The sequence below is a fragment of the Serratia odorifera genome (assembly GCF_041448735.1).
GTDB lineage: Bacteria > Pseudomonadota > Gammaproteobacteria > Enterobacterales > Enterobacteriaceae > Serratia_F > Serratia_F odorifera.
This window is the reverse complement of the sequence record NZ_JBGMUT010000001.1, coordinates 940501-997188: the sequence shown is the minus strand read 5'-3', so window position 1 is coordinate 997188 and position 56688 is coordinate 940501. Positions and strand designations below refer to the sequence as shown.

The following is a 56688-nucleotide window of genomic DNA, read 5'->3' as shown; positions in this document are numbered from 1 at the left end:
TCGAGCACCTTTGACGGCAGCGTGGTGTTTATCTTCCAGCCGGCAGAAGAAGGGCTGGCGGGCGCGCAGGCGATGATTGACGACGGGTTGTTCAGCCGTTTCCCCTGTGACGCGGTCTATGCGCTGCACAACTGGCCGGAACTGCCGCTGGGCACCGCGCAGACCCGTCCGGGACCGATCATGGCCGCCGCCGATCGCTTCGACATCACCGTTAAAGGCGGTGGAGGCCACGCAGCCCAGCCACATCTCACCGCGGATACGCTGCTGGCAACCAGCGAACTGGTGGTGCAGCTGAATACCATCGTCGCTCGCGCCGTCGATCCCTGCGAACCGGCATTGCTGACGGTAACCCGCGTGCAGGGCGGTTTTTCGCACAATATGATCCCGGCCAGCGCCAGCATTACCGGTACGGTGCGCACCTTCGATCCGCAGGTGCAAGACACCATCGAGCAATGTCTGCGCGCCATGGCGCAGCACGTCACCGCCGCGCACCGCCTGACGGCGGAAGTCAACTACCAGCGCTATTATCCGGCCACCGTCAATGCGCCGCAGCAGGCGGAGATTGCACTACGGGCGGCGCACAACGCCGGCCTTGCCGCATCGCTGGCGGCGAAGCCGGCGCTGACCTCGGAGGACTTCGCCTTTATGTTGCAGGCACGGCCAGGCGCCTATCTGTGGCTGGGATCCGCCGACAGCCGACCGCTGCATCATTCCGCCTACGATTTTAACGACGACGTCATTCCTTACGGCATTCGCTGGTTCTGCGAAGTGGTGCGTGAAACGCTGCCGATGAAAATTTAGTTCATGTATTGGTCCGCATTTCGACAGTTAATGCTGCTGCCATTCCGATTTCGGCAGCGAGAGGAAAAGGCTTATTGCGATACTTGATCTCAATATTGTCATGCGATGAGGAAGAGAGATGGATAATTTACTGGCTGAGCAGCAGACATTTTCTGACAACGGATTATTCCTGGACACGCGGGAAGAACACGTGGCACGCGGCGTGGTCACCGCACACCCGCTGGTGATTGCCAAGGGAAAGGGCGCCGAAGTCTGGGACGTCGAGGGCAACCGCTATCTGGACTTTGTCGCCGGCATCGGTGTCTTGAACGTCGGGCATAGCCATCCGGCGGTAGTGGCCGCGGTCACCGAACAGCTGCAACAGCTCTCGCACGCCTGCTTCCAGGTGGCAGCCTATCCGGGGTATATCGAGCTGGCCAGGCGGTTGAATAACGCGGTCGGCGCCGGTGAAAAATTCAAGAGCGTCTTTTTTACCAGCGGCGCAGAAGCGGTGGAAAATGCGGTTAAAATCGCCCGCGCATACACTAACCGATCGGGGATCGTTGCCTTTGACGGCGCGTTTCACGGCCGCACGCTGTTAGGCTGCACGCTAACCGGCATGAGTCAGCCTTACAAACAGAACTTTGGGCCATTCCCCGGTGAAATCTACCGCGTGCCGTTCCCCAATGCGTTTAACGGTATTTCTGACGGCGACTGCCTGCAGGCGCTGGATACGCTGTTTGCCGTGCAGATAGCGGCGGAACGCGTGGCGGCGATCATTATCGAACCGGTGCAGGGCGATGGCGGCTTCCTGCCCGCATCGCCGGCGTTTATGCAGGCATTGCGCGAACTGACCCAGCGTCACGGCATTGTACTGATCTGCGACGAAGTACAAACCGGCTTTGGCCGCACCGGTAAAATGTTCGGTTTCCAGCACGCCGGCATCGTGCCGGATTTGGTGACCGTGGCAAAAAGCCTCGGCGGCGGTTTGCCGATCTCTGGCGTGGTGGGCAAGGCGGAAATCATGGAAGCCCCCACCCCGGGCGGCCTGGGCGGCACCTACGGCGGTAATGCGCTGGCCTGTGCGGCGGCGTTGGCAGTGCTGGACCTGCTGGCCGACGGCTCGCTGTTGGCGCGCGCCAATCAGTTGGGTGGCGAACTTAATGCACGTCTGCATCAATTGGCCGACAAGTATGTCTGCATCGGCGAGGTGCGCGGCATCGGCTTTATGCAGGCGGTGGAAATTATCGACGTCGAAAGCGGGTTACCCGATGCGGCACTGACCCAGCGTATTCTCGACTGCGCCAGCCAGGAAGGTCTGCTGCTGATCAAGTGCGGCATCAAGCGTAATACCGTTCGTTTCCTCGCGCCGTTGGTCACCAGCGACTCGCAGTTGGAAGAGGCGCTGCACATCTTTGATATTGCGCTGGCCCGCGCCACCGGCAGGCTGGGCTGAGACGGTTTCCTCATTGATATTCTTATGTTTGTTTGCGGTACACGACGACGGTATAGCGCGGTAAAACGCTGGCGCCGCCGGCAGAAAGCGTGCTATACCATCGTCATCAGATAACAATTTGGTAACAATGAGGGGTGTTATGAACGGCTTAATGAAACTGGACCGCATTGACATCAATATTCTGGTACAGCTGCAAAAAGACGGCCGCATCAGCAATGTCAACCTTGCCGATGCGGTGGGTCTTTCTCCCAGCCCCTGTCTGCAACGCGTCAAACGCCTGGAGACCGCCGGCTTTATCACCGGCTACGAAGCGCATATCAACCTGACCAAAATCACCGATTCGGTAACGGTGTTCACCGAAGTCACATTGTCCGGCCACCGACGTGAAGACTTTATGCGTTTCGAAAACGCCATCCGCGAAGTGGACGAACTGATGGAATGCCACCTGATCACCGGCGGCTACGATTACCTGTTGCGCTTTATTACCCGCAGCATCGAGCACTACCAGGAAGTGATTGAACAGCTGCTGGATGCCAAGGTCGGCATCGACAAGTACTTCAGCTACATCGTGATCAAATCGCCAATCATCAAAAGCAGCGTCCCGCTGCGTTCGCTGATTTCCCGCCATACCCCGGTGGAATACTGATCGCTCACCGCGCGCCAGGGGTGAAGGACCCTACCTCTGGGTTCGCCGTTGCCCCGGCACAAAATTTCATTTCCCTGCCAATTTCGCCATAAATACGCTGTTATCGCCGCCATTTTGCGAAAACTGCGGCTGAATTACGCCATAAACTCATGTTATGTCACGTTAATTCAGCCAGGAGCCCGCATGCTTTCGCCATTTGTTCCGCCCGCTGCCCATTGGCAGCGTAACGATTATCTGCTGAGTACCGATCCCGCGTTGCTTGACGTGGCGTGGGTACATCGACAACTCACGCAGCACAGCTACTGGGCCAAAGGACAGTCGCGGGAGACCACCCTGCGGGCGCTGGCCTGCTCGCTGCCGTTCGGCCTTTATCAGCAGCAACGCCAGGTCGGCTTTGGCCGGCTGATCACCGACTATTGCCGCTTTGCCTATCTGAGCGACGTGATCGTCGATAGCGCTCACCGTGGGCGAGGGCTGGGCGGCTGGCTGGCCACCTGCGTGACGCAGCATCCCGCGCTACACCAGGTCAAACGCTGGCTGCTGGCCACCGACGATGCCCATCAGATCTATCAACGCGCGGGCTGGCATGCGGTCACCCGACCGGAAAGGCTGATGGAATATAGCCGTCCAGCCGGGGAGGAGCGCTCATGAGCTATCGCGTTGGCGTGGATATTGGCGGCTCGTTCACCGATTTTGCCGTATTGGACGAACGCGACAACAGCATTCGCACCCTGAAAGTGCTGTCGCGCCCCGACAGTCCGGGCAGCGAAATTACCACCGGACTGGCGGCATTACAGCAGCGGGACGGCATCGATCCTCGGCAGATCGCTTACTTTACCCACGGCACCACGGTGGGGGTAAATGCGGTGATCCAGCGCAAGGGGGTCAAACTGGCGCTGTTCACCACCCACGGCTTTAGTGACGTGCTGGAATTGGCGCGACTGAAGATCCCGCGTATTCATGATTTATTCTCCCGCAGACCGACACCGCTGATTTCTCGCGATCGGGTGTTCGGCATCAATGAACGCACCGACAGTGATGGCCGCATTCTGGCGGCGCCCGACCGTCACAGCATAGAGCAGGCGGTGGCGGCGGCCAGCGCGGCAGGCTGTGCCGGCATCGTGATTTCGCTGCTGCACAGCTACCGCAATCCCGCCAATGAACAGGCGGTGCGCCGGATCATCGCCGAGATTGCGCCCGATATGCTGGTCTGTTGTTCGGCGGACATCTGGCCCATCATCCGCGAGTACGAACGTACCATTACCGCAGTGATTAATGCCTACGTGCAGCCGCAGGTGATTGACTATCTGCAGGCCTTTGAACTGGCGCTGAGCGGGATGGGCGTGACGGTACCGCCACGCATTGCCAAGTCCAACGGCGGCGTGATGAGCATGGCGCAGGCCAAGGCGGAGTGCGTACAGATGGTACTGTCCGGCACCGCCTCCGGGGTGATCGGTGCCAGCTACATTGCGCAGCGCTGCGGTTTTGATCGGTTGCTGAGCCTGGATATTGGCGGCACCAGCGCCGACGTGGCGGTGATCGTCAACGGCAGGCCAGAGTATGGCAGCGGTGAAATCATCGGCGAGTTTCCGATCTATATTCCTTCGGTTTCCGTGACCTCGGTCGGCCAGGGTGGCGGTTCCATCGCCTGGCTCGACCCGTTGGGGGTATTGCAGGTTGGCCCGGACAGCGCCGGATCACTGCCCGGACCGGTATGCTTTCAGCGCGGCGGAACGGCGGCCACCGCCACCGATGCCTTTGCCGCCTGCGGCCTGATCGGTCATGGCGATCTGGGTTACCACGCGGTACAGGTCGACGTGGCTGCCGCCCGGACGGCGATACAGGCATTGGCCGATCCGCTGGGGATCACCCTGGAACAAACGGCGGAAAATATCATCGCACTGGCCATTTCCGGCATGTACAGCGACACCAGCGGATTGCTGTCCCGCTTTGGCATCGATCCGCGCGAGTTCTGGTTCCTGGCTTTTGGCGGTGCCGGGCCAATGATGGGCTGTTTCCTGGCGCGTGAATTGAACATGAAAGGCGTGGTAGTGCCGCCAACGCCGGGGGTATTGTCTGCGCTCGGCGGACTGGTGGCCGATGTGAAGAATGATTTCATCCGCACGCTGTACTGCGATGTTACCGACGACATTGCCGCCGAACTGGCGCGACAGGCCGATCGGTTGTGCAGCGAGGCGCAAGGCTGGCTGGCGCGGGAATACGGTGACGGACTGGCGCAGACGCTGAGCTTTTCGGCAGACATGCGCTATCGCGGCCAGTCGTTTGAAATCGAGGTGGCGCTTGACCAGCATGCCTTGGCGCAGGGCGATATTACCGCGCTGCGGGCGGCGTTCAACGCCCATCATCAGCGGCTGTTTGGCCACCACGATCCGCAGGCGATGGTGCAGATTATTGCTCTGCGACTGGTGATCGTTTCACCCACCCCCAAACCGGCGCTGATGACGCTGGCTGCGTGCGATGGCCCGGTTGAGGTGCTGCGCCAGGTGGACGCCTGGATCGACGGGCGCTGGTGGCAGGTTGACGCGGTGTCCCGCGCCACCTTGCGCGCCGGGCATCAGTTCGCCGGGCCGGCCATTGTGATGCAAGACGACTGCACCACCTGCGTACCGCCGGGTATGCAGGTCAACGTTGACACATTCGGCAACCTGCTTATCACTCCACTGACCGAGGCTCATCATGGCAATTGACGGACGTAACCTGCAAATTCTGGCCAACTACTGTGCGGCAGCGGCGGATGCCATGGCCTTTACCCTGATGCGCACCGCGCATTCGACCTTTGTCAAGGAAACCGAGGATTTTTCCTGCCAGATTGTCAGCCGCAGCGGCCTGGCCTTCGCGTCGCCGCGCAGTTTTGGCGCCCCCTGGTACAGCGGCATTGACTATGGCCCGGTGCTGGCGCTGATTGACGACTACCAGCCCGGGGATATCTGCATCACCAACGACGCCTACGCTGGCAACGTGGCTACCCATTCACCGGATATTCACATCTGGAAGCCGGTATTCCATCAGGGCGAAATCGCCTGCTTTGTGGTCGGGCATATTCATAATACCGACGTTGGCGGCGCGGTGCCGGCGTCGCTGTCGCGTTCACTGACGGAGATTGTGCAGGAAGGGCTGCGGCTGCCGCCGTTGAAGATCGTCAGCGGCGGCAAGCTGAATCAGGAGGTCGCCCGCATCATGCGGCTCAACGTACGTGCCCCCGAACAGAACTGGGGTGATTTCAAGGCGCAGCTTGCCTCGGTGAATATCGGCGAAAGCAAAATCCACCAGATCATCGCACGTTTCGGCATTGACGACTTTCTGCTCGGGGTGGAGGAGCTGCTTGACTATGCCGAACGACAGGCGCGGGCGGTCATTGCCACCATCCCGGACGGTGACTATTTTTATGCCGATTACGCCGATGAAGACGGCGAGGGCGGTTACCCCTGTCGCATCGCCGTGACGTTGAAGGTCAAGGGCGATGCGCTTGAGCTGGATTACAGCGGCAGCGATCCCCAGTTGGCCTCGTCGCTCAACATGCCCACCGGCGGGCGCGAACGTCATCCGCTGGCGCTGGTGGGGGTCACCTATGTACTTGCCACGCTGGATAATCAGCTGCTGCTCAACGCCGGTACGCTGCGAGCAACGCGAGCCATTCTGCCGCCGGGCACCATTATGAACTGCGAAGCGCCGGCCGCCGTCGGCATGCGATCGCTGACCTGCGCGATGGCACAGATCGCCACGCTAGGGGCGTTTTCACTGGCCATGCCGCAGCGGTTACCGGCCAATTCGCCGGGCGGTAATTCGATCGTCAATATCCGTACCGTGGATAGTCAAAACCGCACCGTGGTTGCCTCGCTGGGCCCGGTTGGCGGTGGATCCGGCGGCACCCCGCGCCACGACGGCCCGGAAGGCTCCGGCGGGCTGTCGGCATTTCTGAAGAACACGCCGATAGAAATCAGCGAAGCCGAGGTGCCAGTGCGCTTTCTGCGTTATCGACTGGCACCGGACAGCGCCGGTGCCGGGGAATTTCGCGGCGGGCTGGCAACCGAAATGGCATTTGAGGTGTTCGCTCCCAATACCGTGATCACCGCACGCAACCGCAACCGCTCGGTGTTCGCATCGGCCGGCGCCGCCGGAGGCCAGGCAGGCTCCACCTCCTGGTTTCGTACCACCACGCCAGCGGGGCAGATCACCGAGCATGGCAATACCGATGTCATCCACTGCGGGCCGGGCGACGTGGTGAGCCTGAAAGGCCCCGGTGCCGGCGGTTACGGCCCGGCAAAACAGCGCCAGCCGGCCGCCGTACTGCGTGACGTCATTTGCGGCTTTGTTTCCGAACGCGCGGCGCGCCAGCAGTATGGTGTGGTCATCGAGCAAGGCGAAATCGATCTGCCTGCCACCGCCCGCCTGCGCGCGACGATGGCAGATGCCGGCAGGCAACATTTTGATGTCGGCCCGGCAAGAAGGGCGTTCGAAGCGCTCTGGACGCCGGCACGTTACCAACTGTTGACGACATTCCTGGCCGATATGCCGGTCGTCTGGCGGCATTTTTTGAAACATCAGGTATTTGCCGCCGTGCAGGCCGGGGAGTGTGCCGATTTGCCGTTGCCCGTGCAAATGGAGACGATTTTCGGCCGGGTGTTGCAGCGTTTTCCATCGTTGGCGCAACGGTCTGCCGCCAGTTGAAAATCCCGTTGCCGAGTCTGGCCTGATGGGCCGCCTCGGCAAGAAATATGCCCCTCAGCATTGCTCATCGACGAAAATATCCCACAGCGCTTCGACCGCCCGCGACATTTTGCCGGCCGGACGGAACAGCCTGATGTCGATCGGCACCCAAACGCCGCTGTCGCTCGCTGCCGCCGCCGCAAGGTTGCCCGCTTGTACGTCGGCTTGCGCCAGCGTTTCCGGCAACCAGGCAATGCCATCGCCGGCCTTGACCATTGCCAGCAACGTCGCAGCCAGATCGGCGGTAAACACCTGCTCCATCCCCCGTTTGGCACGATTTACCGACGACGTATTGGCAATAATCCGCCCGAGTCCTGATTCTGCCGAGAAAGACAGATAAGGGAACTTCCTGCCGCCGGAAATACGCCATATCGGCTGACCGCTAGCGGCATCGCGCCGGCTATAGGGGATTAAGGTTTCCCGCCCGAGACGAACGCTGAGGAACTTTTCCTGCTCAAGGTTGATATGCATGTGCGGATGGTAATAACACAGCAGGAACTGCGCATCGCCTTTGCCGATCATTCTTTCGCAGGCGCTCAGGGTGTCAGAGAGCAGTCGAAAGGAGCCGAAGCGGGCAATCTTGTCGTTGTTACGCATCAGCGTGGGGAAAAAGGAGAACGAGAGCGAGTGAGTGGCAGAGAAAATGACGTCCGGCTTTGCGTCCCCTGAGGCATCAATCACCTCGTTTCTTAGCGTATACAGCGCGCGGATCAGATCCGGTACCTGTTTGATAAACACTTCACCCGCTCGCGTCAGGCTGACGCCGCGCCGGTTTCGTTCAAAAAGCGGCGTTCCCAGCCACTCTTCCAACGACTGTATACGCCGACTGAATGCAGGCTGGGTCACATATCGGGAAGCCGCGGCACGGGAAAAATTCAGCGACGCTGCCAGCGCAACGCAGTCTTCAAGCCAGGTCAACTCCAGGTGATGCCGATTTTGCATTACAGCCAACCTCATTTGCATTAGAACAGGCCATTTTATGGACATAAGATGAAAAAAGACCGGACACTACCGTCCGTCAGTCGCGACCTTGATTCGCCTTAACGCTAACATATTGGCATAACGTTACACAGCGTTCGGGCACCGCAGATAACAAAAATCGCCGGAGAGAACATGCGTATTGTTGACGTTGTAGAAATGACCAAACCGATTGCTTCACCTATTCGAAACGCCTATATCGATTTTAGCAAGATGACCGCCAGCCTGGTTGCGGTGGTCACTGACGTTGAGGTCGACGGGCGCCGCGTGGTTGGATACGGCTTTAATTCCAACGGACGCTACGGCCAGGGGGGGCTGATCCGTGAGCGCTTTCGTGACCGTATCCTGAACGCGGAATCCGCCAGCCTGCTGAACGCGCAAGGCAACAATCTCGACCCGCATAAGGTGTGGGAAGTGATGATGAGCAACGAGAAGCCAGGCGGCCACGGTGAGCGCTCGGTTGCCGTCGGCACGCTGGATATGGCCATCTGGGATGCCACCGCCAAGATTGCCAACAAGCCGCTGTTCCGTCTGCTGGCAGAGATGAAAGGGGTTGAGGCCAATCCACGGGTATTCGTCTATGCGGCCGGCGGTTATTACTATCCAGGCAAAGATCTCGGCGCACTACGCCAAGAGATGCGCGGTTATCTCAACCGTGGCTACAACGTGGTAAAAATGAAAATCGGCGGTGCCTCCCTCGACGAAGACCGCCGCCGTATTGAAGCGGTACTGGAAGAGATCGGCAGCGAAGGGCGGTTGGCGGTCGATGCCAATGGACGTTTCGATCTGGAAACCGGCATCGCCTATGCCAAGATGTTGCGTCAATATCCGCTGTTCTGGTACGAAGAAGTCGGTGACCCGCTGGATTATGCGCTTCAGGCGGCACTGGCGGAATTCTATCCCGGCCCGATGGCCACCGGAGAGAACCTGTTCTCTCATCAGGATGCACGCAACCTGCTGCGTTATGGCGGCATGCGCCCCGATCGCGACTATCTGCAGTTTGACTGTGCGCTTTCCTACGGCCTGGTTGAATACCTGCGCACGCTGGAGGTGCTGACACAGTTTGGCTGGTCCCCCTCACGCTGTATTCCACACGGCGGCCACCAGATGTCATTGAACATAGCTGCCGGCCTGGGTCTCGGCGGTAACGAAAGTTATCCGGATCTGTTCCAGCCCTACGGTGGATTCCCGGACTCGGTCAAGGTAGAAGACGGTCATATCATCATGCCGGAACTGCCCGGTATCGGTTTTGAGGGCAAATCCGATCTGATCAGGCAAATGCGCGCGCTGGCCGAATAAGTCCTCGCCGCAGTTTTGCCCTCCGGTAGATAAAGCCAGGCAGCGTAGAAAACGGGTGGTGAGTCATCAGGGAATTATACATTTATATATTCATAGGTATATTTCACCCCCGTTTTAAACGCCTATCAGGCGGCAAGCCGAAGAGATTGACAGGAAAATAGCCAAGCCAACAAGCGATAATATATTTAACCGCGTTCTGATTCAGTACGTCATTTATGCGAACAGGGCGTAGTAGCAAGATAACGCTATTATGCAGCTTTCAGCCCGCGACGCAGGCCCGGCGGTCAAGGCTGACGACGCCACTGTCTGTGTCGCCCGGCGATTAGCGACGACGATAATTATCGGCTGATGCACATCTACGCTTGGCCAGCTGAATATTACCCACCCAATAACATCATAAAAAATCCCCCAGGGAACGGATGGCAGAGAGATATTGACTGAAAGCACTTACCCTACAAAAGTCTGAATACGAGGCAGTTACCATGAGCGTAAATTCTTTACCGCAGCGCCTTATTGGCAATAAACGCTGGACAATAATATTACCTGCCGTTTTTATCATGTATACCATTTCATTTTTCGATCGTGTCAATATTGGCATGGCGCTCCCCCATATCGTGGCCGAATTGGCGCTGACGCCGGTAGAAGCGGGCTGGCTCGGTGGGGCGTTTGCCTGGGGCTATGTGGCGACGCAGTTTACTGCCGGCTGGCTGGCATTGCGTTTCGGCTCACGCCGGGTGATCGGCCTGAGTCTGTTTCTGTTTGGCGCCTGTGCCATGCTCACCGGCCTGACGCGAAACTTTGGCGAACTGATCGCAGTACGTTTCTTGCTTGGGCTGGCTGAGGGTCCGATTCAGGCAGCGACGGCGATGTTTCTCGCCCAGTGGTTTATCAAGCGCGAGCGCGGCAGGGCATTTGGTATATGGAACCTGAGCCTGGGTGCCGGCGCATTTCTGGCAGGTCCGATTTCCGGCTGGATCCTGGCGCATCACGACTGGCGCATCATGATGGTGATCGAAGGCGCGCCCGCCTGGATTTTCTGCATTATCTGGTTTTATCTGGTGCCGAAAAACCTGCGTGCTGCCCGCTGGCTGAGTGACCAAGACCGCCAGATCATTGAGGCGGATCTGGCGGCGGAACAGTCCGGCTATGTTAAGGAAACATCGGATCGCTGGTGGACTATCCTGCGCATTCCGGCGCTGTGGCTAATGCTGATTGGTTATTCGCTGCACAGCATGTTGGCATATGGATTCACCTTATGGCTGCCGACGGCACTCAAAGGGTACGGCACCCTCAGCGAATTTATGGTGGGTTTCATCAGTGGCCTGCCTTTTTTGATGACCATGGTGGGTATCTGGTACATCACCCGGCGTTCGGACAAATTTAATCAGGAAAGACGCCTGCATGCCGCCATTCCAACCGTACTGTGTGGTATAGCGCTGTCGGTGGCGGCTTTTGTCCCGGCATCGCTGTACTGGTTACAGATAGCCTTGTTCCTGTTCGTCGGCTTGACCATGAAGATGCTGGTGCCGCTGGTGTACGTGCGTCTGACAGAAATCCTGCCGACCAGAAAAGCGGTGCCGGCGGTAGCGTTCGTCGGTGCCTGCAGCAATTTCATCGGTCAGTTTGGCGGTCCGCTGGTGGCTGGCTATCTCAAGCAGCTTGGTGGCGGCAGCGATATGACGCTTGCATGGAGCGTACTGGGGTTGTTTTCCATCATCGGTGGCATTCTTTTTGCCATGGCGGTGGGAAAAAACGAGAGTATCTGCGACATCAAGCCCGCTTTTCGCCTGCACGGCCGGCAAAGGCTACCGGCAAAGGAAGGATAAGATTGTCATCAAGTTGCATAACGCGCTATATACTCTAGTGGTGATAAATGAAGCTGGGAGACAAACAATGCGCGTGGCTGACTATCCGTTGGCAGACGCAGAAAAGTGGGCTGGCGTAGATGCCTATTTTTCTGCGTTGCTGGCACCTGATGACGATGTTTTGCAGGCAGCATTGGCTGCCAACGCAGCGGCGGGATTACCGGCACACGACGTGTCGGCCACTCAGGGTAAAATGCTGGCATTATTTACCCGCATGCTGCGAGCGGCACGTATTCTGGAAATTGGCACGCTTGGCGGATACAGCACCATCTGGATGGCACGAGCACTGCAACCGGATGGCCGGATAACTACCCTCGAGGCCAACCCACAGCATGCACAGGTAGCATCGAGCAATATTGCCAATGCGGGGCTGTCGGGCTGCGTCGATATTCATATTGGCGCAGCGCTGGATATATTACCCACCTTGACGGGGCCGTTTGACCTGATCTTTATTGATGCAGACAAGAAAAATAATCCACAGTATCTGCAAGCGGCGATATCACTTTCCCGTCCAGGCACGGTGATTATCGCAGATAATATCGTCAGAGGCGGGGCGGTTATTGATGCACAAAGCGAAGATGCCAACGTTCAGGGCGTTCGAGAGTGTTTGCAGATGCTGGCAGACCATCCTCAACTGGACGCGACGGCACTACAGACCGTCGGTGAAAAAGGCTGGGATGGCTTTGCCATGGCGGTGGTTAATGCTGCCTAGCGTTGCTGCCAGTATATTGCAAAGGGAGAATGAAAATATATCTGGCACTAAAAAACATTAAGGATATTAAATATCCTCCGCTAAAGAAACGTCTGAATCGTTGGCGTCACACCTGTATTTCACAAGGAAATCTGGCAACCTTTAGCGTTATTTTATCAGCGATAACTTATGGGAAAAATTGCTCTCCGTTAACAATTCGACATGAGGAGTTGATATTTAACCCACCCTTTATCGTTGCCATCGTTTATATTACCAGCTCACCGATGGCGCAAAACATCACCATCATAACAATGCTGAAAAAAACCTGACATTTTTACAGCTAACGGTTAGATAATAATGTCGGTAACTACGGATAGCGCTGCCGATCGTGACGCTATCCGCCCGAACCCCCATGTGCATTGATCAGAAACCAGCCGTTCAGCTAGCTGTCCAGACAGGCTGAGTTGTCATTTCTTTGCTGAATTTCAATCACTTGACCTGCGTACTTTTCGGTCCATTGCAGCATGGCAACCACCGGCGTTTCCAGCGTTTTACCCAATTCGGTGATTTGGTACTGAACCGCAACGGGCGAAGAGCAAATGACCTGACGAGTAATCAACCCAGAGCGTTCCAACCGCCGCAGAGTGTCGGTCAGCGATTTGTGGGTAATATTGCCAAGATGACGCTTAATGGTATTGAAACGCACCGGGCCGTTATATAACAACGTCAGCACCATGATTGACCATTTGTTGGCAATTTGATCCAACACCACGCGAATATTATCCAGTATTTCCAGCGAACAAATGGGTAACTCGGTATCCTCTGACATATCTAGTACCTTAAAGGTGCGTAATTGAAACCAGGTATATAAAGTATATCATCTTGTTTCACCCTCGAGACAGCGTCGAGATTGCGGCTGTATACAACCCGGATGAAACATCGTGCAAAAACTGAATGGAAAAGTTGCTCTTATTACTGGCGCCTCAAGCGGTATTGGTGCCGCCACGGCGAAGAAGTTAGCCGAAGCCGGCGCAAAAGTGGCTATTGCCGCGCGCAGAACCGAACGACTGAACGCATTGCGAGCTGACATCGAGCGGCAGGGTGGCCAGGCCCTGGTATTGACACTGGATGTCACCGATAAAAACTCGGTTGCGGCGGCGGTAAATAAACTGCTGCAACGTTATGGCCAGCTAGATATCGTGTGTAATAACGCCGGAATCATGCCGATGTCAAATCTCGATGAATTCAAAACCGATGAATGGGACAGCATGATCGACGTGAATATCAAAGGGGTGTTGAACGTCACGGCAGCGGTACTGCCGGTGATGATCGAACAGCATGCTGGGCATATCATCAATACGTCGTCGATCGCCGGCCGCAAAGTTTTCGGTCAGGGCTTTGCGGTTTACTGCGCAACCAAATATGCGGTCAGTGCGTTGAGCGAAGGTTTGCGGATGGAGGTCGGCAAAAAACACAATATCCGCGTCACCAGCATACAACCCGGCGTAACCGCCACCGAATTATCGCTCACCACGACCAGCGAAGAATATAAAGGATTGCTTGAGGCTTTCGTTGCACAACTTACGCCGCTCGATCCTGACAATATTGCCGAGACGATCCTGTTTGCCGCCACTGCGCCAGCGCACGTTAACATCGCCGAGCTGTTTGTGCTGCCAACCAGCCAGATCTGACGGCGGGGCATAAGACAGTCAACCAAGCCGGCACGGCATATTAGCCTGCCGGTTTATTACCGCGCGTCCAGGTTGAGCACCCCCTCAGGATGAGATAAGCGCAGGGCGTTGATTAATTGATGAAAATAACGTTAACGGCTATCATCAAGCCTTATCGACAGAGGATTAGGGTAAATGCCGAGAACAGATGATGTGATAGCGCGCGCCTACAAACAGGTGGATGTATTTGCCACCTCGCCATTGCAAGGGAATCCCGTAGCGGTAGTGCTGGAGGCCGAGGGCCTGACTGAAAAACAGATGCTGGCATTAGCGCGTTGGACCAATCTGTCGGAAACAACGTTTGTTTTCAAACCGACTCATCCGCAGGCAGATTATCAGCTGCGTATTTTTACTCCCGAAAAAGAGCTGCCGTTTGCTGGACATCCGACGTTGGGCACCGCCCATGCATTATTGGAAACTGGCTTAGTCACCCAACAACCGGGGGTTATTATGCAGCAATGCGGTGTTGGCCTGGTTGCAGTCAATATCTTACCGGAAGGAACCCTGGCGTTTGCCGCACCTGCGGTAACGTTTCGAACGCTGAACGTTGAGCAGCGCGAAATGCTAATGGCCGCTTTCCCATATGCGATTATTGAACCAGAGACTCTGTCGGTGATGGCAGATATGGGCATTCGTTGGCTGATGGTGCGCATGCCCAATGCGCAATCCTGCCTGGCGGTAACGCCGGATCAGAGCATGATCAAAAGGCTGCAAGCGGCTTGTGATGTCGATGGCGTGGCGATTTATGGCGTGTATTCAGCAGGTTATCCAGCCGATTACGAAGTGCGCGCGTTTCTGGTTGAATGGGATAAGTTGGTTGAGGATCCGGTAACCGGCAGTGCCAATGCCTGTCTGGCCCGGTTGTTGAAAGCCAATAATTTCCCCGACGCAGGTTTGACGGCACAGGGCTATCAGGTTCGCCAAGGTAGCCAGCTTAATCGAGAAGGTCGCGTTAGCGTGCGCTTTATCAATAATGAGCCATGGATTGGCGGACAAAGTTGTACGCTGATTGATGGCCAGTTACGTATTTGACTACGGCAATCATTCACTACATACCTTAGGATTGCACAAAACTAATACCATTTTCTGATGGCGTATTTTGAGAGAATCTGCAGGGGGATTTACTGCCAATTCTGTGCAGATTTCACCTAGCGCGATCAAAAAAGCAGGGCGTTTTGACCGGTTTAAGCGAGTTACTCATCATTATCCTTTAGTCGCAGAGAAAAAGATAAATCGTGGACTGGTTGTCAAACTCTGATATGTCGCAGGAAAAAGCTCACGAGTAGGTGGATCAGGTTGCGGGTCGCTCCGTAGCAAAAACGTTGCACAAACAACAACAACAAGCCTGAGTCAATTACTGGCAGACCGCGAAGGCGAGGAGATATGGAAGCCAGACAGACAGTCTGGTACGTATCCCTCAATGCAATTTAACATAATATACATTATGCGCACCAAGGTGGCGTTAGCTGAATTCTGGGATTCTGGGCTTTACATCCGCTGGCCAGGTCTTGGTTGATAGCCATCAGCCAAAACGACTTTCTACCATATTGCTTTTTTTAGATTGCAGCCAGCATCTCAGCCAGCCCCGTCGGATAAACAATCTCGCGAGTTGTCGCCAGTTCATCTTCACTCCACCAATGATGCAAATCGATAACCTGCTTTTCTTCCGTGCTCCAATGAGTAGCGTCGATCTGATGGCTAACCGCTCGCACCAGATAAAACCGCTCTTCGGCGTTCACCAACTCACCGCTGGATAAACTCATGATGAAATTTCGTTGCGCCACGTACGTCATTTCATTAGTGATAAGCCCGGTTTCTTCTTGCAGCTCTCGGCTTGCTGCCTGCTCGAATGTTTCACCTGACTCGACGCCGCCGCCTGGCGTTGCCCAGTAGATGTTTCCTGCCAGCGCCCCGGTACGATGTCTAAACCGGAACAGCAACACCTTTCCCGCCGAATCAATAACCAAAAGTCTGGCTGCCGGTCGCGATCGCATAGTATCTCCAGATTGCGCTAGATGAATTCTGCAGGTTGTTGGCTACTCTGACCCTGCAGATTTGCTCAGAACGCGTCATTTTATCGGGTAAAAAACAGTCATAGCCAAGTTGCCTACGTATTTAATCTGCCTTAAAGCCCGCCGCCAGATAATGGAATGCCTCGATAGCCTTGGGTAATGTGGCTTCCGGTGTTTCACTGGCCGCCACCCACAGTGCGGCGTTCAGCGCTGCGCCGTTGAGCAGTCTGGCCGCGGCTTCGACATCAACCGGTTTTAAAATACCGTTCGCCGCCATCGCCGCGATGGTTTGTCGGGTAACATCCAGGCAGGCATTCTGACTGGGCCAACGTGACGGATCGCCAAGAAATGCCGGTCCGTCCAGCAGGACGATACGTTGTATTTCAGGATCGAGCGCCATCTTGATATACGCTACGCCCTCGGCCAGCATTTTGCCCCAGTCATCCTCGGCGCTGCTGGCCATCTGTTTTGCTCGTGCCGCCATTTCACCGTCGACCTGCGCCACAACCGCAGCCAGCAAGCCTTTTTTATCACCAAAGTTATGGTAAATCGCCCCGCGAGTCAGCCCAACGCTGGCAGTCAAATCGTCCATTGACGCCGCGGAAAATCCATTGATTGCAAAGGCTTTTCTTGCCGCCGCGATCAGTTTGATACGGTTTTCTTCCATGGTTTCTGCTCTACGTCTGGCTGCCATTTGACACTCCTTTTTCATATACGCTTCGTATATTATTTGACATACGTACCGTATGTGTGATTAATTTACATACGGAGAGTATATGAAATTATACCGTCCCTGCGTAGTCCTACTGTAATTAATATGATGAGAGGATAAGAACATGAGCCAACGCGAAGCCGTCTTTCCCGCCAATCGCCATGCTTTATACCAACAACACGGCTATTCGGCAGCAATCCGCTCCGGCGATCTGCTGTTTGTTTCCGGACAGGTCGGCAGCCGAACCGACGGTTCGCCAGAGCCCGACTTTGAACGCCAGGTCAGGCTCGCCTTCGACAACCTGCGCGCGGTTCTCGCTGCAGCAGGCTGTAGCCTTGATGACATCATTGATGTCACCAGTTTTCACACCGATCCGGAAAACCAGTTCGCCACCATTATGGCGGTAAAAGGTGAAACCTTCCCGCAAGCCCCCTATCCTAACTGGACGGCGGTCGGCGTGAACTGGCTGGCGGGTTTTGATTTTGAAATCAAAGTAATAGCCAGAATTCCCGCGACACCCCATTAATGCCCTGCCGGCCTCTCTGGCCTGGCTGCTCATCAGGTAAGATAACGTTTGAACCATTCAAGCGTCCGCGCCCAGGCCAGATTAGCGGCAGCCTCGTCATAACGCGGCGTGGTGTCGTTATGAAACCCATGATTTACCGCTGGATAAATATAGGCTTGATACACTTTTTCATTGGCCTCCAAGGCTGCTTTATAAGCCGGCCAGCCTTCATTGATACGCGTATCCAGTTCGGCATAATGAATCAGTAGCGGAGCCTTGATGCGTGGCACATCTTCGGCCTTGGGTTGACGGCCATAAAATGGCACCGCTGCCGCCAGTTCCGGATAAGCCACCGCTGCGGCATTGGCAACGCCACCACCGTAACAAAAGCCGGTGATGCCCACCTTGCCGTTCACCGCCTCGTTTTTCATCAGAAACTCTATTGCCGCAAAAAAGTCGTTCATCAATTTTTGCGGATCAACCTGCTGCTGTAACTCACGTCCTTTATCGTCATTGCCAGGATAACCGCCAACCGAGCTCAAGCCGTCCGGCGCCAGCGCCAGATAACCGGCCTTTGCCACCCGTCGCGCTACATCCTCGATATAGGGATTCAAACCACGGTTCTCATGCACCACCACAATAGCCGGCAGCGGCCCGCTCGCCGCGCTCGGCGTAACCTGGTAGGCTCGCACCTCGCCATGGCCGTTTGGTGAGGGATAGCTTATGTAACCGGCGTGGATCTGTGGATCGTTGGTCGCCACCTGCTGTGCCAGCGCGTAATTCGGACTAAGCGAGTTCAATAGCATTATCGCCGTCACGCCGCCAACCGCGTATTTTGCGGCGCGATCGAGAAACTCGCGGCGCGAAATTTTACCGTGCGCATAGTAGTCATACAGCTCGAGTAATTCCGGCGGAAAGTCTTTGGCAGTGAGACGTGTCATTGGCTGTTTTCCTCAAGGTGAGTAGGCACAAACTGTATTAATCCTAGCCGCATCTGCGATCAAAAGCGCCCTAATACCAAACAAAATTCGGCCACGCAGCCAACGGCAGTAACCCTGCGAAATCGGTCATCTGGCAGTATTCGCCGCTGAGCCGCCCCACAGCGCTTCATCCGGCAATGATTGTTAAAAAAACTAGCCATATGTTAATGACAAATTAAATAAATATCAGAAAATATGAATAAGGGTGAAAGTGAATTTATTACGGCCAATTAGACTTGCAGCGACGGCAATATTTACTAAGGTTAAAAACGTAAGGAAAATATTGTTGCTGACGGCGGCAATACCCTTACTGCCATATTAATTTATCTGTAGGAGGAAATTATGGCTGAACATCGTGGTGGCTCAGGTAATTTTGCCGAAGATAGACAACGCGCTTCTGAAGCGGGCAAAAAAGGTGGCCGCGAAAGCGGGGGCAACTTTAAAAATGACCCCGAACGAGCCTCTGAAGCAGGCCGTAAAGGCGGTAAGCACTAACCCTTAAAATTTCTGATTAAAGGTTAGTCGCATTAATGACTATCGCCACAGGCTGTGATCCTGGGATCGCAGCCTGGCTCAATGTTCAGGAGGCATGATGAAACATTACTTGACAGCGTTATTTTCCAGTCCGGAAAAATTTTTATCACTGTTTAGCGATATCACCGGCCGAGGTGAACATGACAAAGAGGAACATATCTGGATTGACGAAAACGGCAATGCCTTCGTCAATACCGAAAATGAAAAATTTATGCAGGCTTTTGAATCACATGTAAAAAAAATGAGTCAGTACTGATATGGGTACGGCAATATTTATGGTGTTACTGGCCTGCGGCTATTGGTACACCACGCGGGATTTGTCTTCCCGCTTTAAGTTAAAACGCACCTACGGTTGGGAGGTTTACTTTCTGGTCGCACTGTATGGCTGTATTTTTGTCTTGCAGGGCATCATTGTGGTTTTTATTATCTGGCTGGTCCTATTGATATTTTCGCAACTCGCCAACCTGATCGCTACGCTAAACCACTATCCGCTTGACCTTCATTACCATGCGGATTTTTTAAACTGGAGTTTTCTGGAGATTAAAACGCCAGTGGTGGTAATGCTGGCCACCGCTATATTATTATGCTTGTTGCACACCTCACGCTCACCCAACATCCGTTTAAAAACCACTGAACGCAAAGATCTTTATAAAAAACTTACCAAGACCAATGGCCTGGAAGGTATTTTATATCAGAGCATGGAACAGGGAAACATGGTTTTAGTGACATTGGCATCACAGCGAATATATATCGGTTTGGTTTATACTGCATTAAATGAATCAACCGCATCCGACAATTTGGTGTTGCTACCGCTACTGAGCGGTAAGCGCGACCCAAATGCCCTGCAAATCAAGGTGGAGAACAATTATGCCGCCTATTATCAACGTAATAAGATCGATCTGAGCAGCAAGCCGGATTCGGTATTCTGCTTTCGCAAAATCATTTTTCTGCATCAGATCGAATCGCTGTCACTGTTTGACCCGTTAATGCTGGGTGAAACGGTTGCACCGTCCAAGGTGCTGGATACGCCCCGCTAGCCTGCCGGTTACGGGGCGTAACCTTATCCAGCCGTAACACCCATGACCCGCATGGCGTTGATTGCCATCGACTTCCTTTTCCGCCTACGTTTCCTGAGACGGCTATTTTTGCCACCGACATCACAGCCTTGGTAATTTATTAAACAAAATGGTTGAATATCCCCCACTCCGTTCTATATTCAACCATATGGTTAAATTATCTTCCTCTCAGTTGGACGCCATTTTTCATGCGCTGTCCGACCCGACGCGGCGAACCATTTTGCATACGCTGGCGGAAGGCGAACACAGCATCGGCGAGCTGGCCGCGCCGTTTAACATGACATTTTCTGGCGCCTCTAAGCACATCAAAGCCCTGGAACAGGCGGGCCTGGTGCAGCGGACCGTGCAAGGAAGAAACCATATTTGCCGGCTCGCCCCCGAGCCGATGGCGCAGGCCATGCGATGGCTGCAAACCTATGAACATTTCTGGGCCGATCGGCTCGACGCGTTGGAACAGGCATTGCGTCAACCCGATCCGCCCCCTCCCGAGGAGTGAAGCATGAACGATTACGGCATGGTTATTGAAACGGGTACCTTGCGCATCCAGCGCCTGTTGCCCGGCCCGATAGAGCGCGTATGGGCCTATTTGACCGAGTCCGACAAACGCGCCACCTGGCTGGCGGCCGGCGAAATGACGCTGGAAGTCGGTGCGCCGCTGGCGTTGCTATTCAACAACGGTCAACTGGCTGGCGACAGTGAGCCGACGCCGCCCGAGTTCCGACAATACAGCGGCAGCGTTACCAATCCCGGCCATATTACCTGCCTGTTTCCACCACGGGTGCTGAGCTTCACCTGGGCCGAGAAGGATAAAGACCGTCCTTCCGAGGTCACTTTTGAACTGACCGAGCAAGGCAGCGACGTCTTGCTTACCGTTACCCACCGCCGATTGGCCACTCGTGAGCAAATGCTCAGCGTTGCCGGCGGCTGGCATACGCATCTGGATATTCTGGTCGATCGTCTCAACCACCAGCCGCCACGTCCCTTCTGGGCTACGCTGGCACGGGTGCAGGAGGAATATCGCGCCAGGCTGTAACAATGCCGCGGCGAGGGCCACCGGTCGCGCCCTCGTCGCACATAGCGACATATGTCGACTGCGTGTAAATCCCTCTGCCTGGGGTTATTGCTGCTGTTTGAAATTCAGAGCACGTTTTCGCTCAATACCCGTCAATGGCAGTAACGGATTTGCCCTTCAGCCAACCCGCTGCGGTTTCTCTCATCGCCGCCATCCTCCCCGATGCCAGCGTCTCATCATGGTGCAGCCATGCACCGTTTGATTGCAGCGACGCTGAGCATTGGCGCGCAAATTTACGCGAGACGACGGCGGCGATACCGCCAATCACCCATTCCTGATCCCGAAGATGAAACCGAGCAGCATACTGAACAAAGATACGGTTTGCCGGTACTGCGCCTGAATACGGTATAAATGGACTGGTACGGAAATTGCTTTTCCTCTCTATCATGACAGGAGAAGCATACGATGAAAGCAATCATTATTGGTGGTGGTATCGGCGGCTTGTGTACCGCCATTGCCCTAAAACGCATTGGCATCAACGCCGAGGTGTTTGAAGCGGTCAAGCAAATCAAACCGGTCGGCGCCGCCATTTCCATCTGGCCGAACGGCGTAAAATGCCTTAATTACCTCGGCATGAAAGAACCACTGCGCCAGCTTGGCGGACCGATGCAGTACATGGCGTATCAGGAATATCTGCACGGCCAGACACTCACGCGCTTTAGCCTCGATCCCCTGGTCACCAGCGTTGGCGAACGGCCCTATCCGGTAGCGCGTGCCGAATTGCAGGCGATGCTGCTGGCCACCTACGGTGACGACCGCGTGCAGTTCGGCAAACGGGTCAGCGGTGTGGAAGAAACCCCTGACGGCGTCAGCGCCTGGTTTGACGACGGCTCGCAGGCGCACGGTGACTTTCTGATCGCCGCCGACGGTACCCATTCGGTCATCCGGCCCTACGTATTGGGTCATCAGGTTGAACGTCGTTACGCCGGCTACGTCAATTGGAACGGGCTGGTTACCATTGACGAAACGATTGCCCCGGCCAATCAATGGACCACGTTCGTTGGCGAAGGCAAACGCGTGTCGCTGATGCCGGTAGCGGGCAACCGTTTCTATTTCTTCTTCGATGTGCCGCTGCCCATCGGGCTGCCGGAAGATCGCACTACCGCCCGCGCCGACCTGCAGCGCTACTTCAGCGGCTGGGCTGAGCCGGTGCAAAAACTGATCGCCGCTATCGATCCCGCCACCACCAACCGCATCGAGATCCACGACATCGAGCCGTTTGAACGCCTGGTGCGCGGCCGCGTGGCGTTATTGGGCGATGCCGGCCACAGCACCACGCCGGACATCGGCCAGGGTGGCTGCGCGGCGATGGAAGACGCGGTGGTGCTGGCGATTGCGCTGCAAACCAATTCGCTTGGCGTGGAAGATGCGCTGCTGCGTTATCAGGAAAAACGCAGCTATCGCGTCAAGGATCTGGTGTTGAAAGCCCGCAAACGCTGCGACGTCACTCACGGTAAAGAAATGGCCGTCACCCGCGATTGGTACGAAGAGCTAAAAACAGAAACCGGCGACCGCATCCTGTCAGGCATGAAAGAAACCATTCTCGGCGGGCCGCTGGCATAATCGACGCGGCGCTGTGCAATCAGCGCCGTTCAGTGCGTTCCAGGATTGGCGCGCAAACGCGCCACCTGCGCCTCAACCTCTTGCCAGGCCGGTTTTTGCCCGGCATAGCGCTGACGCAGATAGTTCACCAGGTCCGCCACCTGTCGATCGGAAAAACTGTCTTTGAAACCCGGCATATAGCCGAGTTCGGTGGTTGCAGGTTGCGCAATACCTTGCAGGATCACTTTTATCAGGTTGTCAGGCCTGTCGCTGAAGATATTGGTGTTATTCGCCAAATCGGGACTGACGCCGAACAGCTGCGGCCCGCCGCTGCTGGCACTATGGCATGCCTGACAGGCCCCCTGGAACAACCGTTCACCGGCCTGCTGCGACACCTGCGGTGCGGCGGCGGCCAGCGCGCTTACCTGCGGTTGCGTATTTAATCTGGCGGGCTCACTGAGCGAGATCAGATAGTTGGCCATCGCGCGCAGATCGCTTTGCGGCAGCGTAGCCAGCTCGCTGACCACCGGGCCCATCGGCCCGGCGGCAACGCCATGTTCAGCCGAATGGCCACTGCTCAGGTACTGAAATAGCTGCTCCTCACTCCAGGGTTTATCGGCATTCGCCAGATTGTTCAGCGCAGGCGCTTGCCAACCGTCCACCATCGCACCGGCCAGGAAGCTGGTGCCACCCTTTTCCGCTCCCAGCAGGTTACGCGGAGAATGACAGGCTGCACAATGACCCAGGCCGTTGACCAGATACGATCCGCGGTTCCACTGCGCGGTTTGCGTCACGTCCGGTTTGAATTCTCCCTGCCTGAGGAACAGCGCGTTCCAACCGGCCAGCAGCGGCCGTACGGAAAACGGAAAGCGCATGTCATTGGCCTGATTGGTCTGACTCACCGCCGGTTGCGACATCATATAGGCATACAGCGCCTGCATATCACCCTCGGTCATTTTGCTAAAGGCGGTATAGGGGAACGCCGGATAAAGATGGCGACCATCGCGGCTAATGCCTTGGCGCATCGCCCGATCGAAGGCGGTGAACGACCAGTTGCCGATGCCGGTGGTAACGTCCGGAGTAATATTGGTGCTGTACAGCGTGCCAAACGGCGTTTCCATTGCCAATCCGCCGGCATTGGTTACCCCGTCGGCGGCGGTATGACATACCGCACAATCACCCGCCGCCGCCAGTTGACGACCGCGTTCCAGGGTTGCCGCAGACCAGGTGCCGGCCCCCGGTGCGCTGACCGGCGCAATTTCCGCCCGCCATGGCAAGGCGCTGCTGGCAACGCCAAGCAGTGCGCCAATCACCCCCGCGGCACCGCCAAACCACCATTTTCGTCGTTTTTGGCTCGCCTTGGCGGGCGCCGGCGGTCGGTCAGGACCGTTAAGCGCTTCACGCAGTCGATCGGCGGTAATCGGCAGCTCGCGAAAACGAATGCCGGTGGCATCGAATACCGCATTGGCGATCGCCGCGGCACTCGGCACCGAAGCCGACTCACCGGCCCCCAGCGGCGGCTCCTGCTGGCGCGGCATCATCACCACCTCGACGTCGGGCACCTCCGGAAAGGTAAGGATCGGATAACCGCCCCATTCCTTGCTCGACACCGTCGATTGTTCGAAAGTGACACGCTCCTTTAACACCCGGCTGGTCGACTGGATCACATTGCCGTGGATCTGGTGGCGCACGCCGTCCGGATTGACCATCATGCCGGCATCGTGGCCAACGACGATACGCGTGACGGCCACTTCGCCGCTGGTTTTGTCAATCGCAACGTCGGCAACCCACGCCGCCCATGCCGCACCGAAGCCGGGGAATTTACTGTGAATGTAACGTGCATAGGCAAAACCCCGCCCGCGCAGCACGCCGTCTTCGGCGGCGGTTTGCATCGGTACGGTGTGCGGTTGCCAACCGGCACGTTCGGCGGTGTTGCGCATCAGTTCGATGGCACGCGGATCCTTGATATAACGCAGGCGGTATTCCAGCGGATCGACGCCGGCGGCAACTGCCAGTTCATCAATATAGGATTCGTGGGCGAAGGTGTTGGGCATCGCCGACACGCCGCGCAGCCATGAGGCTCGGACAATGGGCGCCATGTCTTCAATACTGATGCGCATCGCCGGGTAGTCATACGGCGGAATCGAGGTACGGTCGCCCATTTCGTAGGCCACCGGTACCGGCTCAACCCGCCCGGTCAGCAGCAGCGCCAGCGTTGGCGCACCGTTGGACGGATAATAGGTACGGAAATCATAGGCTGCCAACTGGCCGTCGGCGTCCAGACCACCGTCCACCTCCATCAGTTGGGCGGTGCCTTTCGGCTCCCACAGGTGTTCCTGTTCACGGGTCAACTGCACGCGCACCGGGCGGCCCACCGCCCGCGACAGCAACGCCGCATCGGCGCAGACATCATCGGCACAGTTGCGGCCATAACAGCCGGCCGCTTCCATACGAATAATGTCGATCTGTTGCTCCGGGTACTCCAGCAACCAGGCCAGATCTGCACGCAGCAGATGCGGGTTCTGGCTGCCGGACCACACGCGCAGCCGCTCGGGCTGATAGTCTGCCAGCGCACAGGAGGGGCCGATCGACGCATGCAACTGATACGGCCACAAATAGCGGCGAGTGAAACGCTGGTCGAGCGCCGCCAGCGCCGCGTCAACATTGCCGGTATCGTGCACCACCCGCGTACTGTGCGGGTTATCATGCAGCGCCTGCGTCAGGTCGGTCATTTGCGGCAGATTGCGCCGCCAGTCCTTCCAACTGACCTGCAATGCCTGCGCGGCTTTCATTGCCTGATCTTCGCGCTCGGCAACGATGCCGATAAAGTCTTCGATCACCACCAGCTTGACGATCCCCGGAATATGCGCGATCGACCGTTCATCCACCGCCAACAGACTGGTGCCGACAAATTCACCGCTGTCATAACCGGCATACGGCGGGCGGACTACCCGGCCATGCAGCATATTCGGCAGACGCATGTCATGCACAAAGGTCGTTTCACCGGTCGCCTTGGCGGGAATATCTACCCGCGCGGCGCTGGTGCCAACCAGGCGATATTCGCTATGCGGTTTGAGCGGCGCATCACCGCTAAGACCGAGCTCTACGTGCAGGCCCGCCACCAGCTGGCTATAACTGAGCGTTTGCCCCTCTGCGGCATGCACCACGCCATCGTCCAGGCGCAGCGAATCCAGCGGCTGCGCCAGACGTTGTGCCGCCTGCTGTAGCAGCCAGCGGCGCGCTTCGGCGGCGGCATTACGCAGCGGTACCGCAGAAATTTGCAGCGTGGCGCTGGCGATGGTCGCCCCCTGGTTAGGCGCACGCGCGGTATCGCCCAGAACCACCTGCACCTGATCGATGCGCAGCGACAGCTCCTCGGCAACGATTTGCCCCAGCGCGGTGCGTACGCCGGTGCCCAAATCGACGTGGCCATTAAATGCGTAAACCTGCCCATCGTCGCAAATGGCGATAAATATGGCCTGCTCTTTGGGTTTTAGCGTCGGCGTTTGGCCTTTCGGCACCAGCCCTGGCGGCGGCTGGATCTGATCGATAACCAGCAAGACGCCATTACGCTGTAACAATTCCGTCTGGGTCGGTACGCTGCGCTCAGTCATCACGCGCCTCGCCACCACAGAGTTCAATGGCGCGTTTTACCGCGTTGAGAATTTCAATATGAGTGCCGCAACGGCATAGGTTGCCGGACAGCGCACGGCGGATCTCCGCGTCGCTGGGGCTGGGATTACGATCCAGCAACGCCTTGGTGGTCATGATCATGCCGTTCAGGCAATAACCGCATTGCGCCGCCTGCTGTTCGATAAACGCGCGTTGCACCGGGTGCAGGCAATCACGGTTGCCCAGCCCTTCCAGCGTGGTAATGGCGCGCTGGGTCACTCCCCGAGCCGGGATCACGCAGGCTCGGGCGGCAAGACCGTCAATCAGTACGGTGCAGGCACCGCATTCCCCCAAACCGCAGCCGAACTTGGGGCCGTTGAGCGCCAGATCGTTACGTAATACCAGTAACAGCGAGGTATCCGCCATTACTTGGGCCTGCACGTGTTGCCCGTTCACCGACAGCATCAATGGATGCTCCGTCAGCGTTGTTACCGCTCCTTCCCTGGGCGAATCAACAGTCATCGCCATGGTTTGCGTCTCTCCTGCGCGTGGGTTGTTTTTGTTTTAATGCCCGCCAACCGGTACAGAGACGCGCTTCACGCCTCAGCCGGATGGCTGGTCTTCCAGCATTTTATTCAGCAGGAATATCAACGCGATCCGTTCGGCCGGGTTAAGGGTGCCGAACGTCAGCTCGGTAATTTTTTCCGCATGTGGCACGGTTTCCACCAATAGCGTTGCCCCCGCGTCGGTCAAGCCGACCACCACCTTGCGACGGTCGATCGGATCCGGCGAAACGGTGATCAGCTCACGCGCTTTCAGGCGTTCGATAATGCCACGGATCGTCGCCTGATCCACCGCCGTTACCTGTACCAACTCGGTCAGCGAGCTGGGCCCCATATCCCGCACCGCGCAAAGCGTAATAAACTGCACCGCGGTCAGTTGCGAATCACCGACGTTGTGCTGAAATATCGCCACATGGCGTTGATAAACCTTGCGTAGCAAGTGCCCGACCTGTTCGGTAAAATGGTAGTTGTCGGGCTTGCCTGTTCCTTCCGCCTGCTTGTCATGGGGCATCATTGCGTTATTCTCACCGTCAATGGAAAGCACCGAGAATAGTATAAAAACCCCAACTTTGGCAGTCGCCGCGCATCAACGATGCGCCACGCAAGAGGCGGCCGGCGCCACCACTTCCCCTTCTGCCACTACCGTTTTACCATCCAGCAGCACGTCGCAACGACGCAGCGCGATATCCATATGGCATGGCGTCTTGCGCGTACCGCCCACCTCGGTATTCGGCCCGGTCGAAAACAGGAAGTTGCCATAAAACGCACGAGCGTCCATGCACATGCCGTCGTTTTTGTCATGCAGCCCCATCGCTGTCCACTGGGCGCGCGGTTGCAGCCCCCAACCGATGTGGGAAATGCCATACACTTCAGGATCGTTGAAATACTTCATGTATTCACGCAGATACTCCGCCTCGAAGCCGCCATGAATACCGGTGACAAAGCCCTGCTCAATTTCCAGCGTTATGCGTTCGCGTGCATAGCTCTTAAACGGCAGTAAAATATCGCCAACGTCCAGTACCAACACCCCTTCCGCCTGCAGTTCATTCGGCCAGGTAAACAAGAAACCACTCGGCCAATGGTCCCAACGCCCAGGTTCATCAGCATAGCCGTATTCAGTCACCGTCGGATACTGACCCAGCGGCGCGCGAAAATCGCTGCCGGCGGCCGACTTCACCTGCATCACGCCGGCCTTTTCCAGTAGCGCAGCGGCGGCCAGCACCCGCACCTTGTCTTCTTCAGTAGGCAACATGCGTGCCAATACCTCAGGCGGCTCGACTGCCAACAATATGCGCGTGCCGGTCTTGAGGATCTGTTCCTGCTCCGGTGAATGCAGCAGCATCATGGTGTCAACCACCAGATCCGCCGCTTCCAGCGCCCGCTGCGCCGCCAGGTTGCCGGTCAGCGCGGTGTCACCGCAGTAGGCGGTCATATCATTGCCCATCGCGCGAGGATGATTGAACGACGGCAATTCGACGGCGTAAACCCTGGCTCCCAGACGCAATGCCGCATCGGTGGCGGCCTGCACGGTACGTGCATCCGAATAATGGCTCTTCAGGATCGCCACGCTCTGTGAAGCATCGACCTTCGACAACGCGAGCACCCGTTCAAAAAGCTGGACCAGCTGACTCTGATTAACCGCCATGGCATCTCTCCTGTTGATGAATGAATGACCGTCACATCACGCGCTCACTGATGACGAATTGCACAAATTAAAGTGAACACGCTCTTTTAACTATCTAAGACCAAAAAACCATTAGCTGCAAGCGACCTGAGTCACACATAAGCAAATCCTATTTCACCGGCACCATAGCTTGCAATTAACATCAACATAACAGCAGCGCGCCGATAATTAGCGTGAGCCAGATCTAATTTAACAGTTATGTAACTTTGCGTTATTCAGTGCATACACTATAAATCGATCGTCCAGCTTCTACCCGGATGACACGCTGAAACACCACAAACAGGGGAAAAATGATGAGTAAACAACCTCGCATCGCCGTCGTAGGCGCAGGCCTGGGTGGCGCTGCCGCTACCGCACTGTTGCAAAAGGCCGGCTTTACCGTCGATTTGTACGAACAGAGCCCGGCTTTTTCGCGCCTGGGTGCCGGTATTCACATGGGGCCGAACGTCCTCAAGATCTTCCGCCGTATCGGTATCGAACAACCGTTGGAACAAATGGCCTCGCATCCCGACTTCTGGTTCAGCCGCGATGCCGAGAGCGGTGACTATCTGTCACGCATACCGCTCGGCGATTTTGCCCGCAAAGAGTACGGCGCCGCCTATGTAACGGTGCACCGTGGCGATTTGCAGGCCTTGCAACTGGAAGCATTGCAGCCCGGTACGCTGCACTTTGGCAAATGCCTGAGCGGCATTGAAGAACGTGACAATGATGTGGAACTGCGCTTTGTCGACGGCACGATCACCCATGCCGATATCGTTATTGGCGCCGACGGTATCAACTCGCGCATTCGCGAACATCTGCTGGGGGTGGAAGCACCGACCTACAGCGGTTGGGTTGCTCACCGCGCGCTGATCCGCGGCGAAAAACTGGCGAAATACAACCTGACGTTTGAAGACTGTGTGAAATGGTGGTCCGAAGACCGTCATCTGATGGTCTATTACACCACCAAACGTCGCGATGAATATTATTACGTCAGCGGCGTGCCACACCCGGCATGGGATTTTAAGGGCAGCTTTATCGACAGCAGTCGAGAAGAGATGTTTGCCACCTTCGCCAACTACCACCCGATCGTGCAAGCGTTGATCGAATCCAGCGAACAGGTCACCAAATGGCCGCTGCTCAATCGCAAACCGCTGCCTTTGTGGAGCGAGGGCCGGATGGTGCTGTTGGGCGACGCCTGTCACCCGATGAAGCCGCATATGGCGCAAGGGGCGGCGATGGCAATTGAAGACGCTGCCATGCTGGCTCGCTGTCTGCAAGAAACCGGCCTTGGGGATTACCGTACCGCCTTCCAGCTATATGAAGCCAACCGCAAAGAACGCGCCTCACGCGTGCAGGCGGTATCCAATGCCAATACTTTCCTGCGCAGCCAGGAAGATCCGGCCTGGGTATATGGTTATGACCTGTATTCACAGGCGCTGAAATCGGAGAACGCCGCATGAGCACTTACCTGTATGGCGCCCAGTTGCAGGCCAACGGCATCCGCCAGCATTACCTGCGCTACGGCGGCAGCGGTCCGGCGCTGATCCTGATCCCGGGAATTACCAGCCCGGCAATCACCTGGGGCTTCGTCGCTGAACGGTTGGGCGAAAGATACGACACCTACGTGCTGGACGTGCGCGGCCGCGGCCTGTCCGCCAGCGGTCCCGATTTGGCGTACGATGCCGAAACCTGTGCGCAGGACGTTACCGCCTTCGCGACTGCGCTGGGCCTGAGTCGCTACTCGCTGCTGGGACATTCGATGGGCGCACGCTTTGCCCTGCGCGCTGCGGCGCAGCATCCACAGGGTGTGCAGCGCGTGGTGCTGGTCGACCCACCGGTATCCGGCCCCGGTCGACGTGCCTATCCGGGAAAATGGCCGTGGTACGCCGACTCGATTCGCGCCGCCGAGGCCGGCATCAGCGCCGAGCAGATGCGCGCCTACTGCCCGACCTGGAGCGAAGAACAGCGCCAGTTACGCGCCGAATGGCTGCATACCTGCTATGAACCGGCGATCGAACGGGCCTACACCGATTTTCACCAGGTGGACAGTCATCAGGATTACCCGCGTCTAACCATGCCGACGCTGCTGATGGTGGCAGGCAAAGGCGAGGTGATCCTGCCGGAAGATCGCGCCGAAATTTGCGCCTTGCAACCAGAAATCAGCGTGGTGGTGGTCGAAAACGCCGGCCATATGATCCCGTGGGACGACGAGGAAGGTTTCTTCCAGGCCCTCGGCGATTTTCTTGGCTAATTAAGGAGTCATCTCATGAGCAAAAACTACCGTATCGGCCAAATTGTGCCCAGCTCCAACACCACCATGGAAACCGAAATCCCGGCGATGCTGCTGGCACGCCAGCTGATCCGCCCGGAAGAGCGCTTTACCTTCCATTCCAGCCGCATGCGCATGAAGCACGTACGCAAAGAGGAACTGGCGGCGATGGATGGCGAGTCCGATCGCTGTGCGCTGGAACTGTCCGACGCGCGGGTTGATGTGCTCGGCTATGCCTGTCTGGTGGCGATCATGTCGATGGGCCTCGGCTATCACCGTGAGTCGCAGGCACGGCTGGCGCAGGTTACCCGGGACAATGACGCCGCCGCGCCGGTGATCAGCAGTGCCGGCGCCCTGGTTAACGCGCTGAAGGTGCTGGGTGCCAAACGCATCGCGCTGGTGGCGCCGTACATGAAACCGCTGACACAGCTGGTGGTGGACTATATCGAGCATGAAGGCGTCGAAGTCAGCGTATGGCATGCGCTGGAAATCGCCGACAACCTGGCGGTCGGCCGTCACGATCCGGCCAAACTGCCGGCCATCGTCGCGCAGCTTGACGTCAGCGGCGTGGATGCGATTGTGCTTTCCGCCTGCGTACAAATGCCATCGCTGTCGGCAGTGGCCACCGTCGAGGCGCAGACCGGCAAGCCGGTGGTCACCGCCGCCATCGCCACGACTTACGCCATGCTGACCGCACTGGAACTGGAGCCGATCGTTCCCGGTGCCGGCGCCCTGCTGTCCGGCGCGTACTGAGGAACCGCTGATGGAAACCACAGACAACGCCGCCAGCGACAACTACCGTGGCGTATGGGGGCACCGCATCGGCTTCGGCCAGCGTCCGGCGCTGCTGATGATCGATTTTATGCAGGGTTATACCACCGAGGGCGCGCCGCTGTATGCCCCCGGCGTGGTCAGTGCGGTAGCCGAAAGCGTGGCGCTGTTGGCGGCGGCGCGGCGGCAAGGGATCCCTGTTATTCATACCAATATCCGCTATCATGCTGACCGTTTTGCCGACGGCGGCATGTGGGTGAAAAAAGCACCGGTAATGAAGGACATGGTGGAGGGTAACCCCCTGGCGGCATTCTGCCCACAGGTACAGCCATTGCCACAGGAGGTGGTGCTGAGCAAGCAGTACGCCAGCGCCTTCTTTGGCACCGCGTTGGCACCCATGCTGGTTACGCTGGGGGTCGACACCCTGCTGCTGGCGGGATGTTCCACCAGCGGCTGCATTCGCGCCAGCGCGGTGGATGCGGTACAGCACGGTTTTCGCACCATCGTGGTACGCCAATGCGTCGGCGATCGCCACCCTGGCCCGCACGAAGCCAATCTGTTTGATATCGACAGCAAATACGGCGACGTAGTGGATAAAGAGCAGGCCATCGATTACCTGGCCACCTATGCAACGCAACAAATGCCGAGCGACGATCCACCGCGTCATCACAGGTAACAGCACGGAGATACCACCTGCACGGAGAGCTTAATAACAACGACCGCCCGCATCAGGGCGGCAACAAGCAGACACACCAAGCTCCTCCTCTCCGGAGGCCACAACGCACCACCTGGAGACACAACATCATGGCCATTGTTGACACCCCGCTGGCGGGGAAAGCGGGCGCAGAATCGCTGCTGCTGTACCGCAAAATCACCTGGAAACTGATCCCGTTCCTGTGCCTGTGCTATCTGGCCGCCTACCTCGATCGCATCAATGTCGGGCTGGCCAAATTGCAGATGGCAGACGACCTGCAGCTGAGCGAAGCCGCGTTTGGCCTGGGAGCCGGGCTGTTCTTCGTCGGTTATATCCTGTTTGAAGTGCCCAGTAATCTGATATTGCAGCGCGTCGGTGCCAAAGTATGGATCGCCCGCATCATGATCACCTGGGGGCTGCTGTCCGCCTGCACCATGTTCGTCACCACCCCCACCCAGTTCTATGGGCTGCGTTTCCTGCTCGGCGTGGCAGAGGCGGGTTTCCTGCCCGGCGTACTGTACTATCTGACGCTGTGGTTTCCGACCTATCGACGCGGCCGTATCATCGCGCTGTTCATGATCGGCCTGCCGCTGTCGAGCGTGATAGGCGGTCCGCTGTCCGGCTGGATCATGGGCCACTTCGATCAAACTCATGGGCTGCATGGCTGGCAGTGGCTGTTTTTGCTGGAAGGCATTCCCAGCGTGCTGCTCGGCGTGATGACGTTTTGGCTTTTACCGAATACCTATCAGCAGGCCAAATGGCTGAGCAATGAAGAAAAACAGCGCATCGCCGACGATCTGGCACTGGACGATGCCGAAGCCGATCACGCCAAGCACAGCTTCCGCGACGGTTTCCTCAATCTGAAGGTGTGGATGCTTGGCGGCATAGATTTCGCCATTCTGCTCAGCGCCTATGCGATGGGATTCTGGATGCCGACCTTTATCAAAACCGCCGGTGTCACCGACATTACCCTGATCGGCTATCTCACCGCGGTGCCAAGCGTCGCCGCACTGCTCGGCATGCTGTTGATCGGTGCCAGTTCGGACCGGATGCGCGAGCGGCGTTGGCATATCATCGTGCCATTTATCATTGGCGCCATGGCGATGGCCGGCAGCACCTTCTTCACCCATAACGTGTTGGCGACGGTGTTGCTGTTTTCGATAGCGCAGGCGGCGATTATCGGCGCAGTGCCGGTGTTCTTCAGCCTGCCGGCCACCTTCCTGAAAGGTACGGCGGCGGCAACCGGCTTCGCGCTGGCCTGTTCGCTGGCGAACATCGCCGGGCTGGTGAGCAATTCGCTGATGGGACTGGCGCTGGATCTGACCGGTAAAAGCGGTGGCGCGCTGTGGGCGTTTGCCGGCTGTTTGCTGCTCAGTTCGCTGCTGGTAGTGGCGTTACCCGCCAAGCTGGTGAATCGCTAGTCATCAGACCCCTCTGCGCAACGCAGAGGGGGTTAATGCGCTGGCTGACAGGTAAAATGTCCGTCCGCCGCTTCGCCCATCCGCTGCAACAGACGATGGCCGATGTTATTGGTCCAGTTAAAGCTGTTCTGCAACACCACCACCGCCGTTTTATGGCGCAGATCCAGCCCGATATAGCTGGAATAACCGCCGATAAAGCCGACCTGATAGGTGATCTGCTGGTCGCCGACCTCATCGACCACCCAGGCAATCGCCGCCGCCTCTTTAGGCCGCTCAAAATGCACCCTCAGCGAGTCTTTCAATGCCTGGTCAAGTTCGGCCGAACCGGTCGGTGCGAAATGGGCATGCGCATAGCGCAGCAAATCGTTGGCGTCGGTGTACAAACCGGCGGCGCCGATCATATAGGACGAAAAACGCCAGTCCGGCACCGGCTGGCCGCGGCGAATGAATTTCGGCTGATCGCCGGCATGGCCAATGGCGCGTTGCTGGAAATCCGGCAAGCGCGATGCGTGATAACGGGTATGCGTCAGCCCCAGCGGCGTCAGAATATTTTCCGCCGTCAACTGCTCCACCGTTTTCCCGGTACGCAACTGCAAAATGTAATCCAGCAGCGCATAGCCCAGATTGGAGTAACGCGGCTCGACAACCGCCGGTGCGGTAAAGGTGGTCAGATAGTCAAGGAAGGCGGCATCATCCAGCGACTGATAGAAATTATCTCCGGTAAACAGATAGGTAATAAAGGCGCTGAACATGTCCGGCGTCATCATTTGGCGCGGCAGGCCGGAGGTGTGGGTGACCAGTTGCAACAGGGTAATTTTACGCGCATCGGCGCTAAGGCGGGTACCGGCCGGCAACAGCATGTCCAGCGTATCGTCCCAGTGAAACAGGCCTTTGTTGACCAGCACCACCGTCACTTCGGCAATGAACCCCTTGCTCACCGATCCAACGGCAAACAGCGTATTGCCGGTGATCGGATAACCGTTCCGGTAGTCGGTCACGCCATAGCCATAGGTACGCTGCTCGCCGTCCTGCGTCAGAACCCCGACCACCAGCCCCGGCGTTTGCCGCTGATCGATCATGGGCTGCGCCAGGCTGTCGATCTCGCTTTGCAAGTCCCCGTTACACGCCAGCCGAGCGCTTTCCTGTGGCGAGCTATCGGTTGGCATGCGCGATAGCGTGCCGCAGCCGGAAATCAGCAGGGAAACACCCGCCAACGCGCAACGAATAATCTGAGTTTTTATGGTCATGGCTCACGGGTACGAAATTAACCGCAGCATGATAAACCATCGGCAGGTAGATGTCGCCGCACAATAGAAAAGACCGAGGACAACGGGTTAAACGCCGGTCAATGTCGGTTGACCGGCGTTGTAGCCACTCTCAGGGAAAACCGAGGTTATTTGGTTTCGTCTTTCAACCCCCGATTAATCAACATCGGCTCGATGCTCGGTTCTTTGCCGCGCCAGTCAACATACAGTTTTTCCAGATCCTGACTGTTGCCGCGCGACAATACCTGGTCACGGAAGCGCTGGCCATTTTCAGCCGTCAGGCCGCCATGTTCGCTAAACCACTGGAACGCATCGTCCGCCAGCATTTCGGTCCACAGATAGGCGTAATAACCGGCGGCGTAGCCGTTGCCCCAGATGTGCTGGAAGTAGCTGGAGCGATAGCGCGGCGGCACATAGCCGAGATCGATATGATCCTTTTGCAGCGACTGCGCCTCAAACTTGTCGACATCCTGCTGCGGCTGGTCGGCGGTCAACATGTGCCAGTGCATGTCCAGCAGTGCTGCCGCCAGCAGTTCGGTCATGTCATAGCCTTTGTTGAACTTGTCGGCCTTGTTGATTTTGTCCACCAGCGCCTGCGGCATCGCTTCACCGGTTTGATAGTGCTTGGCGAAGTGGGCAAAGACCTTCGGATCGCGCGCCCAATGTTCGTTGAACTGCGACGGGAACTCAACGAAATCGCGCGCGGTATTGGTGCCCGACAGGCTGGCATACTGCTGATCGGCGAACATGCCGTGCAGAGCGTGGCCAAATTCGTGGAACATGGTGATCACATCGTCGTATGACAGTAGCGCCGGCTGGCCCGGCGCCGGTTTGCTGAAGTTGGCGACGTTGTAAATCACCGGTTTGGTGCCGTTGAGTTTGGACTGCTCGACGAAATTGCTCATCCAGGCGCCGCCGCCCTTGTTATCGCGCTTAAAGAAGTCGGTATAGAACAGCGCCAATGATTTACCGTCTTTATCAAAGACTTCATAAACCCGCACGTCCGGCTGATACACCGGAATATCCTTGCGTTGTTTAAAGCTGATGCCGTACAGCAAGTTGGCGGCGTAAAACACGCCATTGTTCAGCACGTTATTCAGTTCGAAGTACGGCTTGATCTGCGATTCGTCCAGGTCGTATTTAGCCTTGCGCACCTGTTCGGCGTAGAACTGCCAGTCCCAGGCGGCCAGCTTGAAGTCCCCTTTCTGGCTATCGATCACGGCCTGTATGTCCTTGGCTTCGCGTTGTGCGCGCGCCGTCGCGGCAGGCACGATATCGCGCATAAAGCTCAGCGCCGCCTTCGGCGTTTTGGCCATCTGGTTTTGCAGCTTCCATGATGCGTAGTCCGGGAAGCCGAGCAGCCTGGCCTGTTCGGAACGGATTTTCGCCAGACGCGCAATGGTCTGGCGTGTGTCGTTGGCGTCGCCCTTTTCGGCACGGGTCCAGGAGGCGTCAAACAGCGCCTGGCGGGTTTCCCTGTCCTTCAGGCTTTGCAGGCTGGGCTGTTGGGTGGTGTTTTGCAACACCAGCAGCCACTGCTTGTCCAGCTTGCGTTCACTGGCTGCCTGCGCTGCGGCGGCGATTTCCCCATCGGACAGACCGTCCAGCTTGCTGTTGTCACTCACCGCCAACGCGCCGTTTTTGCTCGCTGCCAGCAGTTTGTTGGTGAACTGGGTACTGAGGGTTGCCGCTTCCTGGTTCAACGCCTTCAATTTACTTTTATCGGCGTCGGACAGGTTGGCGCCGGCCAGCACAAAGTCCTGATAGGTCACCTCCACCAACCGACGTGATTCGTCATCCAGCTCCAACGTTTCGCGTTGCTGGTAAATCGCCTTGATACGGGCGAACAGCTTGCTGTTGAGCATGATGGCGTCATCGAGCGCGGCCAGCTTGGGCGAGGTTTCTTCATCCAGCTTTTGCAGCGCATCGTTGGTATTGGCCGAAGTCATGGCGCTGAACACGTTCATTACCCGTGTCAGCAACGCGCCGGATTTTTCCAACGCGATAAAGGTATTGTTAAAACTTGGCTTGGCCGGGTTATTGGCGATTTTCTCGACTTCCTCCAGCTTCTGTTTAATCCCCGCGTCGATGGCCGGCGCGTAGTCCGTTTCCTTGATCTGATCAAACGGCGGCGCCTGGAACGGCAGACGGCTCTGGTAGAAGAACGGGTTGGCGTTCTTTTTCGGCAGATCCTGGTTGGCTTCACCGGTCACATTCACCTCCTTCACCTGGCCGCTTGGCACACCGGTGTGGTCGGAATCCAGTCTGGTTTCTTCGGCTTGCGCCTGGCTGGCTAGCGCAACGCCAATTGCCAGTACTAAGGTGGATAAACGCATCTCTCGAAACTCCTCCATGTTTAATCAGGGTAACTCGTGTTCCCATGCCATCACCAAGCTTAGGCGCAGTTGGCAGATTGAGCAAAAACAACCGCATAGCCGTAGTCGTTGGTAAGCGAACACGGCCAAAACTGCAATCTGCTTTTAACTCGTAACGTCCAGCACAGATAGACTTGTTGGACGTTTTACCCTGATCGCCAGCGCCTGCCCATAACCGTTTAGCTAGGCCGCCAGCGCACCGTAACAGGCGATCAGTTCCCCAGCTACCGCCACCGCAATTTCGGCCGGCAGCTTGCCTTTGACCTCCGGTAGCCCCAAGGGACAGCGCATACTGGCCATCGCCGCAGTGTCGATGCCGCGCTGGCCAAGCTGGTATTCGAAACGCTTGCGCTTGGTGACTGAGCCAATCAGCCCAAAGTAGCCGGCGTCGCCTCGTTGCAGGATCCGCGCGGCCAGCGCCAGATCGAGCGCATGATCGTGGGTCATCACCACGTAAAAAGCGCCGGGCGGCATCTCATCCACCGCGTCCAGCGGATCGTCGATCGCCTGCGGGCGAACGTTGTCAGGCAGCGTGGCTGGAAACTGTTCAGCACGACTGTCTACCCAGCGCACTCGCAGCGGCAGCGTCGCCAGGATCTGCACCAGCGCCCGACCAACGTGGCCGGCACCGAACAGCGCCAGCTGTGGCCTGGCGGGGATCAGCGGCTCAAACAGCAGACGCGTAGTGCCGCCACAGCATTGACCCAGCCGCGCCGCCAGCGGAAAACGTTCTATCTGCATCGTTGCACTGCCGGTTTGCAGCATCTGCCGAGCAATCGCCAGCGCGCGGTATTCAAGGTGCCCACCGCCAATGGTATTCACCACCCGCTCGGCGCTCACCAGCATTTTGCTACCCCGGTCGCGTGGCGTAGAGCCCAGCTCGTCAAGCACCGTCACCAGTACGCAAGGTTCTCCGCGCCGCCGCAGCTCGGCCAGCGCGTCAATCCATTCCTCCATTATTGTCCTCCGGCCGGTTTTTTAGTGACAACGTCACCTTCAAGCAGCCGCTGAACGCCCCACAACACCCGTTCAGGGGTCGCCGGTGCGTCAATCAGCGGCTGAACGCGATAGTCCGCCAGGCTGGCGACCGCGTCCTTGATCGCGCACCATACCGAAATCCCCAGCATGAATGGCGGTTCGCCCACCGCTTTGGAATGGAACACCGTATCCTGTGGGTTCTGGCGATTTTCCAACAGCCTGATCCGCAGATCCGCCGGCACATCGCCAATCGCCGGGATTTTATAGCTGGCCGGGCCGTTGGTCAGCAGGCTGCCTTGCTCATCCCATACCAGCTCTTCGCTGGTCAGCCAGCCCATGCCCTGGACAAAACCGCCCTCCACCTGACCGATGTCGATCGCCGGGTTCAGCGAGTCGCCGACGTCATGCAGAATGTCGGCACGCAGCAGGCGGTATTCACCGGTCAGCGTATCGATCAGCACTTCGGCACAGGCGGCGCCATAGGCGAAATAATAGAATGGGTGGCCCGCCGCCTTGTCGCGGTCATAGAAGATCTTTGGCGTGCGGTAATAGCCGGTGCTGGCCAGCGATACCTGGTTAAAATAGGCCTGCTGCACCACCTGTTCAAAACTGAAGTAATGTTCGCCGACCCGTACCTGGCCGTTGCTAAAGACAATCTGCTCGGCGGCAACGCCGTGCTGGCTCGACAGCATGGCGATTAACCGCTGTTTGATGATCAAGGCGGCATTTTCGGCGGCTTTACCGTTCAGATCGGTGCCCGACGACGCTGCCGTGGGCGAGGTATTCGGCACTTTTCCGGTATCGGTGGCGGTGATCTGGATGCGCTCGATATCCACCTGAAACACCTCGGCCACGATCTGCGCCACTTTGGTATTCAGTCCCTGGCCCATTTCGGTACCGCCGTGGTTGAGCTGAATGCTGCCGTCGGTGTAAATCAGCACCAACGCGCCGGCCTGATTGAGAAAACTGGCGGTAAATGAAATGCCAAACTTGACCGGGGTCAACGCCAGCCCTTTTTTAAGTAGCGGGTTGCGGGCGTTGTAGTCACGGATCGCCGCGCGCCGTGCCTGATAGTCGGCACTCTGCTCCAGCTCGGCGGTGATCTCAGCCAGCAGGTTCTGTTCGATCGGCTGCTGATAATGCGTGACGTTGCGACTGTGCTTACCGTAATAGTTGATTTTTCTCACCGCCAGCGGGTCGAGCGCCAGATAACGCGCGATGTGATCCATGATCTGCTCGATCGCCATCATCCCCTGCGGACCGCCGAAGCCGCGGTAAGCGGTGTTCGACGCGGTGTGGGTCTTGCAACGGTGACCGGTTATCACTACGTCCTGCAAAAAGTAGGCATTATCGGCATGAAACATTGCGCGATCGACAATCGAACCGGACAGATCCAGCGAATAGCCGCAGTTGCCGGTCAACTCGATGTCGACGCCGCACAGCAGACCGTTATCGTCAAACCCCACCTCATAGCGAATGTAAAAAGGGTGTCGCTTGCCGGTAATCAGCATATCGTCGCGGCGATTGAGACGCATTTTGGCCGGTCGCCCGGTGAGATATGCCGCCAGCGCACACAGGCAGGCCGGGCCTGCTGCCTGCGTCTCCTTGCCACCGAAGCCGCCGCCCATGCGACGCATGTCAATCACCACTTTGTGCATCGGCACCCCCAGTACCGAGGCCACCAGTTTTTGTACTTCGGTCGGGTTCTGCGTTGAGGAGTACACCCGCATACTGCCGTCCTCCTCCGGCATTACCGAGGCAATCTGCGTTTCCAGATAAAAATGCTCCTGGCCACCGACCTGCAACTCGCCCTGTAGCCGGTGCCTGGCTCGGGCCAATGCCGCCGCAGCGTCGCCACGCCGGTGGCAATGACTTTCCTGCACCACATCCCCCTGCGCCAATGCATTACGCACATCCAACTGCGCCGGCAACGGCTGATAACTCACTTTTATCGCCTGCGCGGCGCGCCAGGCGGTTTCCGCATCGTCTGCCGCCACCACCGCCACTACCTGGCCGACATATTCCACCTTGTCTTGCGCCAGCAGCGGATCGCCTTCGGTGAGCGCAGCGATATCCAGCGTTCCCGGCACGTCCTGCCAGGTCATCACTCGCACCACGCCGGGAAAGGCATAACAGGCGGAAACGTCCAGCGCGACGATCTGCGCATGGGCGCACTCGCTCAGTTTGGCCGCCAGATGCAACTGGTTCGGAAACTCCAGCCGGTCGTCGATATACAGTGCTTCACCGCTGACATGTTTGTCTGCGCTTTCATGTTTGCGCGCCTGACCGACACCGCTGGCGAGCGGTTGGCGAAAACGTGCGGCCAAGGCCGCCTGACTGGTCTGGTGGTGCGGTGTATTACTCATGGCAGACAACCTCGATGGCAGTTTGCGGTGCGGTGAGCGCAATGAAATAGCGGCGCAGCAGATTCTGCGCCACCAGCATGCGGTAAGCGCTACTGGCGCGAAAATCGCTCAACGGCGTAAAGTCCCGGGTTAACGCCTGTGTGGCGCGCTCCAGCGTGGCGCGATCCCACGTTTGGCCGACCAACGCCTGTTCACAGGTCAATGCACGTTTGGGCGTGGCCGCCATGCCGCCATAGGCCACGTACGCCTCGCGCACCATGCCTTGTTCAATCGTCAGATTGAAAGCGCCGCATACCGCGGAGATGTCATCCTCCAGGCGTTTCGACACTTTCCAGGCGCGAAAATCCCGTGGCGCCTGCGCCGGCAGCAGGATGCTGTCAATAAACTCGCCCGGCTGCAGCGCCGTCTGGCGGTAATCAAGGAAAAAGTCACGCAGTGGCAGCTCACGTTGCCGTGTACCGTGACGCAGCAGCAGCGCGGCATCCAGCGCCAACAACAGCGGCGCGGCATCACCGATCGGCGAGGCATTGGCCAGATTGCCGCCTAACGTGCCCTGGTTGCGGATTTGCTGAGCGGCGAAACGCTGCAACAACTCGCCGAACGCCGGGTGGTAATCCATCAGCAACGGGTAAACCTCGCTCAACGTGGCGGCGGCGCCGATGCGCAACCGTTCGCCACGTTCAACCTGGCGCAACGCGGCAATCTGGCCGATGGCAATCATCAACGGCAAATCCCGATGACGCTGCGTCACTTCCAGCGCCAGGTCGCTGCCGCCGGCCAGCAGTCGGGCCTGTGGGTACTGCTGATACAGCGTCGCCAACTGATCGACGCTCTGCGGCAGCAGACAGCGCTTGCCACCGGCGCTCAGCTCACTGGCTGGCGCGATCTGCCGCAGTCGCTGCACGGTGTGCCGTTGCTGGCGGTCAAAGTCGTCGGCCTCGCGGTTTTCGCAGGCCTGCTGTGCCGCGTCGATAATCGGCCGGTAACCGGTGCAGCGACACAGATTGCCGGCCAGCGCCTGCTGGGCCTGCTGTCGTTGATAATGCGTGCTGTTCTTTTGCAAGCAGAACAGCGACATCACGAAGCCTGGGGTACAAAAGCCGCACTGCGAGCCATGGCAGTCGACCATCGCCTGCTGCACGCTGTGCAACTGGCCGTGGTGCTTGAGATCCTCGACGCTGATCAACTGTTTGCCGTGCAGCGCGGTGACAAACGTCAGGCAGGCGTTGACGCTGCGGTAACGCAGCGTTTCGCCCTCTACCTCCGCCAGCACCACGGTGCAGGCACCGCAATCGCCAGACGCGCAGCCTTCTTTGGTGCCGCAACGGCCCTGATGACGACGCAGGTAATGCAACAGCGTGGTGTTCGGGTCGAGATCCGTCTCACGCGTTAACGTCTGGTTGAGCAGAAACTCGATCATGCGGCCTCCTGACGGGCCGACGGCTGATAAACGATCTTGCCGTCGACATACGTGCGGTAAATGTTGCGATCGTCACCCAGGGTCAGCAGCACAAACAGCTGTTCGGCCAGGTCGTGACAGTTGGCATTGCGCAGTTTCTGCAACGGTGACACTGCCGGATCGAGCACCACGAAGTCGGCCTCTTTACCGACGCTAAAGTTGCCAATCTGTTTATCCAGCGACAAGGCGCGCGCGCCGCCCAGCGTCGCGTGATAAAACGCCTCACAGGCCGCCAGTTTGTAGCTTTGCAGTTGCGCCACCTTGTAGGCCTCACCCAGCGTTTGCAACATATTAAAGGTGGTGCCGGCCCCCACGTCGGTGCCGATGCCCACCTTCACCTTTTTCTGCCAGGCTTTGCCGAGGTTGAACAGCCCACTGCCGAGGAACAGGTTGGAGGTCGGGCAAAAGGCGATCGATGAATGGGTATCACACAGACAGTCCCATTCCTGTTCTTCGAGGTGCAGACAATGGGCAAAGACGCTTTTGCTGCCGGTCAGCCCATAATGATGATAGACATCCAGGTAGTTACGCCGCTGTGGGAACAGTTGCTTGACCCATGCCACCTCATCATGATTTTCACTCAGGTGGGTATGCAGCCAGACGTCGGGAAACTCGTTGCGCAGGCGCTGAACCTGCTCGAGCAGCGCCGGCGAGCTGGTGGGCGCGAAACGCGGCGTAATGGCGTAACCCAGACGCTGCCTGCCGTGCCAGCGCTCGATCAGTGCTCGGGTCTGCTGATAGCTCTGCTGCGGCGTTTCCAGCAGCGCGGCTGGCGCGTGGCGATCCATCATCACCTTGCCGGCGATCAGGCGCATATTCAGCGCTGCCGCCTGGCCAAACAGCGCATCGACCGACTGCGGATGGACGGTACCGAACACCAGCGCCGTGGTGGTGCCGTTGCTCAACAATTGTTGCAGGAAGAACGCCGACATTTTCTCGGCATGCTCGGCGCAGCCGAACTGGCTTTCGGTCGGAAACGTGTAATGTTTCAGCCACGCCAGCAGTTGATCGCCATAGGCACCGATCATTTCGGTTTGCGGATAATGAATATGGGTATCGACAAACCCCGGCACGATCAACTTGTCGCGATAGTCGGTTACCACCGTATCCGGCGCCAGCAGTGACGCCCCCTGCTGCCAACTGCCGTGCCAGACAATAGTGCCATGATCCAGCAACAGCAGACCGTCGGCAATGTGCCGCAGCTGTGCATCAAGTTGCTCTGGCCGATCGACGCAGGCGGCGATATCGAAAAAGTTGCCACGAATGGCCGTGGTAAATTGCATGCTCATAATGCCGTTCCTATTCTAGCGACCCACGCATCAGCGCCGGTTGAGATAACTCAACCAGGGGAAATGGCGGTCTTATATTCCATTGCAGGTGTTAATTTAAAGATAGCAAGCGGCATGCCAGAGTGAGGTTTTATCTTTTTAATCGTTAATAAACAGTACTTTATAAATAAACCCTTTACTAATAGGGTCTGATGGAAATATATCGACAAAAAGCAAACGGTTGCTATTTTTAGGCAACCGTTTGCTGTTTTTTAATAAAATGAAACGTTGCACCATCATCGAGCCAAAATAATTTGCCGATAACGGCGCGTAAGCCGCCCTAAACGCAATCAGCCAGCATTTGCACCAAAAACATGCACGCCGCGCCGCAGGCAAACCCCTGACACGACCAGCCAACGATTCGACGCCAGATCTGCCATGCCGACTACGATGCAGCACAGACGCCCTACCAGGCCTCTTGCCGCTCACTAACCAGGCCAAATCATCCGTCATGGCACCTGTTGCTAATGTTGCTAATGTTGCTACGTTAATTCTGAAATACTCCTTATAGTTCTTAACCACTTTTTAACAACCTCGCATTGCGCTATGCTCAAAAACCTGCCCGACTCGCCTATTTCTGTGAAGAGATTTCTGTTATGCCTGTAACCGGTCCGCATTCTGTTTCGAGCGTTCGCTTATGAGTTGGTTTTCACGCGTAGGCGCCTTGCCACTGCTGGTCGCTGGCGCATTCTTTATGGAAAATCTCGACGGCACGGTGATTGTCACCGCGATGCCGCAAATGGCTGCGGCGTTCGGCGTGCAGCCGGTCGACATGAATGTCGGCATTGCCGCCTATATTCTGACCCTGACGGTGTTTATCCCGGCCAGCGGCTGGATCGCCAACCGTTTTGGCGCACGCAATGTATTTTCTGCCGCCGTGCTGATTTTCACCCTGGCGTCGGTGCTGTGCGCCTTTAGCATCAGCCTGCCGACTTTTACCGCTGCGCGCATTCTGCAGGGGTTCGGTGGCGCGCTGATGGTGCCGGTTGGCCGGCTGGTAGTGCTGCGCAATACCGAGAAAAGCGGTTTAATCAAGGCGATTGCCACCATTACCTGGCCCGGTTTGGTGGCGCCGATCCTCGGGCCGCCGGTCGGCGGCTTCATTACCACTTACGCCTCCTGGCACTGGATTTTCATCCTCAATGTGCCGCTGGGTATTATCGCCCTGCTGCTGGCCTGGCGACTGATCCCGCAGGAGGAGGCGCAAACCGGGGTGCCGTTTGACGGCCTCGGTTTTCTGCTGACCGGCGTCGCCTGCTTTGGGCTGATGTTTGGCCTCGACCTGATCAATCATCCACAACTCTCCTGGCTGGTGCCGTTGGCCTGCATTGCCGCTAGCCTGGCGCTGGGTATGCTGGCCATTCGTCATGCCAGGCGTAGCCCTCATCCGTTAATCAACCTGTGGGCGATGCGAGTAAAAAGTTACGCCGTCACAATATGGGGTGGTACGCTGTTCCGCGTGGCGATTGGCGCGGTGCCTTTCCTGTTGCCGCTGCTGTTCCAGATAGGCTTCGGCCTGAACGCTTTTGACGCAGGGTTGCTGGTTCTGGCGGTGTTTGCCGGCAATTTGGCGATGAAACCTTTTACCTCGGCGATCCTCTATCGCTTTCGCTTTCGCAGCACCCTGATGGTCAACGGCCTGCTGAACGCCGCGACCATCTTTGCCTGCGCGTTCCTGACGCCAGAAACGCCGGTGTGGCTGATCGTCACACTGTTATTCATCAGCGGCCTGACGCGCTCGATGCAGTTCACTGCACTGAATACCCTGGCCTTTTCTGAAGTGCCGCAAACGCAGATGAACGGCGCCAATGCGCTATTTACCATGGCGCAGCAAATGGGTGGCGGTCTGGGCATCGCCATCGGCGCATTGGCACTGCGGCTGGCTGACGTCTGGTTCCCCACCGCCGGCGACGCCATCCCACTGGTCAACTTCCAAATGGCGTTTGTGGTTATTGGCGGTATTGCCTTGCTGTCGGTGGTCGACAGTTTTGGTCTGGATGCCGAAGCAGGTAATGAAATCCGCCAGAAAAAACCGGCCAATCTGCTCCCTGCGGCGCCGCAAGACGCCAAGGGAAGGCTGTCATCAACCAAGGTAAGGAGTTAAACGATGGAATACCGTCAACTGGGGCATTCCGGCCTGAAGGTGTCGGTGCTAAGTCTCGGCACCATGACCTTTGGCGGCGAAGGCAAATTTGCCAAAACCGGCGATACCAACGTCAGCGAAGCACGTGAACAGGTAGCCATGTGCATAGACGCCGGCATTAACCTGTTCGATACCGCCGACGTCTATTCCGCCGGTAAATCGGAAGAAATACTGGGGCAGGCGCTGGGCGATAAGCGCCACCAGGTACTGGTGGCCAGCAAGGCGCGCTTTCCGATGGGCAACGGTCCGAACGACGCCGGGCTATCACGCCACCACCTGATCCGCGCCTGCGAGGCCAGCCTGCGGCGGCTAAATACCGATTATCTCGATTTGTATCAGTTACACGAATGGGATGGCATGACTCCGGTAGAGGAAACCCTGCGCGCGCTGGAGCATCTGGTCAGTAGCGGCAAGGTACGCTACGTCGGCGTATCCAATTTTTCCGGCTGGCATATCATGAAGCACCTGGGCGCAGCGGCGCTGACCGGCAGCGTGCGGCCAGTCAGCCAACAGATCCACTACAGCCTGCAGGCTCGCGAGGCAGAATATGAACTGCTGCCGATAGCGCAGGATCAGGGATTGGGCGTGCTGGTATGGAGCCCGTTGGCCGGTGGTCTGCTCTCCGGCAAATATCGTCGCAATCAACGCACCCCGGAAGGCACGCGCCATATGGCGCAATGGGGTGAACCGCCGGTGCGCGACCAGGAAAAACTGTATGATATCATTGACGTGCTGGTAGCCATTGCCGATGCGCGCGGTCTGTCGGCTGCACAGGTGGCCCTCGCCTGGCTGCTACAGCGCCCCACCGTGACCTCGGTAGTGATTGGCGCACGCAATCGCCAGCAACTGACCGATAATCTTCATGCCGCCAGTCTGACGCTGAACCAGGATGAGCTGCGCCAACTGGAGGATGTCAGCCGCCTGCCGCTGCTTTATCCCTATTGGCATCAGGCCCGTACCGCAGCCGATCGTCTGTCCGTCGCCGATCTGTTGTTAATCGAGCCGCACCTGTCGCAAAAATAATTCGCATCTGTCGGCAATCAACGTAGTATCAACGATCCGCCCTGGTTTAACTGGGCGGATTTCTGCCGTTTGGCCTGAAAAGTGAGGTAATAATAATGAAACACAGTGACCTTTCTCAGTGCCGGGTGAACACCGATCGGTTGTTGATTGCCCCTTTTACCGCAGCTGACGCCGATGATGTTTACCAGGCGATTACCCCTACGCTGACCCGTTTCATGAATTTCGAACCGGAGCCGTCGCCCGAGGCGTTCGCCAACGTCTGGCAAGGCTGGCTGCCCCTGATCCGCGAAGGTGAAGAAGTCTTTTTCGTTGCTCGCCTGCGCGACAGCAAACAGTTTATCGGCATGAGCGGCGTGCACGATCTGCATAGCCATACCCCGGAACTCGGTATCTGGGTGAAGGAAAACCAGCATGGCCACGGCTATGGCCGCGAAATCGTCCATGCCATCGCCGCCTGGGCCAGCGAGCGTTATCGCCCGCAGTACTTCATTTATCCGGTTGCCGAACAGAACGCTCCCAGCCGCCGGCTGGTCGAGTCGCTGGGCGGCGTGGTCAGCGGCCGCCGCGACCATATCAAGTATGACTGCCTGGTCTATCATCTGCCGATGATTGGCGAATGATATGTTTTGTGCCGGCGAAATATGTTAATCATAGAGTACGGTATTGGCTAAAAAACCTTGAGGAACAGCAGGATGATCATTTTTGTTACCGGCGTAACGTCCGGTTTTGGTGAGGCTATTGCACGTAAATTTATTGCCGACGGGCATCAGGTCATTGGCGCCGGGCGCCGTGCAGAACGCCTGCAGGCGCTGAAAGGCGAATTGGGCGATGCGCTGCACACCGTACAGCTGGATGTGCGCAACCGTGCCGCCATTCAGCAGGCCATCGAGGCATTGCCGGCAGCGCTGCGCAACGTGGACGTGCTGGTCAACAACGCCGGGCTGGCGCTGGGGCTGGAACCGGCGCACAAGGCCAATGCCGATGACTGGGAAACCATGATCGACACCAATAACAAAGGCCTGGTCAATATGACCCGCGCACTGCTGCCGGCGATGGTGGAACGCAACGTCGGCCATGTAATCAACATCGGCTCTACCGCCGCCAACTGGCCTTATGCCGGCGGCAACGTGTACGGCGCGACCAAAGCGTTCGTTAAACAGTTCAGCCTTGGCCTGCGCGCCGACCTGCACGGCACGCGCCTGCGGGTAACCGATATCGAGCCAGGTCTGGTCGGCGGAACGGAGTTTTCCAACGTTCGCTTCAAGGGCGACGACGGCAAGGTCAATAAAACCTATGACGGTGCCGACGCACTGACGCCGGAAGACATTGCCGACGCGGTATTTTGGGTCGCTACCCTGCCGGCGCGGGTGAATATCAACACGCTGGAGATGATGCCAGTCAGCCAGAGTTTTGCCGGGCTAAGCGTTCATCGCGGTGCCTGACAGGATGGCGGCGGGTATCGCCCGCCGCCTTGTTTATGCCGCGCGCCAGCCGGCGACGATAATCAGCATGCCCGCCAGCGCTACCCCAGCCCCCAACCAGTCAAATGCCGTCAGCTTCACCCCGTCTACCACCCGCAGCCATAACAGCGCCGTTGCCACATACACCCCACCATACGCCGCGTACACTCTGCCGCTGGCTGCCGGATGCAGGGTCAGCAGCCAGACGAAAACCGCCAGACTGACGGCTGCCGGCAGCAAAAGCCACGCGCCTGCGCCTTTTTTCAGCCACAGGTAAGGCAAAAAGCAGCCGATAATTTCAGCCAGCGCGGTGGCGAAGAACAATAAGGTAGTCTTAAGCATCAGGACGGTTTTCTCTCCGAAATATAAACGAAAGCGGTGCTTGGCTGGTACCTGGTGAACAGGTGGTGGTATATTGACCTTATGCCCTGACAAGGGTACCCAAGTCGGTGTTGCCGCCAGCGCGCAACACTTTCTCAGAAGGATAAAACCATGAAATTACTTTCTCGCCAACGACTGCTGCGCAGTCTGCTGCCGGCCGCAGCGCTGTTGGCTCTGAGCGCCTGGCAATTGCCGGCCATGGCCGCCAGCTGCACACAAGGCAGCACCTGCGTCACCGTTGACGGCAAAGGTAGCGGCGCAATGTCTACCGAAGAAGCCCGCCAGAGTAAAGAACAGTGGAATGATACCCGCACCTTGCGCCATAAGGTCAACACCCGGGTCGAAAAAGATTTCGACAAGCTCGACAAAGCCGCCGACGACCAGGATCGCTGTAACGACAGCCTTAATGTCAACGCCTATTGGGAACCGTCGACGCTGAAATGCCTCGACCGCACCACCGGGCGTCAGATTTATCCTTAATCTGGCACCAGCGCGCCGCCAGCGTTAATTTTAACCGCGCGAGCTGCTATCCTGATAAGGAAATGGGCTCTTAACCAAGGACAGAGTGATGAGAAAAGCGTTTGTACTCGGCGCTTTGCTGATGGCCACGGCGCCGCTGGCGGCCTTCGCCTCATGCGAAAGCGTGAAGGCGGAAATTTCGCAGAAAATCATCAGCAACGGCGTACCAGAATCCGGCTTCAAGCTGGATATCGTGCCAAACGATCAGGCCGAGCAAGCTGGCGGCCAAGTGGTTGGCCACTGCGAGAACGACACACAGAAAATTGTCTACACTCGCCTGAATAATGGCGATGACGGCGGGGACGCGGCGCAAACCGGCACCAGCCAGGATATGACCTCCCCGCAATAACCTTCCCGGGCGCGGTTCGCTGCGCCCGTTACGTCTGTTCCACTTCCTCGCCTTCCCCTTGCGGCCGATGCCGTGCCGGCACCAGCATTGCCGCTGCCAGCGCAAACAACGACACCAGCGCCGAAACCAGGAATACCCAATGCAGCGACGCCGCCACCTGTTGGATCAGATTGGCCAATACGTCGGGCTCTAGCGCCCCACGCCGCGCGGGTTCCATCAACTGTTGTAGCGGATCGGCAGTTTGCGGCAGGCGCAACTGCAGGTTGATGTTCAGCGTCGCCCCGAGAATTGCCGTGCCGATCGCCGACCCCATCATGCGGGTAAATACCGTGCAGGCGGTAGCGATGCCACGAATGCTGTGATGGGCGGCGTTCTGTACTGAAACCAGGAAGGTGGTGTTGCACAACCCCATGCCGGCGCCGACCATAAAGGCCGCCGTTCTGCCCCATAGCAAGCCGCCGTGCGGTTCAAGCAGCAACAGGATCAGCCCGCCGGCAACCAGCAATCCCGCCCCCAACAGCGCAGTAGTGCGGTAGGACGTCCACAGCATCAGACGGCCACTGAAGGTGCTGGCCAGCGGCCAGCCGATTGACATCAATGCCAACGTGGTCCCGGCCTGTAACGGCGTCTCTCCCATCACTCCCTGAATAAACGTCGGCAAAAAGGCGCTGATGCCCATCATCGCCGCGCCAATCGCCAGACCGCCGATGTTGCCGGCGATAATCACCCGACTACGCCACAGCGCCAGCGGGAATAACGGCTCCTGCGCACGACGCTCCTGACGCACCAGCATGATCAGCGAAAACATTGCCAGCAGCAGCATCGGTAGCACCCACCACCCCATGCTTTCGGCCTGCAACAATGCCAGCAACAGACTGGCGACAAACAGCGTCAACCAACCGGTACCAGCCAGATCCAACGCGTGCCGACGCACTTGACTGCCGGCCGGCAAATAGCGCCCGAGCAGCAGCATGGCCAACAGGCCGATCGGCAGATTGACCCAGAACACCAGCGCCCACGGCAGGTGCTGTACGATAAATGCGCCCAGTAACGGGCCGATGATCGCCGAAAAGCCCCACACGCTGGACAGATAGCCCATCACCTTCGGCCGTTCCCGCGGACTATAGATATCGCCGATAATGGTAGTGGCAATCGGCATCACCGCACCGGCACCCAACCCCTGCAATAATCGAAAACCGATCAACCAGTACATGTTGGGTGAAAAACCGCACAGCACCGAGCCCAGCAGGAACAGCGACGCGCCAAAAAAGAAGATGCGTTTGCGGCCATACAGATCGGCCAGGCGTCCGTAGATCGGGATGGTGATCGCCTGTGCCAGCAGATAGACCGCAAAGACCCACCCCAGCAGCGAGAATCCCCCCAGATCGGCAATAATGGTCGGCATGGCGGTGGCGACAATCGTCGCCTCAATCGCCGACATGAACATCGCCAGCATACAGGCGATAAGGATCAGCGGGCGGTGTGCCACTGGCACCGAGTAATCGTCATTCGTCATTGATAGTCCAATCATATCCCGCAGAAGTGTAATGAGATGAAGTATACCAGCCTTGGCATTTGCGGCTGAAGTACGTGCCCGGATCGCGATCCCGGTTACAGCCTGACGCATCAATTGAACATTTTGTTACAGCGTCACTTATCGTCACCGCCTATACCAATGATAGGTCAGCCCACTCTCCTGCCTTGATTTCAATCAACTACCGTCACGCCTCTGGCCTGGACAATCAGCTTGCCGTTCCCTTGCCGCATCACTGGCTGGCTGAATGGCTGTTGGAATGCAAACTCAATGGAGCGAGAACACAATGAAAAAAATCATATTGGGCTGTGCAATCGTGGCGATTGCCGGCTATCTGAGCGTGGTCGGTTATATCTACCACTTCGATCAACAACGTCAACCGCCGCTGGCGGGCAATACCATCAGCACCATCCTTACCCGACACGGTTGTGATTATTGCCATACCGCGTCTGCCGAATTGCCGTTCTATGCCCGATTGCCAATTAGCAGGCAACTGATGCAATACGACATAAAAACCGGATTGCGCCATTTTTCACTCGCGCCGACGCTCACTGCCCTACAACAAGGTGGCGCGGTAGCCGAGACCGACCTCGCCAAGCTGGAGTCGGTACTGCAATATCGACAAATGCCGCCAGTTCGCTACAAGGCACTGCACTGGGCCGGGGAACTCGATGACGCCAACCGGCAAACGCTGCTGGCGTGGATCCGCCAACAGCGCACGCAGTATTACACCTTGCCAGGCACCCCTGCGGCATTGCTTGGTCAGGCATTGCAACCGCTGCCGAAGGCATTACCGACCGATGCACACAAAGTGGCTCTGGGGTTCAGGCTGTTTCACGATCCACGCCTGTCGGCCGACAACAGTATTTCCTGCGCCCATTGCCATATGCTGGGCGCCGGCGGCGTCGATGCCCGCGTCACCTCACTCGGCGTTAACGGCCAGCAAGGACCGATCAACGCGCCAACGGTGTTCAATGCGGTGTTCAACATTGCGCAATTCTGGGACGGCCGCGCGCATGACCTGCAGGAACAGGCCGGCGGACCACCGCTTAACCCCATCGAAATGGCCTCCACCTCGTGGCAGCAAATCATCGATAAACTGGATCAGGATGCACAGTTGAAAGCGGACTTTCGCCGCGTCTATGCCGACGGTTTTTCCGCCAGCAACATTACCAACGCCATTGCCGAGTTCGAAAAAACGCTGCTGACTCCGGACAGCCCGTTCGACCGTTTTCTGGCCGGCGATCGCCAGGCGCTTACGGCACAGCAGAAGCGAGGCTATCAGCTGTTCCGCGACCATAAGTGCGGCACCTGCCATACTGGCGTCAATCTGGGCGGCCAATCCTATGAAATCATGGGGTTAAAAGCAGATTACTTCGCCGATCGCGGTAATCCAACCACGGCCGATCTTGGTCGTTACAACGTCACCAAACGTGACGCCGACCGCCATCGTTTTAAAACGCCCACCCTGCGTAATGTGGCATTGACCGCGCCATATTTCCATGACGGCAGCGTCACCACGCTGCATCAGGCGGTGCGCGACATGCTGAAATATCAGGTCGGTACCACGCTGCCAGAAAGCGACGTTGACGATCTGGTGGCGCTGTTGGAAGCGATGACCGGCACATACACCCCGGCAGCGCTGACCGTCCGATAAAACGTTCGCCATCACAACCCCCGGCGAATCTGTAAAGATTCGCTGGTTTTCACACCGCCAGACAAGCACAATGCCCGCTGACCCTTTCATTTTATTCACCATTTTACTGACGCATGAAAAGACTGGTCCATCTTCGCCACTATCGCGCCCTGCTACGCCGTCTGTTTATCGCGGTATTCCTCGGTATCTGCGCCGCGTTGGTAGTGTGGCTGTTCCACCGCGCCATGCTGGGATTGGAGTGGTTGCTGCTCGATCACGAGGACGGCAGTCTGGTGGCCGCCGCCGCCGCGTTACCGGCCTGGCGACGCGCTTTGACGCCGGCACTGGGCGGGCTGGGAGCCGGCCTGCTGCTGTGGATGTATCAACGTTACCGTCATCAGCGCCCGGCCGCGCCCACCGACTATATGGAAGCGATTGAAACCGGTGACGGTCGGTTGGACGTCAGCGCCAGTCTGGTTAAGTGTCTGGCCTCGCTGCTGGTGGTTTCCAGCGGCAGCGCCATCGGCCGCGAAGGCGCAATGATCCTGCTGGCGGCGCTGGTGGGGTCGGTGTTTGCCCAGCGCTTTACGCGCGAGAAAGAGTGGAAGCTGTGGGTGGCCTGCGGCGCGGCGGCCGGTATGGCCAGTGCCTATCACGCGCCGTTGGCGGGCAGCCTGTTCATTGCCGAAATTCTTTTCGGCACCCTGATGCTCGCCTCGCTTGGCCCGGTAGTGATTGCCGCCGTCAGTGCACTGTTGGTGACCAATCTGTTGAACGGCGGTCAGGCGCCACTGTATCTGGTTGCACCGCTACCGTCACCGTGGCCGGTGCAATATCTGCTGATGGCATTGCTTGGCGTGTTGGCAGGCGTTTGCGGCCCACTGTTTTTATCGGCGATGTCGGCCAGCGGGCGGGCTTTTCGCTCTTTGCGCCTGACGCCGCCGCTGCAATTGGCGCTCGGCGGGCTGATCGTCGGTCTGCTTTCGCTGCTGTTCCCCGAAGTCTGGGGCAATGGTTACAGCGTGGTGCAAGCATTGCTCAGCGCGCCTCCGGGTGTACTGCTGGTGGCGGCCATTCTGATCTGTAAATTATTGGCGGTGTTGGCCAGCAGCGGCTCCGGCGCACCTGGCGGCGTCTTTACCCCGACGCTGTTCGTCGGTGCAGCGCTCGGCTCGGCGATCGGCCAGATATGCGCCCTGTGGCCGGAACTGGGCAGCGCGATCCCGCTCCTGATGGCGTTGACCGGCATGGCGACCCTACTGGCCGCCACCACCCATGCGCCGATAATGGCCGCGCTGATGGTGTTTGAAATGACCGGAGAATACACCTTGCTGCCCGGCATTTTGCTGTCTTGCGTCATCGCCACCACCATTTCGCGTGGCCTGCGTTCGGTTTCGGTCTACCACAATGCCTAACGATCCAGCAGGGTCGAAATGTCCAGATAGTGCGCCAGATCGCGCTGTTCCGGACGCGGCAGATACGGTATTTCGCCCAGCATCGGTGCCGGGATACGCTGTTGCAACGCATCGATGGTTTCGGCGTAATGCGCCAGCCCAGGGTTAATGCGGTTGGCAACCCAGCCCAACAGCGGCAGACCGTCATTGATAATCGACTGCGCCGTCAGCAATGCATGGCTGACGCAGCCGAGCTTGATGCCAACCACCAACACCACCGGTAGCTGTTCCTGTACCACCCATTCGGCATAGGGCCGCAGGTCGCTCATCAGCACCCGCCAGCCGCCGCTACCTTCCACCACCACGGTTTCAGCCTTGTCGGCCAAATGGTGCAAACCGCTGCTCATTACGCCGTAATTGATATCGTCGCTGGCATGAACGTGAAACACTTCATCCGGACAGGTGATGGGGTTGATTTCTTGATAACTCAGCGGCACGCTGGAAGAAGCCTGCAAAACCAAAGCGTCTTTATTGCGCATGCCTTCGCTGGTTTCGTAACATCCCGCCGCAATCGGCTTGTACCCCACCGCAGTACGACCCTGTGCGGCAAATGCCTGCAACAGAGCGCGGGAAATCACGGTCTTACCGACATCGGTATCCGTACCTGTAACAAATAAACGCTTTAACATGACTGGATTGCCCCGGAATGCTCCGTTAAACCAAATATCGCCCTATAGGCGGAGAGTGTCGAACGGGAAAATTCTAGGGGATGCCGGGCCGGGATGGCTTGAGGTAGCGCAATATTTTGTCGTTAAAGAATAAGAATCACTGATATGACCGGCCAAGCCTCAGCCTTGCAACAGCTTGACCAACAGCGAACCGTTGTACAGCGCTTCTTTCACCAGCGCCGCGCCGGGCATGGTGCCCTGATTGAAAAACTGGGTGGATTCCACTTGAAGATGTTGACTGTAGATCGGCAGCGACTGCTGGTTAATGCATGATGCAATCGCCGGATGCAGAATTTCTGCTGCTCGATTGAGCGGCGAGCCGACCAGGATCTTTTCCGGGTTGAACAGGTTGACCATAATCGCCAGAATGCGCCCGACGCTGTGGCCCACGCCAAGGATGATGTCTTTCGCCAGTTGGTCACCGGCCAAGGCGGCATCGCACAGAGATTCAACGCTCAGCGGCGCGTTGTGCAGCGTCGACGTCATCGAGGCGCTCAGGCGTTGCTGGGCGATGTCCAGCATGTTTTCAACGCTGGCCACGGTTTCCAGGCAACCGTGGTTGCCGCAATAACACCGTTTGCCGTAGGGATCGACCTGCGTATGGCCGATTTCCACCACTCGCTGACTACCGGAATGCAACACCCGCCCACCGGTGATCACTCCGGCACCGACGTTATGGTCGATCACCACCTGAATCACGTTTTGATTACCGCGAGAGGCGCCATACAACGCCTCGGCCATGGTCCAGGCGCAGATGTCATGTTGCAGAAATACCGGCAAACCGGTGCGGGACGCCAGTGCCGGGCCGAGCGGCATATCTTCGACCTGGTAAAACGGCATGCGGTGCACAATGCCATTAGCAACGTCGATCATGCCCGGCAATGTAATGGCGATGGCGGTCAAACGTTCAAGACGTTGCTGATGACGAATAAAGAACCGATCGACTTCGGCAACGATGCGTGTCAGTAGCGGTTCCGGGTGGTCCGCCGCCAGCGGAAGCTGCTCTTCGACCACCAGTTTGCTGCTGATATCACGCAGCGCCAGCGTAATGCTGCCGCGACTGATACGCGCGGAAAGATAATGCCAGGCCTCGGTATCCAGCACCAACCCCACCGCTGGACGGCCGCGGCTGCCCACTTCCTGGAACTCGGTTTCCTTGACCAGATGCGCTTCCAGCAGTTCACGCACGATTTTGGTGATACTGGCTGGCGCCAGTTGGGCACGTTTTGACAGTTCGATACGCGAAATCGGCCCGAGCTGATCGATCAATCGATACACTGCCCCTGCATTTATTTGCTTTATCTGATCAATATGCCCAGGCTGCCCATCAGCAATCACGCCCCTGCTCCTACAATTTTTCGCGCTTCTAAATAAAGACTATGGGCTATGGTGGGGCTTTTGTAATACAGCGTCAACTATTTGATTCGTTATGTGATTCGCTGCACAAATTCGCCGGTATTTGATGCAGATTCGCCTTTTATTTGCGCTGATACGCGTCTTTTGCCGACGGCGCCAATAGTAAACTCATCAGCGATTTCGCGGCGGCAGTCAATGGCCGCTGGCGGTGATTTACCAACCACACTTCGGTGAGTGCATCCGGCTCTGCCAACGGCAGGTAGCTGACGCCATCAAGTTTGACGCGACCAAACGACGCCGGCAGGATCGAAATGCCCAGCCCGGCGGAAACCAGCCCGATGATGGTCATCGCTTCACCAACCTCCTGCGTAATGTAAGGGGTGATGCCGGCTCGCTCCAGCAACAGCAGCGTTTCGTCATACAGCGCGGTACCCACCTCGCGGGAGAAAAAAACAAACGGTTCATCTGCCAAATGCGCAAAGCGCAACGTACCGGGGGCCAGATAGGTCAAGGGATGCCCTTCCGGCACCACTGCCAGCATCGGCTCTTGCAGCAGCAGTTGATGCTGCAACGCCTCCGGCAACCTGGTGTTGCGCATCACGCCCAGATCCAGTTCACCGTTCAGCAGCGGTTCCAACTGTTGTTTGGTGTTGATTTCGCGCATTTTGATGTGCACATCCGGATGATGCAGGCGAAAAGCCCGTAAGTTGCGCGATACCTGGCTGATAAACGGCGCCGATGAGGTAAAACCAATGGTCAGCTCACCGATCTCTCCCCGTTCTAGCCGCGCCG

Annotated in this window: 54 protein-coding genes (2 of these 54 cut by a window edge); 33 read left to right on the top strand and 21 right to left on the bottom strand. The window is 57.5% G+C overall.

Annotated elements, in window-relative coordinates; genetic code table 11:
• The 6 genes from ACCC84_RS04685 to ACCC84_RS04660 form a co-directional block, all read left to right on the top strand.
• Nucleotides 1-801, top strand: partial view of a M20 aminoacylase family protein gene (locus ACCC84_RS04685; RefSeq protein ID WP_004963102.1) — the 3' portion only. 333 nt of this gene lie to the left of the window's left edge; only the last 801 of its 1134 coding nucleotides appear in the window; the start codon falls outside the window, past its left edge; its stop codon occupies nt 799-801.
• Between the two features lie 118 nt (nt 802-919).
• The gene (gene gabT, locus ACCC84_RS04680; protein WP_004963103.1) at nt 920-2236 is read left to right on the top strand and encodes a 4-aminobutyrate--2-oxoglutarate transaminase; all 1317 of its coding nucleotides are present in this window, start codon (nt 920-922) and stop codon (nt 2234-2236) included.
• A gap of 139 nt (nt 2237-2375) precedes the next feature.
• Nucleotides 2376-2882 carry an Lrp/AsnC family transcriptional regulator gene (locus ACCC84_RS04675; RefSeq protein ID WP_004963106.1) on the top strand — a complete coding sequence of 169 codons (507 nt, stop codon included), beginning with the start codon at nt 2376-2378 and terminating at the stop codon, nt 2880-2882.
• A 183-nt stretch (nt 2883-3065) separates the two neighbouring features.
• Nucleotides 3066-3533: a GNAT family N-acetyltransferase gene (locus ACCC84_RS04670; protein ID WP_004963107.1), complete on the top strand. Its 468-nt coding sequence runs from the start codon at nt 3066-3068 to the stop codon at nt 3531-3533.
• Nucleotides 3530-5590 carry a hydantoinase/oxoprolinase family protein gene (locus tag ACCC84_RS04665; protein WP_004963108.1) on the top strand — a complete coding sequence of 687 codons (2061 nt, stop codon included), beginning with the start codon at nt 3530-3532 and terminating at the stop codon, nt 5588-5590. Before ACCC84_RS04670 ends, ACCC84_RS04665 begins: the two co-directional genes overlap by 4 nt.
• Entirely contained in the window at nt 5580-7571 is a 1992-nt protein-coding gene (locus ACCC84_RS04660; RefSeq protein WP_004963110.1) for a hydantoinase B/oxoprolinase family protein, read from the top strand. Before ACCC84_RS04665 ends, ACCC84_RS04660 begins: the two co-directional genes overlap by 11 nt.
• A gap of 54 nt (nt 7572-7625) precedes the next feature.
• Here the strand turns inward: ACCC84_RS04660 and ACCC84_RS04655 are convergent, their stop codons facing one another.
• On the bottom strand, nt 7626-8552 hold the full coding sequence (locus tag ACCC84_RS04655) for a LysR family transcriptional regulator (RefSeq protein WP_039992112.1): 927 nt from the start codon (nt 8550-8552) through the stop codon (nt 7626-7628).
• A 171-nt stretch (nt 8553-8723) separates the two neighbouring features.
• Between ACCC84_RS04655 and ACCC84_RS04650 the strand changes: the two genes are divergently transcribed.
• From ACCC84_RS04650 to ACCC84_RS04635, 4 genes are all read left to right on the top strand, one after another.
• Nucleotides 8724-9887 (top strand): mandelate racemase/muconate lactonizing enzyme family protein, encoded by a 1164-nt coding sequence (locus ACCC84_RS04650; protein ID WP_039992113.1) that lies wholly within the window; start codon nt 8724-8726, stop codon nt 9885-9887.
• A 482-nt stretch (nt 9888-10369) separates the two neighbouring features.
• Entirely contained in the window at nt 10370-11713 is a 1344-nt protein-coding gene (locus tag ACCC84_RS04645; protein WP_371901595.1) for an MFS transporter, read from the top strand.
• Between the two features lie 67 nt (nt 11714-11780).
• Nucleotides 11781-12464, top strand: coding sequence for an O-methyltransferase (locus ACCC84_RS04640; protein WP_198773103.1), 684 nt, complete (start codon nt 11781-11783; stop codon nt 12462-12464).
• Nucleotides 12465-12493: 29 nt separating this feature from the next.
• The gene (locus tag ACCC84_RS04635; protein ID WP_371901594.1) at nt 12494-12772 is read left to right on the top strand and encodes a hypothetical protein; all 279 of its coding nucleotides are present in this window, start codon (nt 12494-12496) and stop codon (nt 12770-12772) included.
• Between the two features lie 113 nt (nt 12773-12885).
• Here the strand turns inward: ACCC84_RS04635 and ACCC84_RS04630 are convergent, their stop codons facing one another.
• Complete coding sequence (locus ACCC84_RS04630; protein ID WP_198773104.1) at nt 12886-13272, bottom strand: winged helix-turn-helix transcriptional regulator; 387 nt, start codon at nt 13270-13272, stop codon at nt 12886-12888.
• 112 nt (nt 13273-13384) lie between these two features.
• On the opposite strand from ACCC84_RS04630, the gene ACCC84_RS04625 reads away from it, so the two are divergent.
• Nucleotides 13385-14134: an SDR family oxidoreductase gene (locus ACCC84_RS04625; RefSeq protein ID WP_273868162.1), complete on the top strand. Its 750-nt coding sequence runs from the start codon at nt 13385-13387 to the stop codon at nt 14132-14134.
• A gap of 174 nt (nt 14135-14308) precedes the next feature.
• A complete protein-coding gene (locus tag ACCC84_RS04620; RefSeq protein ID WP_273868160.1) occupies nt 14309-15205 on the top strand; it encodes a PhzF family phenazine biosynthesis protein in 897 nt (298 codons plus the stop codon).
• 524 nt (nt 15206-15729) lie between these two features.
• Here ACCC84_RS04620 and ACCC84_RS04615 read toward each other — a convergent pair.
• Both ACCC84_RS04615 and ACCC84_RS04610 read right to left on the bottom strand, forming a co-directional pair.
• Nucleotides 15730-16167, bottom strand: a complete 438-nt coding sequence (locus ACCC84_RS04615) for an NUDIX hydrolase (protein ID WP_004963125.1) — start codon at nt 16165-16167, stop codon at nt 15730-15732.
• A gap of 121 nt (nt 16168-16288) precedes the next feature.
• Nucleotides 16289-16879 (bottom strand): TetR/AcrR family transcriptional regulator, encoded by a 591-nt coding sequence (locus ACCC84_RS04610; protein WP_273868158.1) that lies wholly within the window; start codon nt 16877-16879, stop codon nt 16289-16291.
• A 142-nt stretch (nt 16880-17021) separates the two neighbouring features.
• Between ACCC84_RS04610 and ACCC84_RS04605 the strand changes: the two genes are divergently transcribed.
• Nucleotides 17022-17423 carry a RidA family protein gene (locus ACCC84_RS04605; RefSeq protein ID WP_371901593.1) on the top strand — a complete coding sequence of 134 codons (402 nt, stop codon included), beginning with the start codon at nt 17022-17024 and terminating at the stop codon, nt 17421-17423.
• Between the two features lie 32 nt (nt 17424-17455).
• Here the strand turns inward: ACCC84_RS04605 and yghX are convergent, their stop codons facing one another.
• A complete protein-coding gene (yghX, locus tag ACCC84_RS04600; RefSeq protein ID WP_198773109.1) occupies nt 17456-18343 on the bottom strand; it encodes a YghX family hydrolase in 888 nt (295 codons plus the stop codon).
• 381 nt (nt 18344-18724) lie between these two features.
• On the opposite strand from yghX, the gene ACCC84_RS04595 reads away from it, so the two are divergent.
• The 7 genes from ACCC84_RS04595 to hpxO all read left to right on the top strand — a co-directional run bounded on the left by ACCC84_RS04595 (nt 18725) and on the right by hpxO (nt 22627).
• Nucleotides 18725-18877, top strand: a complete 153-nt coding sequence (locus tag ACCC84_RS04595; RefSeq protein WP_004963140.1) for a con-10 family general stress protein — start codon at nt 18725-18727, stop codon at nt 18875-18877.
• Between the two features lie 94 nt (nt 18878-18971).
• Nucleotides 18972-19172, top strand: a complete 201-nt coding sequence (locus ACCC84_RS04590; protein ID WP_004963142.1) for a hypothetical protein — start codon at nt 18972-18974, stop codon at nt 19170-19172.
• A gap of 19 nt (nt 19173-19191) precedes the next feature.
• Nucleotides 19192-19953, top strand: coding sequence for a hypothetical protein (locus ACCC84_RS04585; protein WP_241971966.1), 762 nt, complete (start codon nt 19192-19194; stop codon nt 19951-19953).
• A 187-nt stretch (nt 19954-20140) separates the two neighbouring features.
• The gene (locus tag ACCC84_RS04580) at nt 20141-20488 is read left to right on the top strand and encodes an ArsR/SmtB family transcription factor (protein WP_004963151.1); all 348 of its coding nucleotides are present in this window, start codon (nt 20141-20143) and stop codon (nt 20486-20488) included.
• Between the two features lie 3 nt (nt 20489-20491).
• Complete coding sequence (locus tag ACCC84_RS04575; protein WP_004963154.1) at nt 20492-21025, top strand: SRPBCC family protein; 534 nt, start codon at nt 20492-20494, stop codon at nt 21023-21025.
• Between the two features lie 228 nt (nt 21026-21253).
• Nucleotides 21254-21415 carry a hypothetical protein gene (locus ACCC84_RS04570; RefSeq protein WP_198773110.1) on the top strand — a complete coding sequence of 54 codons (162 nt, stop codon included), beginning with the start codon at nt 21254-21256 and terminating at the stop codon, nt 21413-21415.
• Nucleotides 21416-21469: 54 nt separating this feature from the next.
• Nucleotides 21470-22627: an FAD-dependent urate hydroxylase HpxO gene (gene hpxO, locus ACCC84_RS04565; RefSeq protein ID WP_371901592.1), complete on the top strand. Its 1158-nt coding sequence runs from the start codon at nt 21470-21472 to the stop codon at nt 22625-22627.
• A 29-nt stretch (nt 22628-22656) separates the two neighbouring features.
• Here hpxO and ACCC84_RS04560 read toward each other — a convergent pair whose 3' ends face one another.
• From ACCC84_RS04560 to ACCC84_RS04545, 4 genes are all read right to left on the bottom strand, one after another.
• Nucleotides 22657-26220, bottom strand: a complete 3564-nt coding sequence (locus ACCC84_RS04560) for a molybdopterin cofactor-binding domain-containing protein (protein ID WP_371901591.1) — start codon at nt 26218-26220, stop codon at nt 22657-22659.
• Nucleotides 26213-26746, bottom strand: coding sequence for a (2Fe-2S)-binding protein (locus ACCC84_RS04555; protein ID WP_371901590.1), 534 nt, complete (start codon nt 26744-26746; stop codon nt 26213-26215). The genes ACCC84_RS04560 and ACCC84_RS04555 overlap by 8 nt, the downstream gene beginning before the upstream one ends.
• 75 nt (nt 26747-26821) lie before the next feature.
• Nucleotides 26822-27295, bottom strand: coding sequence for a MarR family winged helix-turn-helix transcriptional regulator (locus ACCC84_RS04550; protein ID WP_004963166.1), 474 nt, complete (start codon nt 27293-27295; stop codon nt 26822-26824).
• Between the two features lie 72 nt (nt 27296-27367).
• Nucleotides 27368-28426: a 2,5-dihydroxypyridine 5,6-dioxygenase gene (locus ACCC84_RS04545; protein WP_004963169.1), complete on the bottom strand. Its 1059-nt coding sequence runs from the start codon at nt 28424-28426 to the stop codon at nt 27368-27370.
• A gap of 329 nt (nt 28427-28755) precedes the next feature.
• Between ACCC84_RS04545 and ACCC84_RS04540 the strand changes: the two genes are divergently transcribed.
• The 5 genes from ACCC84_RS04540 to ACCC84_RS04520 all read left to right on the top strand — a co-directional run bounded on the left by ACCC84_RS04540 (nt 28756) and on the right by ACCC84_RS04520 (nt 33602).
• Nucleotides 28756-29907, top strand: a complete 1152-nt coding sequence (locus ACCC84_RS04540; RefSeq protein WP_004963173.1) for an FAD-dependent monooxygenase — start codon at nt 28756-28758, stop codon at nt 29905-29907.
• Complete coding sequence (locus ACCC84_RS04535) at nt 29904-30698, top strand: alpha/beta fold hydrolase (protein WP_004963176.1); 795 nt, start codon at nt 29904-29906, stop codon at nt 30696-30698. Before ACCC84_RS04540 ends, ACCC84_RS04535 begins: the two co-directional genes overlap by 4 nt.
• A 15-nt stretch (nt 30699-30713) precedes the next feature.
• On the top strand, nt 30714-31469 hold the full coding sequence (locus tag ACCC84_RS04530; protein ID WP_004963178.1) for a maleate cis-trans isomerase family protein: 756 nt from the start codon (nt 30714-30716) through the stop codon (nt 31467-31469).
• 10 nt (nt 31470-31479) lie between these two features.
• On the top strand, nt 31480-32163 hold the full coding sequence (locus ACCC84_RS04525; protein ID WP_004963180.1) for an N-carbamoylsarcosine amidohydrolase: 684 nt from the start codon (nt 31480-31482) through the stop codon (nt 32161-32163).
• A 128-nt stretch (nt 32164-32291) separates the two neighbouring features.
• Nucleotides 32292-33602 (top strand): MFS transporter, encoded by a 1311-nt coding sequence (locus ACCC84_RS04520; protein ID WP_004963183.1) that lies wholly within the window; start codon nt 32292-32294, stop codon nt 33600-33602.
• Between the two features lie 32 nt (nt 33603-33634).
• Here the strand turns inward: ACCC84_RS04520 and ACCC84_RS04515 are convergent, their stop codons facing one another.
• From ACCC84_RS04515 to ACCC84_RS04485, 7 genes are all read right to left on the bottom strand, one after another.
• The gene (locus ACCC84_RS04515) at nt 33635-34849 is read right to left on the bottom strand and encodes a serine hydrolase domain-containing protein (protein ID WP_004963186.1); all 1215 of its coding nucleotides are present in this window, start codon (nt 34847-34849) and stop codon (nt 33635-33637) included.
• 146 nt (nt 34850-34995) lie between these two features.
• Nucleotides 34996-37203 (bottom strand): peptidyl-dipeptidase Dcp, encoded by a 2208-nt coding sequence (gene dcp / locus ACCC84_RS04510; protein ID WP_371901588.1) that lies wholly within the window; start codon nt 37201-37203, stop codon nt 34996-34998.
• 222 nt (nt 37204-37425) lie between these two features.
• Nucleotides 37426-38199: a xanthine dehydrogenase accessory protein XdhC gene (gene xdhC, locus ACCC84_RS04505; protein WP_004963191.1), complete on the bottom strand. Its 774-nt coding sequence runs from the start codon at nt 38197-38199 to the stop codon at nt 37426-37428.
• A complete protein-coding gene (gene xdhB, locus ACCC84_RS04500) occupies nt 38199-40586 on the bottom strand; it encodes a xanthine dehydrogenase molybdopterin binding subunit (protein WP_371901587.1) in 2388 nt (795 codons plus the stop codon). Before xdhB ends, xdhC begins: the two co-directional genes overlap by 1 nt.
• On the bottom strand, nt 40579-42006 hold the full coding sequence (xdhA, locus tag ACCC84_RS04495) for a xanthine dehydrogenase small subunit (protein WP_004963197.1): 1428 nt from the start codon (nt 42004-42006) through the stop codon (nt 40579-40581). Before xdhA ends, xdhB begins: the two co-directional genes overlap by 8 nt.
• Entirely contained in the window at nt 42003-43334 is a 1332-nt protein-coding gene (guaD, locus tag ACCC84_RS04490; RefSeq protein WP_004963200.1) for a guanine deaminase, read from the bottom strand. Before guaD ends, xdhA begins: the two co-directional genes overlap by 4 nt.
• A gap of 138 nt (nt 43335-43472) precedes the next feature.
• Nucleotides 43473-43895 carry a hypothetical protein gene (locus ACCC84_RS04485; RefSeq protein ID WP_371901586.1) on the bottom strand — a complete coding sequence of 141 codons (423 nt, stop codon included), beginning with the start codon at nt 43893-43895 and terminating at the stop codon, nt 43473-43475.
• A gap of 115 nt (nt 43896-44010) precedes the next feature.
• Here ACCC84_RS04485 and ACCC84_RS04480 point away from each other — a divergent pair, with 115 nt between their 5' ends.
• The 4 genes from ACCC84_RS04480 (at nt 44011) to ydfG (ending at nt 47981) form a co-directional block, all read left to right on the top strand.
• The gene (locus tag ACCC84_RS04480; RefSeq protein WP_273868120.1) at nt 44011-45477 is read left to right on the top strand and encodes an MFS transporter; all 1467 of its coding nucleotides are present in this window, start codon (nt 44011-44013) and stop codon (nt 45475-45477) included.
• 3 nt (nt 45478-45480) lie between these two features.
• Nucleotides 45481-46539 carry an aldo/keto reductase gene (locus ACCC84_RS04475; protein ID WP_198773120.1) on the top strand — a complete coding sequence of 353 codons (1059 nt, stop codon included), beginning with the start codon at nt 45481-45483 and terminating at the stop codon, nt 46537-46539.
• A 95-nt stretch (nt 46540-46634) separates the two neighbouring features.
• Nucleotides 46635-47159: a GNAT family N-acetyltransferase gene (locus tag ACCC84_RS04470; protein WP_004963212.1), complete on the top strand. Its 525-nt coding sequence runs from the start codon at nt 46635-46637 to the stop codon at nt 47157-47159.
• Between the two features lie 72 nt (nt 47160-47231).
• Nucleotides 47232-47981: a bifunctional NADP-dependent 3-hydroxy acid dehydrogenase/3-hydroxypropionate dehydrogenase YdfG gene (ydfG, locus tag ACCC84_RS04465; RefSeq protein ID WP_273868115.1), complete on the top strand. Its 750-nt coding sequence runs from the start codon at nt 47232-47234 to the stop codon at nt 47979-47981.
• A gap of 33 nt (nt 47982-48014) precedes the next feature.
• On the opposite strand, the gene ACCC84_RS04460 is transcribed toward ydfG, so the two are convergent.
• Nucleotides 48015-48341 (bottom strand): YnfA family protein, encoded by a 327-nt coding sequence (locus ACCC84_RS04460; protein WP_004963217.1) that lies wholly within the window; start codon nt 48339-48341, stop codon nt 48015-48017.
• A gap of 150 nt (nt 48342-48491) precedes the next feature.
• Between ACCC84_RS04460 and ACCC84_RS04455 the strand changes: the two genes are divergently transcribed.
• Nucleotides 48492-48860 carry a DUF1283 family protein gene (locus ACCC84_RS04455; RefSeq protein ID WP_004963219.1) on the top strand — a complete coding sequence of 123 codons (369 nt, stop codon included), beginning with the start codon at nt 48492-48494 and terminating at the stop codon, nt 48858-48860.
• A gap of 88 nt (nt 48861-48948) precedes the next feature.
• Complete coding sequence (locus tag ACCC84_RS04450) at nt 48949-49248, top strand: DUF1161 domain-containing protein (protein WP_004963224.1); 300 nt, start codon at nt 48949-48951, stop codon at nt 49246-49248.
• 28 nt (nt 49249-49276) lie between these two features.
• Here the strand turns inward: ACCC84_RS04450 and ACCC84_RS04445 are convergent, their stop codons facing one another.
• Entirely contained in the window at nt 49277-50764 is a 1488-nt protein-coding gene (locus ACCC84_RS04445; protein ID WP_039992121.1) for an MDR family MFS transporter, read from the bottom strand.
• 304 nt (nt 50765-51068) lie between these two features.
• On the opposite strand from ACCC84_RS04445, the gene ACCC84_RS04440 reads away from it, so the two are divergent.
• Together ACCC84_RS04440 and clcB are read left to right on the top strand one after the other, a co-directional pair.
• Entirely contained in the window at nt 51069-52439 is a 1371-nt protein-coding gene (locus ACCC84_RS04440; RefSeq protein ID WP_039992123.1) for a cytochrome c peroxidase, read from the top strand.
• Nucleotides 52440-52552: 113 nt separating this feature from the next.
• Entirely contained in the window at nt 52553-53833 is a 1281-nt protein-coding gene (clcB, locus tag ACCC84_RS04435) for a voltage-gated ClC-type chloride channel ClcB (protein WP_004963233.1), read from the top strand.
• On the opposite strand, the gene bioD is transcribed toward clcB, so the two are convergent.
• The 3 genes from bioD to ACCC84_RS04420 form a co-directional block, all read right to left on the bottom strand.
• Complete coding sequence (bioD, locus tag ACCC84_RS04430) at nt 53830-54501, bottom strand: dethiobiotin synthase (protein ID WP_004963235.1); 672 nt, start codon at nt 54499-54501, stop codon at nt 53830-53832. The genes clcB and bioD overlap by 4 nt on opposite strands.
• Nucleotides 54502-54660: 159 nt before the next feature.
• Complete coding sequence (mlc, locus tag ACCC84_RS04425; protein ID WP_004963238.1) at nt 54661-55878, bottom strand: sugar metabolism global transcriptional regulator Mlc; 1218 nt, start codon at nt 55876-55878, stop codon at nt 54661-54663.
• A 139-nt stretch (nt 55879-56017) separates the two neighbouring features.
• Nucleotides 56018-56688, bottom strand: the 3' portion of a protein-coding gene (locus ACCC84_RS04420; RefSeq protein ID WP_004963241.1) for a LysR family transcriptional regulator. 250 nt of this gene lie beyond the right edge of the window; 671 of the gene's 921 nt are visible here — the last part of the coding sequence; its start codon lies off the right edge, out of view — the gene reads right to left on this strand; its stop codon occupies nt 56018-56020.

Bases quoted from the DNA above. Each gene is read 5' to 3' on its own strand.
- ACCC84_RS04630 (WP_198773104.1), bottom strand. From the start codon at position 13,272: ATGTCAGAGGATACCGAGTTACCCATTTGTTCGCTGGAAATACTGGAT.
- ACCC84_RS04445 (WP_039992121.1), bottom strand. From the start codon at position 50,764: ATGACGAATGACGATTACTCGGTGCCAGTGGCACACCGCCCGCTGATC.
- hpxO (WP_371901592.1), top strand. From the start codon at position 21,470: ATGAAAGCAATCATTATTGGTGGTGGTATCGGCGGCTTGTGTACCGCC.
- ACCC84_RS04440 (WP_039992123.1), top strand. From the start codon at position 51,069: ATGAAAAAAATCATATTGGGCTGTGCAATCGTGGCGATTGCCGGCTAT.
- ydfG (WP_273868115.1), top strand. From the start codon at position 47,232: ATGATCATTTTTGTTACCGGCGTAACGTCCGGTTTTGGTGAGGCTATT.
- ACCC84_RS04660 (WP_004963110.1), top strand. From the start codon at position 5,580: ATGGCAATTGACGGACGTAACCTGCAAATTCTGGCCAACTACTGTGCG.
- ACCC84_RS04635 (WP_371901594.1), top strand. From the start codon at position 12,494: ATGAAAATATATCTGGCACTAAAAAACATTAAGGATATTAAATATCCT.
- ACCC84_RS04595 (WP_004963140.1), top strand. From the start codon at position 18,725: ATGGCTGAACATCGTGGTGGCTCAGGTAATTTTGCCGAAGATAGACAA.
- ACCC84_RS04605 (WP_371901593.1), top strand. From the start codon at position 17,022: ATGAGCCAACGCGAAGCCGTCTTTCCCGCCAATCGCCATGCTTTATAC.
- ACCC84_RS04665 (WP_004963108.1), top strand. From the start codon at position 3,530: ATGAGCTATCGCGTTGGCGTGGATATTGGCGGCTCGTTCACCGATTTT.
- xdhB (WP_371901587.1), bottom strand. From the start codon at position 40,586: ATGAGTAATACACCGCACCACCAGACCAGTCAGGCGGCCTTGGCCGCA.
- ACCC84_RS04540 (WP_004963173.1), top strand. From the start codon at position 28,756: ATGATGAGTAAACAACCTCGCATCGCCGTCGTAGGCGCAGGCCTGGGT.
- ACCC84_RS04525 (WP_004963180.1), top strand. From the start codon at position 31,480: ATGGAAACCACAGACAACGCCGCCAGCGACAACTACCGTGGCGTATGG.
- ACCC84_RS04670 (WP_004963107.1), top strand. From the start codon at position 3,066: ATGCTTTCGCCATTTGTTCCGCCCGCTGCCCATTGGCAGCGTAACGAT.
- ACCC84_RS04480 (WP_273868120.1), top strand. From the start codon at position 44,011: ATGAGTTGGTTTTCACGCGTAGGCGCCTTGCCACTGCTGGTCGCTGGC.
- ACCC84_RS04475 (WP_198773120.1), top strand. From the start codon at position 45,481: ATGGAATACCGTCAACTGGGGCATTCCGGCCTGAAGGTGTCGGTGCTA.
- ACCC84_RS04580 (WP_004963151.1), top strand. From the start codon at position 20,141: ATGGTTAAATTATCTTCCTCTCAGTTGGACGCCATTTTTCATGCGCTG.
- ACCC84_RS04450 (WP_004963224.1), top strand. From the start codon at position 48,949: ATGAGAAAAGCGTTTGTACTCGGCGCTTTGCTGATGGCCACGGCGCCG.
- ACCC84_RS04515 (WP_004963186.1), bottom strand. From the start codon at position 34,849: ATGACCATAAAAACTCAGATTATTCGTTGCGCGTTGGCGGGTGTTTCC.
- ACCC84_RS04645 (WP_371901595.1), top strand. From the start codon at position 10,370: ATGAGCGTAAATTCTTTACCGCAGCGCCTTATTGGCAATAAACGCTGG.
- ACCC84_RS04585 (WP_241971966.1), top strand. From the start codon at position 19,192: ATGGTGTTACTGGCCTGCGGCTATTGGTACACCACGCGGGATTTGTCT.
- dcp (WP_371901588.1), bottom strand. From the start codon at position 37,203: ATGCGTTTATCCACCTTAGTACTGGCAATTGGCGTTGCGCTAGCCAGC.
- ACCC84_RS04535 (WP_004963176.1), top strand. From the start codon at position 29,904: ATGAGCACTTACCTGTATGGCGCCCAGTTGCAGGCCAACGGCATCCGC.
- ACCC84_RS04545 (WP_004963169.1), bottom strand. From the start codon at position 28,426: ATGGCGGTTAATCAGAGTCAGCTGGTCCAGCTTTTTGAACGGGTGCTC.
- clcB (WP_004963233.1), top strand. From the start codon at position 52,553: ATGAAAAGACTGGTCCATCTTCGCCACTATCGCGCCCTGCTACGCCGT.
- ACCC84_RS04470 (WP_004963212.1), top strand. From the start codon at position 46,635: ATGAAACACAGTGACCTTTCTCAGTGCCGGGTGAACACCGATCGGTTG.
- bioD (WP_004963235.1), bottom strand. From the start codon at position 54,501: ATGTTAAAGCGTTTATTTGTTACAGGTACGGATACCGATGTCGGTAAG.
- yghX (WP_198773109.1), bottom strand. From the start codon at position 18,343: ATGACACGTCTCACTGCCAAAGACTTTCCGCCGGAATTACTCGAGCTG.
- ACCC84_RS04570 (WP_198773110.1), top strand. From the start codon at position 21,254: ATGCACCGTTTGATTGCAGCGACGCTGAGCATTGGCGCGCAAATTTAC.
- ACCC84_RS04640 (WP_198773103.1), top strand. From the start codon at position 11,781: ATGCGCGTGGCTGACTATCCGTTGGCAGACGCAGAAAAGTGGGCTGGC.
- guaD (WP_004963200.1), bottom strand. From the start codon at position 43,334: ATGAGCATGCAATTTACCACGGCCATTCGTGGCAACTTTTTCGATATC.
- ACCC84_RS04520 (WP_004963183.1), top strand. From the start codon at position 32,292: ATGGCCATTGTTGACACCCCGCTGGCGGGGAAAGCGGGCGCAGAATCG.
- ACCC84_RS04615 (WP_004963125.1), bottom strand. From the start codon at position 16,167: ATGCGATCGCGACCGGCAGCCAGACTTTTGGTTATTGATTCGGCGGGA.
- gabT (WP_004963103.1), top strand. From the start codon at position 920: ATGGATAATTTACTGGCTGAGCAGCAGACATTTTCTGACAACGGATTA.
- ACCC84_RS04550 (WP_004963166.1), bottom strand. From the start codon at position 27,295: ATGATGCCCCATGACAAGCAGGCGGAAGGAACAGGCAAGCCCGACAAC.
- ACCC84_RS04675 (WP_004963106.1), top strand. From the start codon at position 2,376: ATGAACGGCTTAATGAAACTGGACCGCATTGACATCAATATTCTGGTA.
- ACCC84_RS04560 (WP_371901591.1), bottom strand. From the start codon at position 26,220: ATGACTGAGCGCAGCGTACCGACCCAGACGGAATTGTTACAGCGTAAT.
- ACCC84_RS04575 (WP_004963154.1), top strand. From the start codon at position 20,492: ATGAACGATTACGGCATGGTTATTGAAACGGGTACCTTGCGCATCCAG.
- xdhC (WP_004963191.1), bottom strand. From the start codon at position 38,199: ATGGAGGAATGGATTGACGCGCTGGCCGAGCTGCGGCGGCGCGGAGAA.
- ACCC84_RS04460 (WP_004963217.1), bottom strand. From the start codon at position 48,341: ATGCTTAAGACTACCTTATTGTTCTTCGCCACCGCGCTGGCTGAAATT.
- ACCC84_RS04590 (WP_004963142.1), top strand. From the start codon at position 18,972: ATGATGAAACATTACTTGACAGCGTTATTTTCCAGTCCGGAAAAATTT.
- ACCC84_RS04530 (WP_004963178.1), top strand. From the start codon at position 30,714: ATGAGCAAAAACTACCGTATCGGCCAAATTGTGCCCAGCTCCAACACC.
- ACCC84_RS04455 (WP_004963219.1), top strand. From the start codon at position 48,492: ATGAAATTACTTTCTCGCCAACGACTGCTGCGCAGTCTGCTGCCGGCC.
- ACCC84_RS04655 (WP_039992112.1), bottom strand. From the start codon at position 8,552: ATGCAAAATCGGCATCACCTGGAGTTGACCTGGCTTGAAGACTGCGTT.
- ACCC84_RS04555 (WP_371901590.1), bottom strand. From the start codon at position 26,746: ATGGCGATGACTGTTGATTCGCCCAGGGAAGGAGCGGTAACAACGCTG.
- xdhA (WP_004963197.1), bottom strand. From the start codon at position 42,006: ATGATCGAGTTTCTGCTCAACCAGACGTTAACGCGTGAGACGGATCTC.
- ACCC84_RS04650 (WP_039992113.1), top strand. From the start codon at position 8,724: ATGCGTATTGTTGACGTTGTAGAAATGACCAAACCGATTGCTTCACCT.
- ACCC84_RS04610 (WP_273868158.1), bottom strand. From the start codon at position 16,879: ATGGCAGCCAGACGTAGAGCAGAAACCATGGAAGAAAACCGTATCAAA.
- ACCC84_RS04620 (WP_273868160.1), top strand. From the start codon at position 14,309: ATGCCGAGAACAGATGATGTGATAGCGCGCGCCTACAAACAGGTGGAT.